The sequence below is a fragment of the Planctomycetota bacterium genome, from assembly GCA_033763975.1.
GTDB lineage: Bacteria > Planctomycetota > Phycisphaerae > Phycisphaerales > UBA1924 > RI-211.
In genome coordinates, this window is record JANRJM010000016.1 from 55,483 (window position 1) to 107,810 (window position 52,328).

Sequence of the window (52,328 nt, forward strand, 5' to 3'; positions counted from 1 at the left end):
GTCGAAGCTGCGCATGTTGCCCGGGTTGACTTCTGTGCGGCCCCGTCTACGCTTCCCTCCCACCTCTCCGGAAAGAGGGGCGGTCGCGTGTCTTCGGTGGCGGTCGCCACGCGGAGCAGCGAGCGCCGACGGCGGGTGGACTGGACGGACACTGCATGACGGGCGGGCGAATCAGAATCCGGATGGAAGCGTACGACCACATCGCTTTGGACGCGTCGGCCAAGGAGATCGTGGAGCACGCGAAGCGCACGAACGCGAAGGTCGCGGGCCCGGTGCCCCTGCCGACGCGCGTGGAGCGCTACACCGTTCTGCGCTCTCCGTTCATCGACAAGAAGAGCCGCGAGCAGTTCGAGATCCGCACGCACAAGCGGATCATCGACATCATCGACCCCAACGCGCGGACGGTCGAGGCGTTGAACCGACTGGTCGTGCCGGCGGGCGTGTTCGTGAAGATCAAGGCGTAAGAAGAAGGCACTCGGCATTCGGCATTGGGCATTAGAAATCGGGGATCAGGAACGAGGCAGAAGGCAATCGGGAACGCAGATTGACGGACGATCAGGGGACGCGTGAACGCGGCCGCCGGATTCCGCGAGGATGAATGCGATGGGCGTGTCGTTGCTGGGCAAGAAGATCGGGATGACCCGTGTCTACACGGACAAGGGAGTCTCCCTGCCGGTGACGGTGATCGAGTGCGGGCCGTGCGTGGTGACGCAGGTTCGCACGCCGGACGTGGACGGCTACGCGGCGGTGCAGATCGGGTACGAGGCCATCGACCCGCGCAACTCGACGATGGCGATGATCGCGCACGACGTGAAGGCCGGGGCCGCCCCCATGCGTCACCACCGCGAGTTCCGCGTGGACGCGAAGGACCTGGGGTCATTCCAGGCCGGGCAGGAGCTGAAGGTCGATTCGTTCGACGGCACGATGTTCGTTGACGTGATCGGCACGTCGAAGGGCAAGGGCTTCCAGGGCGTGATGAAACGCCACCACTTCAAGGGCATGTTCGCGTCGCACGGCACGGAGCGCAAGCACCGCTCGCCCGGCTCGATCGGCTCGCTGTGCTCGAACCGCGGGTACGGCGGCGGCCTGAAGAAGGGCAAGCGCATGGCCGGGCACATGGGCGCGGTGCGCGTCACCTGCCGCTCGCTCGAGGTCGTGCAGCGCATCCCCGAGAAGAACCTGCTGCTCGTCAAGGGCACGGTCCCGGGCGGCAAGAACGGCGTCGTCGAGGTCCGCCCGGCGGTCCGGCTGTACAAGAGCAAGGCGGCGAAAGCCAAGGCGGCGTCGAAGTAGAAGTGTGCACCCGGGCGATGGTCGTCCGGGTGTTTTCGTTCGTGGTCGGATGGTGCACAGGAGCAGCAGGCGTCTGATTCGCCGTCGCCCTCGCGGAACAAGGGCGGCGGGTCCGGAAGGTCAGAACCCCCGACGGGGGCGACGAAACCACCGGGCGGCGACAAGCGACCGGAGCCGGGCCTGCCCCGTGCTCCGCTTGGACGGCCGAGTCGAATCCGATCCAACCCCCGCGTCCGGTGACGCGTGCCGCGAGTGGCGGCGAGTGGAGGGTGGACGGATAGGCAACCAACGGCGTCACGTTCGGGCCGCATGCCCGGGCGGGGCGTCAGGCGTCAGGACGAGGTAAAGACCCATGGATGTCCCCGTCTACAACATGCAGGGCACGCAGGTGGCGTCCCTTACGATCGATGAGCACACGCTGGGCGGCGAGGTGAACGCGGCGCTGATCAAGCAGGCGTACGTGATGTACCACGCCAACCTCCGCCAGGGCTCGTCTCGCACGAAGAACCGGCACGAGGTCGAGGGCTCGACCCGCAAGCTCTACAAGCAGAAGGGCACCGGCAACGCCCGTCACGGCGACAAGAAGGCCAACCTGTTCAAGGGCGGCGGGCACGGGCACAGCAAGAAGCGCACGCGCGAGGACTTCCGCGTCGACATGCCCAAGAAGATGCGGCGCAAGGCCAACCGCAACGCGCTGCTCGCCAAGCTCGTGGACCAGGAAGTCCGCGTGATCGACTCGCTGCAGTTCGGCGAGCCCCGCACGCGGGCCTTCAAGGACTTCCTGGGCGCGATCAAGGTGGACAACACCGCGGTGGTCGCGCTCTCGTCCGACGAGGCGCGCGTCAAGAACACCCGCCTCAGCGGGCGCAACATCGACGGGGTCCGGATGATCCGCAGCGACCAGCTGACGGCGTACGAGATGCTCGGGCACCGGTACGTGGTGATCGAGCGGGCCGAACTGGAGGCGTGGCTGCACGGGCCGACCTCGCAGACCGGCAAGGACGCGAAGGTTTCGCCCCTGGGGCGCGAGGCGGGGGCCGAGGGCGGGCGCGCGAAGAGTGAGGTGAAGTCATGAGCGTGAAGCTGGACGCGACGCACGTCATCAAGCGCCCGCTGCTCACCGAGCGGACGACGTTCGCGATGAACGAGCGCAAGCAGTACACGTTCGTCGTCGACACCCGGGCGACCAAGCCCGACATCAAGGCGGCGATCGAGACGCTGTACCGCGTGCGGGTGGTGGGGGTGAACACGCTGGTGCAGAAGCACAAGGCGCGTCGCACCCGGTTCGGGGTGAGCCAGCCGGCCCCGACCAAGAAGGCGATCGTGCGCGTGCACGACGAGGACACGATCGAACTGTTCTGAGCATCTTTCCAGGGACCGGAGCACGCACATGCCCATCCGCATCTACAAGCGAACGAGCGCCGGCCGACGCAACGCGTCGGTGAACATGCACGCCGAGGTGACCAAGAAGCGCCCCGAGCAGGCGCTGCTGCGTCCGATCCCCAAGACCGGCGGACGCAACCACCACGGCAAGATCACGATGCGCGGGATCGGCGGCGGGGTGAAGCGTCGCTACCGCGTGATCGACTTCAAGCGCAAGGACCGCGACGGGGTCATCGGCAAGGTCATCGGCATCGAGTACGACCCGAACCGCTCGTGCCACATCGCGCTGATCGAGTACACCGACGGGGTCCGCCGGTACATCCCCAGCCCGCAGGGCCTGAAGGACGGGCAGGAGATCGAGTGCTCGAGCACCGGCCCGGTGGAGCCCAACCCGGGCAACGCGATGCCGCTGCAGTACATCCCCACGGGGCTGGACGTGCACTGCGTGGAGCTGAAGCCCGGGCGTGGGGCGCAGATGTGCCGCTCGGCGGGCGTGTACGCCCGTCTGACGAACAAGGAAGGCGGGTACGCGACGCTGGTGCTGCCCAGCGGCGAGATGCGGATGGTCCCGCTGGCATGCCGCGCGACGATCGGGCAGGTCGGCAACGGCGACCACCGCCTGCGGATGCTGGGCAAGGCGGGCATGTCGCGTCTGCTGGGCATCCGCCCGAAGACGCGCGGCGTGGCGAAGAGCCACCACGCTCACCCGCTGGGCGGCGGGTCGGGGCGCAGCAAGGGCAACCGCCCGCTGTGCGGGCCGACGGGCGTGCACGCCAAGGGCGGGAACACGCGCAACCCGAAGAAGCACAGCGGGAAGCTGATCATCCGGCGTCGCGTGTCGAAGCGGTACGGGCAGAAGAAGTAAGACGCCGCGGAGCGGCACGGGACGGTGGTCGGGGACGGTGGTCACGAAGGCACGAAGGGACTGAGGAACGCGCATGGGACGCAGTCTGAAGAAAGGGCCGTACGTCGACGAGGGTCTCTACATGAAGGTGGAGCGGCTGAACGCCTCTCGCCGGAAGGAGGCGATCAAGACGTGGGCGCGCCGGTGCACGATCGTTCCGGAGTTCGTGGGGCACACGTTCAAGGTGCACAACGGGAAGCAGTTCCTGGACGTGTTCGTGACGGAGGACATGGTGGGGCACAAGCTGGGCGAGTTCAGCAGCAGCCGCACGTTCCGCGGGCACACGAACAAGAAGGAAGGCATCGACGCGGGGGCGGGCGCCGGGCCGGCGAAGAAGTAAGGCGGCGGGTGATCAGGGGCGCGGGACCGCGCACAGCAGAAGGACGGTAAGCCGTGAGGATCCGAGGCAACAAACTCAAGGCGGCGCTCGAGCGGGCGGAGATGACCGTGGACCGGGCGGCGGAGGCGCTGGCCGAGCCGGGGTTCGCGAAGGACGACGCGGCGCGCGCGATCCGGAACTGGATGGCGGGTCGCGACCATCCGCGCTGCCGCGCGTCGCGCCTGAAGAAGCTGGCGGGCGTGCTGAAGGTCGACGTGAAGGACCTGGCGGCGTTCACGAGCGAGGTGCGGTACCACCGCGGGAGCCCGCGCAAGGCGGCGCTGTTGGCGACGCTGATCCGCGGGAAGAACGTGGACCAGGCGCTGAACCTGCTGGCGTTCACGACGAAGCGTGCGGCGGTGAACATGCGCAAGTGCCTGAGCGCGGCGGTGTCGGACGCGGAGCAGGCGGAGTGCGACGTGACGCGCCTGTACGTGTCGGAAAGCCGCGTCGATTACGCCGCGGTGATGAAGCGATTCCAGCCGAAGGACCGCGGTCGAGCGCACCCGATCCTGAAGCCCTTGAGCCACATCACGATCTCGGTGGAGGAGCGCCCGTCGAGGGGCTAAGAGCGAACCATGGGACAGAAGACGCATCCATTCGGGCTTCGCCTGGGCATCACCGAGGCGCACAAGAGCAGGTGGTACGCGCCCAAGGCGCTGTACGGGGAGCTGCTCGTCGAGGACGAGAAGATCCGGCGCTGGCTGGACAAGCGTCTGAACCGCAGGCCGCCAAACGCGGCGGTGTCGGACGTGCACATCGAGCGCACGCGCGAGGAACTGAAGATCATCATCAAGACGGCGCGCCCGGGCCTGGTGATCGGCCCCAAGGGGGCCGAGGTCGAGCGGATGACCGAAGAGCTGCAGTACATGACGGGGCGCAAGGTCGCGATCTCGATCATCGAGATCAAGAACGCCGACATGGACGCGAAGCTGGTGGCGGAGAGCGTGGCGGAGCAGCTGTCGAAGCGGTCGAGCTTCCGTCGCGCGGTGAAGATGAAGGCCGAGGCGTGCATGAACGCCGGGGCGCGCGGGTGCAAGATCCGCATCGCCGGGCGTCTGGGCGGGGCGGAGCTGGCGCGGGTGATGGAAGAGAAGCGCGGCTCGCTCCCGCTGTCGACGCTGCAGGCGAACGTGGAGTACGGGGTGGCGGAGGCGCACACGACGTACGGGGTGATCGGGGTGAAGTGCTGGATCTTCAAGGGCATGTTCACGACCGAGCGGACGGAGGAAGAGTCCAACGCGGCGGGCGGTCGGGCACGGGCGCGTGGCCGCAAGTAGCGCGGGCCGGTGCGGAGGTCGGTGCGGTGATCGGTGCGGAGATCGGTGCGGTCGGGTGAATCGTGATCGTGTGAATCGGAGTCAGCCATGGCGTTGATGCCCAAAAGAGTGAAGTACCGCAAGGAGATGCGCCGGATCCGCCCGCGCAAGGCGACGAAGGGCAACTACGTCGCGTACGGGGATTTCGGGCTGCAGTCGCTCGAGGGGTGCTGGCTGCCCGGCAACGTGATCGAGGCGGGTCGCATCTCGTGCCAGCACTTCCTGAAGCGCGAGGGGAAGCTGTTCATCCGGGTCTTCCCGGACAAGCCGATCTCGAAGAAGCCGCTCGAGACGCGAATGGGAACGGGCAAGGCGGACGTCGACTACTGGGCGGCGCGGATCAAGCCCGGGACGATGCTGTTCGAGATCGCGGGCGTTCCGGAGAGCACGGCGAAGCTGGCGCTGCTCCGGGCGGCGATGAAGATGCCGGTGCGCTGCCGGTTCGTGGGTCGGCGGGTGCGGGTCTAACCGGGAGGGCGGGTTCATGAAGGGCAAGGACGTGCACGGGATGAAGGACGAGGAGCTGTCGCTGGAGGCCCGGAACCTGCGGGTGAAGCTCTTCGACCTGCGCTCGCAGTCGGTGACGGAGAAGGTGGAGGACACGTCGCAGTTCGGGAAGATCCGCAAGGACGTCGCCCGGCTGCTGACGGAACAGCGGGCGCGTCGGGGAGCGAAGCAGAACGGGTAAAGGTGCGCGGGCACCGGTGACGCAGGGGAACACAGGCGATGGCGGACGCGAGCAACAGGGCGGGCGAGGGCGTGGAGTCGCTCACGGGCACCAAGATCGGGGTGGTGGACTCCGACGCGCGGGCGAAGACGCGGCGCGTGGTGCTGAGCTACATGGCGCAGCACCCCAAGTACGGGAAGTACGTCCGCCGGCGCACGATCCTGCACGTCCACGACGAGGCGAACGAGTCGCACGTGGGCGACGTGGTGGAGGTGGCGCCGTGCCGCCCCATCAGCAAGACCAAGTCGTGGCGCCTCGTGCGGGTGGTCGAGCGTCGCTCGGCGGAGGCGGCGGCGATGAAGAGCGTGAAGGAACTCCAGGGGCCGGTCGTACAGGGATGACCGCGCGGGATCGCGCGTCGGACGGTGAACCATGCTGCAGCAAGAAACACGGTGCGAGGTGGCGGACAACAGCGGCGCGAAGATCGCGTACGTCATCCGCGTGTACGGCAGCTCGACGGCGAGCGGGAAGTTCACGCGTCGGACGGCGGCGGTGGGCGACCGGGTGTTCGTCTCGATCAAGCGGGCGCTTCCCGGGGCGGACGTGAAGCCCGGGGACAAGTCCAAGGCGGTGGTGGTGCGGACGACGAAGGCGACCCGCCGGGCGGACGGGAGCTACGTGAAGTTCGACAGCAACGCCGTGGTGCTGATCCAGGACGACGGGAACCCCAAGGGCACGCGCATCTTCGGGCCCGTGGCGCGCGAGCTGCGGGACAAGAACTACATGAAGATCGTTTCGCTCGCGTCGGAAGTGATCTGAAAGGACCGAGAGTCATGCCAGCGCACGTGAAGAAGGGCGACACCGTGATGATCACCTCCGGCGACCTCAAGGGTCAGATCGGGGAGATCCTGCGCGTGATGCCCGACAAGCAGCAGGTGGTGGTGAAGGGGCTGAACCTGGTGACCAAGAACCTGCGCCCGACGCAGGCGAACCCCAAGGGCGGGGTGATCACCAAGGAGGCGCCGCTGCACATGAGCAAGGTCTCGCCGGTGGTGGACGGGCGGGCGGTGCGGGTGGGCTTCCGCACCGAGAAGGACGGGAGCAAGGTGCGCGTGGCGCGTCACGCCGGCAAGGACATCAAGGTGTTGTCCACGCTGCGGGGGCCCCGGGGCTGAGTGAGCACGGACAGGACGGGCGCCCGCGGCGCCACAACGGACAGCGAGCACGATCATGGCGAAAGAGACCGACAAGCAGGCACAGGGCGGCGAGGGCAAGAAGGGGCCCCCTCCGGGGAAGGGCCCGCAGGGCAAGGGGGCGCCCGGGCGCGCCGCGGGCGGGAAGAAGCCCGGCCCCGCGAAGCACGAGGCGCACGACGCGCCCGAGGACACCGGCCCGCGCGTGCCCGCACGCCTGAAGGTGGCCTTCGAGGAGAAGGTCCGCCCGGCGTTCGCCGAGAAGTTCGCCGAGACGAACCGGATGGCCCAGCCCCGCCTCGAGAAGATCGTGCTGAACGTGAACATGGGGCGCCACCTGGAAGGGACGAAGATCCCCCCGCACATCCGGGCGCAGGTGATCGACACGCTGACGCGGGTGACGGGGCAGAAGCCGGTGGTGGTGAAGGCGCGCAAGAGCGTGTCGAACTTCAAGCTCCGCGCGGGGTTCGAGGCGTCGGCGATGGTGACGATCCGGCGCGACCGGATGTGGCACTTCCTGGACCGGCTGATCAACCTGGCGACGCCCCGCATCAAGGACTTCCGGGGGCTGAACGACAAGGCGTTCGACCGGCAGGGCAACTACTCGATGGGTCTGACGGAGCAGGGGGTGTTCCCCGAGATCAACATGGCCGAGGCGCAGTTCACGCACGGGATGCACATCAACATGTGCTTCCGGAACAGCACCCCGGAGCGGTCGCGCTTCGTGCTGGAGCAGTTGGGCATGCCGTTCCGCAAGCCGGAGCAGCGGTAAGGGAAACGCGGCGTCGCGTGGGCGACGGCCGGGGAGACACGGGCAATGGCGACCAAGGCGCAAGTAGCCAAGTCGAATCGCAAGCCGAAGTTCAGCACACGCGTGGTGCGTCGGTGCGAGCTGACGGGGCGGGCGCGGGGCGTGTACCGCAAGTTCCGCATCAGCCGCATCATGCTGCGGAAGTTGGCGCTCGAGGGCAAGATTCCGGGGATGCGCAAGGCGAGCTGGTGAAGACGGGGCGCCGCCCCGCTCGAGGGAAGGACGACGATGGCTATCGGTGATCCAATCGCGGACATGCTGACGCGGATCCGCAACGCCGTGCGGAACCGGGCGAAGACGGTGAACTGCGTGAACTCGAAGGTGTGCCGCGGCATCGCCGGGGTGCTTCGCGACGAGGGGTTCGTCGAGTCGTTCGACGTGGTGGAGGACGGGCGGCAGGGCCTGATCCGCATCCGCCTGCGCTACGGGCCCGGGGGCGAGGCGGTGCTGCACCGCCTGACGCGGGTGAGCAAGACGGGGCGTCGGGTGTACCGGGGCGTGGAGGAGATCCCGCGTCCGCTGCAGGGGCTGGGCATCGCGGTGGTGTCCACGAGCAAGGGCGTGATCAGCGATCGCCAGGCGCGCGAGCAGCGTGTCGGGGGCGAACTGCTGTGCGAGGTCGAGTAAGAGGACGGGTGGAGCGGGCCCGGCAGGGGCAGGAGTGTCAGCGATGTCGAGGATCGGGAAGAAGCCGGTGCCGGTGCCCGCGGGCGTGAAGGTCGCGGTGAAGCCCGGGCTTGTCACGGTCGAGGGCCCCAAGGGCAAGCTCGATCTGAAGACGCGTCCCGAGGTGGTCGTGACGTGGACCGAGAGCGAGAAGGCCGTCAAGGTCGAGCTCGCGAAGGGGTACACGAGCGCGAACAAGCTGGCGAACGCGCTGTGGGGCAGCACGCGGGCGCACATCCGCAACATGATCGAGGGCGTCACGAAGGGCTACGAGAAGACGATGGAAGTCGTCGGCGTGGGCTGGACGGCGACGCTGTCGGGCAAGACGCTGAAGATGACGCTGGGCTACGCGAACCCGGTCGTGATGGAGGTGCCCGCGGGCCTCACCGTGACGGTCGAGAAGCAGTTCGTGAAGGTCGCCGGCCCGGACCGGGGTCTGGTCGGGCGCTTCGCGGCCGACATGCGGGCGCAGCGCAAGCCCGAGCCCTACAACGGCAAGGGCGTCAAGTACACCACCGAGACGATCACGCGCAAGCAGGGCAAGCAGTTCGGCGCCTAAGCGGCGTACAGACGGGGACACGGGTCATGAACAAGAATGCGGCGAAGAACCTGCGGCGGGCACGCCGACGCGTGCGGATCCGGCGGAGCATCTCGGGCACGCACGAGCGTCCCCGGCTGAGCATCTACAAGTCGGTCCACCACGTCTACGCCCAGATCATCAACGATCTGGACGGGCGGACGCTGGCGGCGGCGTCGACCACCGAGAAGGTGCTGGGCGTGGAGAAGCCCGGGAACGTCCAGGCCGCGACGAAGGTCGGGCTCGCCCTGGCCGAGCGGGCCAAGCAGGCGGGCGTGGAGAAGGTCGTGTTCGACCGGGGCGGATTCAAGTACCACGGGCGTGTCAAGGCGCTGGCGGAAGCGGCGCGCAAGGGCGGATTGCAGTTCTAAGGCGGGCGCCGCATCGGCGAGTTCCGCGAACCGGGCCACACTATGCCAGAGATCATCGACCAAACGAGTCAGATCGAGTCCACGACGGTGAGCGTTGACCGCACGTCGGCGACGGTGAAGGGCGGGCGGCGCTTCAGCTTCGGCGCGCTCGTCGTCGTCGGCGACCGGCACGGGAAGGTGGGGTTCGGCTACGGGAAGTCGAACGAGGTGCCCCAGGCCGTCGAGAAGGCCCAGAAGTACGCGCGCAAGGAGATGCGCAGCGTGCCGATGATGGGCACGACGATCCCGCACGAGGTCGAGGGCACGTTCTCGTCGTCGAAGGTGCGGCTGATCCCCGCGGCGCCGGGCACGGGCGTCGTGGCGGGCGGCACGGTCCGCGCGATCCTCGAGATCGCCGGCGTGACGGACTGCCTGACGAAGTGCTACGGCTCGACCAACAAGCGGAACATCGTGAAGGCCGTCTTCGACGGGCTCGAGCGGCTTCGTCGCCCGGGCGCGGTGGCGAGCCTGCGGGGCGTGACGCTGGGGCTCACCGAGATCGAGAGCAAGATCGAGCGCGGGAAGCGGTTCATGCCGGTCGCGCCCAAGCGCGAGAAGGCGCGCGGGCCGGTCAACACCGTGGGCGACGAGCGCAAGAGCCGCGGCCGCGGACGCCCGCGCCGTGACGGTGGGGGCGGTGGCGGGCACGGCGGCGGCGGTGGTGGGGGCGGCGGTGGTGCGCCGGCCGGTGCGGCCGACGCGGCGCCGAAGAGCTAACGGCGGGCAGTTGATGTCGGGTGCGCGACGCGACGAACGCGGCGCGACGTCGGGCGAGTGGTCTTTGGCCTCCTGGGCAACGGGCGGCAGGTTTCCGGAGTGACGGTCCATGATGATCCATGACATCACCGCCCTGGCGGGCAAGTGGAAGAACCGCAAGCGCGTGGGTCGCGGCGAGGGCTCGGGGCACGGCAAGCAGTCGGGGCGCGGGCACAAGGGCGCGGGAAGCCGCTCGGGCTACGCGGCGAAGCTCGGTCACGAGGGTGGCCAGATGCCCTACTTCCGGCGCCTGCCGAAGTTCGGCTTCACCAACGCGCCGTTCAAGACGCACTTCTGGGCGGTGAACCTGGGGGACATCGTCGGGCACCCGAACTTCGCGAAGGGCGGGGACGTGACGATCGAGGCGCTGATCGGCGCCGGGCTGGTGCGTGATACGTCGCGCGACCTCAAGATCCTGGGCAACATCGCCGGGGACAAGCCGCTGGGCGTCAAGCTCGCGGTGACGGCGGCCCGCGTGACGGCCCCGGCCAAGAAGCGCGTGCTGGAGGCCGGCGGAACGGTGACCGAGACCGGCACGCGCCGGGATCGCGTCCGCGGCATCGACCTCACGAGCGAGGACCGCACGCCCAAGAACCTGACGAAGAAGCTGAAGCGCGGGTCGAAGGCCAAGGCCGGCGCCCCCGCGGCGGCGGGCAAGGGCGAGGAAGGCGCGGCCGACGCGAAGGCGGCGAAGGGTGAGAAGCCGGCCAAGCCCGCGAAGGGCGCGGCGGGCGGGGAAAAGAACGACTGATCGTGCGTCCGCCGCACCCTATCATCGCGTGATCGAGCGTGATCCGCCCTCGGCGAACGAGCCGGGGGCGGCTGCGTTGATGACGGATCGGGTGCAGACCGCCGGAACGGAAACCGAAAGCGACGAGCCATGCTGACGACGCTGCTGAATGTCTTCAAGGTGCAGGAACTGCGGAACAAGGTGCTGTTCACCTTGTCCATGCTGCTGGTGTTCCGCATCGGGCACTGGATCCCGTTGCCGGGGATCAACGACGAGGCGCTGGCCGAGCTGTTCAAGGGCGGGGAGTCGGACAACCCGCTGACGAAGATCGCGTCGTTCGTGTCGATCTTCTCGGGCGGGCAGCTGCAGCAGTCGACGATCTTCGGGCTGGGCATCATGCCCTACATCACGGCGAGCATCATCTTCCAGCTGCTCTCGACGGCGCTCCCGCAGCTCAAAAAGCTGCAGGAAGAGGGCCCGACGGGGCGCCAGAAGATCATGGAGTACACGCGCTACGTGACGGTGCTGCTGTGCATCGTGCAGGGCACGGGGTGGCTGACGTACATCGGGCGGTCGTCCGAGGGGCTGATCCACCCGATGTTCTTCAACAACCCGCTGTGGTGGGTGATGGCGGTCGCGACGCTGACGGCGGGCACGCTGTTCCTCATGTGGCTGGGCGAGCAGATCGACAAGCACGGCATCGGGAACGGCGCGTCGATGATCATCATGGCGGGCATCCTGAGCGGGATGCCCCAGGCGGTGCGGACGGTGGCGGCGAGCTTTGACCCCAAGGACCCGCAGGCGATCGGGTTCATGGGCCTGATCCTGCTGGCGGCGGGGTTCGTGGGGGTGGTGGCGGGCGCGGTGCTGATGACCGTGGCGCAGCGCCGGATCCCCGTGCAGCAGGCGAAGCACACGCGCGGGCGCAAGGTCTTCGGCGGGCAGAAGAGCTACCTGCCGCTGCGGATCAACCACGGCGGGGTGATGCCGATCGTGTTCGCGAGCTCGCTGATGATCTTCCCGACGGTGATCTTCGGGCAGATCAACGCGATGGCGAGCACGTCGTCGTCGGGGCTCTTCCAGGACGTCGCGCTGTTCTTCGACCGGAACTTCCACCCCGGGGGCTACCTGTACGTGCTGGTGTACATCGCGATGGTGTACTTCTTCAGCTACTTCTGGATCACGGTGCAGTTCAACCCCGAGGAGATGAGCAAGCAGCTCAAGGACCACGGCTCGTTCATCCCGGGGCTGCGCCCGGGCCCGCGCACGGCGGAGTATCTCGAGACGGTGATGGGGCGGGTGACGTTCGTGGGTGCGGCGTTCCTGTCGGTGGTGGCGGTGCTGCCGACGGTGGTGAACCAGGCGGTGGGGATCGACTACGTGGTGACGCAGTTCCTGGGGGGCACGGGGCTGCTGATCGTGGTGTCGGTGAGCATGGATTTTCTGCAGCGTGTGGAGGCGAACCTTCTCATGCGGAACTATCAGGGATTCCTGGGCGGGGAGGACGGGTCGTCGGGGCCTCGTCTTCGCGGGCCGCGGGGGTAGTCGCGCGGGGCCGGGAGAGCGATGAGCAAGCAGGACGACAAGTTCACGTTTGAGGCGGTGGTGATCGAGGCGTTGCCGAACGCGATGTTCAAGGTGCGCCTGCCGAACGAGCAGAAGACCGAGGTGCTGGCGTACGTCTCGGGGAAGATGCGGATGAACTACATCCGGATCCTCCCCGGGGACCGGGTCACGGTGGAGATCAGCCCGTACGACCTGTCGAAGGCGCGGATCACGTTCCGGCACTAGGCGGCGCGCTGGGCCGGGCATGACTTTTTCCGGGAGCCCTCCTAGAGTGGAGGCCCGGCGGAGCAGGGTGGCGTCGTCGACGCCGGGTGGGCCGAAGGTGGCAGAGGTGGCGGCCGACGAGGCCGGGAAGGTGCACCGTGAAGGTTCGATCGAGCGTGAAGCGGATGTGCAACGGGTGCCAGGTGGTGCGGCGCAAGGGCAAGCTGCGCGTGATCTGCAAGGCGGACCCGAAGCACAAGCAGGTTCAGGGCTAATACACGGATCGGCGGGCCGAGCCGGCGTCCTGTCGTGGGCGCGGGGCGGTGCCGGTGTCGAGGAGGCTGACAGTGCCGCGCGTCGCAGGTATTGACATTCCGGACAAGAAGAAGGTGTTTTTCGCGCTGCAGTACATCCACGGCATCGGGCCGAAGGTGGCGGGCGAGATCCTGTCGCAGGCGAACGTGGACCCGGACCAGCGGGCGAGCGACGTGGACGAGCAGAAGCTCGCGCAGATCAACGCGATCATCGACCAGGGGTATCTGGTCGAGGGTGCGCTGCGTCGCCAGGTGCAGCAGAACATCCAGCGCCTGAAGGACATCAAGAGCTACCGCGGGGAGCGCCACCGCAAGGGGCTGCCGGTGCGCGGGCAGCGGACGCAGAGCAACGCCCGCACGCGCAAGGGCAAGAAGAAGACGGTGGCCGGCAAGAAGGGCGTCAAGGCGAAGTAATGAGCGAACGCGTTCCTTCGCCCGGTGCGGGCGGGGCGCGCGGAGTTCGGGGACGACCCATCGCGGGTCGGATGATCCGAGGAGACGTGCATGTCGAAGAAGGGCAAGGTCCGCAAGAACGTGGTGCGTGGCATCGTCCACATCCGGGCGACGCAGAACAACACGCTCGTCACGATCACGGACATGAACGGCGAGACCCTCTGCTGGGACTCCGCCGGGACGATCGGCTTCAAGGGTGCCCGCAAGAGCACCCCGTTCGCGGCGACGCGTGCGGCGGAGACGGCGGCGGGGAAGGCCCGCAAGATGGGGCTCTCCGAGGTCGAGATCCGCATCAAGGGCGCTGGCGCGGGGCGCGAGTCGGCGGTGAACGGGCTGGTGGCGGCCGGGCTGCGCGTGACGGCGGTCGAGGACCACACCCCCGTGCCCCACAACGGCTGTCGCCCCAAGAAGCGCCGGCGCGTGTAGCGTCCGGGGTGCGTCCGGGGTGCGGACGAAAACGAACTCTGCCCGCGCGGGGTCGGCCCGGCGGGTTCTGTCGGATGCGTGCGTGACGGCGTGCGAGACTGAAGAAGGGGCCCGCCAGCTCGGCATGGCGGTGTTCTCCGTGCACGACGCCGTCGGGTTCTGGAAGGACCTGGCCGAGTGTTGGAACTGAACTTATGACAACTCGTGTGCGCTGGCGCGGGATGGAACTTCCTACCCGGGTCGTGAGCGACCCTCGCTTCAAGAGCGAGACGTTCGGTCGGTTCGTGATCGAGCCGTTCGAGCGGGGCTTCGGCACCACCGTGGGCAACAGCCTGCGCCGCGTGCTGCTCAGCTCGCTCGAAGGGGCGGCGGTGACGTTCATCCGCATCAAGGGCGTCCAGCACGAGTTCTCGCCCCTCAAGGGCGTGATGGAAGACGTCACGGACATCGTCCTCAACGTCAAGAACCTCATCGTGAAGCTCGAGGGCGACGAGCCCAAGACCATGCGTCTGGCGGCCCGCGGGCCCGGCGAGGTGACGGCGGACATGATCCAGGCCGACACCGCCATCACGATCCTCAACAAGGACATGGTGATCGCCACGCTCACCGAGCCCATCGAGTTCGAGATGGACCTGACCGTGGCGAAGGGGCGCGGATACGTCCCGGCCAGCGAGCAGTACGCCGGCGCGGACGAGCAGGAGATCGGGGTCATCCACCTCGACTCGATCTACTCGCCCGTGCAGCGCGTCCGCTACAAGGTCGAGGAGACCCGCGTCGGCCAGCGCACGAACTACGACAAGTTGACCCTTGAAATCTGGACCAACGGGACGGTGGCGCCCGAGATGGCGCTGGTCGAGGCGGCCAAGATCTTCCGCAAGCACCTCAACCCCTTCGTTCAGTACTTCGACATCGGCGAGGAGCGCGTGAGCGAGGAGGCGGCCGCCGCGGCGTCGGTGGACGAGGAACTCATCCGCAAGCTCACGATGTCGATCAGCGAGCTCGACCTGTCGGTCCGGGCCAGCAACTGCCTGGAATCGGCGCGGATCGAGACCGTGGGGCAGCTCGTGACCCAGACGGACGCCGACCTGCTGAAGCTGCGTTCGTTCGGGCGGACGAGCCTGCGTGAGGTGAAGCGCAAGCTGCAGGACATCGGGCTCGACCTGGGGGTGCAGTTGCCCGAGGGGTTCACGGTGACCCCGCCGCAGGTGCCGACCGCGTAAGGAAATCCGACGGCGGGCGACGGCTCGCCTAGAATACAAGCTCCGCGCACGGGTGCACAGCCCTCGCGGAGCATTTCAGGCAAGCACATCGGCGCCGGGCCCGTCGGGGCGGCGTCGTGGGAGTGTGGATCATGCGTCACGGCAGGGCTGGGTACCGACTCGGGCGGAAGACGGCGCATCGCACGGCGATGCTGCGGAACATCGCGGCCGGGCTGTTCGAGCACGGGCAGATCGTCACGACGATCCCCAAGGCCAAGGCCGTGCAGCCCTTCGTCGAGAAGATCATCACCGACGCCAAGGCGCGCCTCCGGGCGACCAACCCCGAGGACGCGAAGCGTCTGGACGTGGCGGCGCGTCGCCGGGTGGCGGCGAAGCTCGGCGGCAACCGCCTGGGCTTCGACTGGCTGTACCTGCCCAAGAACGCGTCGGAAGGCGAGAAGGAGCACGTCCAGAAGCTCCGCGACCAGGCGTCGCAGTTCTTCGACCTGCCCGAGAGCAGCCAGGTCGAGCGCAACCGCTACGGCGAACTGCGCCGCGCCCCCAAGCTCGTGAAGCACGTGTTCGAGCGGATCGCCACTCGGTACGAGACCCGCAACGGCGGGTACACCCGCATCGTGAAGCTGGGGCGCCACCGCATCGGCGACGGTACCGAGCTGTGCGTCCTGCAGTTCGTCGGCTCCGAGGACGGGGCCGAGATCAGCGGCAATCCCTCGACCCGTCGGCGGCAGGCCGACCGGCGGACGGCCTACTACAAGAAGCTGCGGGACGCCAAGAAGGCGGCCGCGGGCACGGGTTCCCCGGGGGCGAACGCCTGATCTGTGCGGCTCGCGGAAGGTCCGAGAAAGCTGGCGTCGATCACGGGACCGTGATACCCTGATGCGGGAAGAGTTGGCCGCCGATCCGGGTTGTCCGGTAGGAACGGGCGGCGGGCTTGAGAGCACACGGGGAAAGCACCCCTCCAAGGAGCAGTGACCATGAAGCGTTTCGCGATGATCGTCGGTGTGGCGGCCCTGGCTGCCGTTGTCGGCTGCGCCTCGAACAAGTCCTCGACCGGCAGCGCCGGCGCGGTGGGCGAGAAGAAGTGCTGCAGCGAGAAAGCCTCCTGCACCACGACCGAGGGCAGCATGGGCACGGTCGGCACCGAGAAGAAGGGCTGCTGCGGCAGCAAGACCGAGGGCAGCATGGGCGCCGTCGGCACCGAGAAGAAGTCCTGCGGCGAGAAGACCTCCTGCGGCTCCAAGACCGAGGGCAGCATGGGCGTCGTCGGCGCCGAGAAGAAGTCGTGCAGCACCCCCTGCACCAAGCAGAACTGAGTTCCCCGTCCACGGGTGAACGATCGAACGGCCCGGCGGCCTCCCGCCGGGTTTTTTCGTTTTGGAGACCGCGGCTCGCCGCGGATACGCTCCGGGCGTGATCGCCGAAATCGATGCTCTCGAACGTGAGGCCCTGGAGCAGCTCGCGCACGCGGACGACAGCGGGGCGCTCGACACCTGGCGCCACCGGTACCTCGGGGCGAGCGGCCTGGTGAAGGCCGCGCTCGGGCGCCTCAAGGACGTACCCAAGGACCAGAAGCCGGCGGTGGGGCAGCGTCTCAATGCGCTGCGTGCCGCGCTCGAGGGCGCGTACGCCCAGCGGCGTGCGCTGATCCCCGAGCGCGACGACTCGGAGAAGCCGGACATCACCGAGCCGGGGATCGTCGAGACGCACGAGCTGGGGCGGCGTCACGTGATCTCGCGCGTGCGCGAGGAGCTGGTCGAGGTGTTCGGGCGAATGGGGTTCGAGGTCGCCGAAGGGCCCGAGCTCGAGGACGACGAGCACAACTTCGTCAAGCTGAACATCCCGCCCGGGCACCCGGCGCGCGACCCGGCCGACAACTTCTACGTCGACGATCCGCGGACCAACCCGTGCCCGCGGATGCTGCGCTCGCAGACCAGCACGGTGCAGGTGCGCGTGATGGAAGCGGCGGTGGCGGCGGGTGGCGGCACGCTGCGGGCGCCCATCCGGATCATCTCGCCGGGGCGCGTGTACCGCCCGGACACGGTCGACGCGACGCACTCGTTCATGTTCCACCAGATCGAGGGGCTCGCGGTCGATCGCGGGCTGAGCATGGCGGACCTGACGACGACACTGTTCCAGTTCTGCCGCGCGTATTTCGGCGAGGGGGCGCAGATCCGCTTCACGCCGACGTTCTACCCGTTCACCGAGCCTTCGGCGCAGTTCGAGATCTTCGTGAGTCTGACGCCCGGCGCGCCGCCCCGGTGGATCGAGCTGGGCGGGTGCGGGATGGTCGATCCGAATGTGTTTGAATCGTGCGGCGTGGATTCCGAAGAATGGACCGGGTTCGCGTTCGGCTTCGGGGTCGAGCGTCTGGCGATGAGCAAGTACAAGATCCCCGACATCCGGCTGCTGTTCGAGAACGACCTGCGATTCCTGCGGCAGGTGTGAGGCGGGCGCGGGTCGGGGCGTAGGCCAAGGCAACGTCGGGCCTACGGGCCCGAGTAGTGGGGGTGCCATGAGCGAACAAATGTCGACGCCACCGTTCGAACCTGGGCTGATCGATGAGATGCGTCCGATCCCGTCGTGGCCGAAGGTGATCGGGATCATCTCGATCTGCTGGGGCGCACTCGGGCTGGTGTGCACCGGGTGCGGCGGGCTGTGGTACGCGCTGGGGCCGCAGTGGCTGGCGCAGCAGCCGGGGATGGGCGAACTGCCGCCCTCGATGAAGCCGACGGGCGCGATGTGGCTCGTACTGGCGGCGGGGCTGGGGCTGGCCGGGCTGCTAATCGGTGCGGGTGTCACGTGCACGATGCGTCGGCCGGTCGCGAGGCCGCTGCACCTGGTCTACGCGGTGCTGGCGCTGCTGGTGGGCGTCGTGAGCACATACGTGCAGTGGCAGACGATGGTGGCGATGAACCAATGGGTGGCGGAGAACCCAGACAGCCAGTTCGCGAAGCAGCACAACGCGGCGGGCCAGATGGCCGGGCTGGTGGCGGGGCTGGTGATCGGGAACGCGTGGCCACTATTCGCGCTGGTGTGGTTCGGCGCGGTCAAGCGGACGCGCGAGTCGTTCGGCCCGCCGCCGGAGCCGACGCTCGTCTAAGGGCGAGGGGCGGCGGCACGCACGCCGAGCGGGCGGGGGGCCGGCACGCGACCCGCGCGGCAACACGCCGAGCGGCCGGGGGGGCCGGCACGCGACCCGCGCGGCACGACGCCGGTGGGCGCGAACGTGGCGGGGCGCAGGTGCGTATACTCGGGCCGCCGCGGGCGTAGTTCAGCGGTAGAACGTCAGCTTCCCAAGCTGAATGTCAGGGGTTCGATCCCCCTCGCCCGCTTTTCGGTTCGGACGGCCGCCGCCGGTGTCACATGGTGACGTCGGCGGCTTTTCGTTGATCCGCGTTCAGCTTGGCCACCGCAGAATCCGCGAGTTCTTCCGACGCTGGCGGGAGCGGCCTGCTCGGGGCCAACCGTTGGACGATGACAGGAAATGAACTGGTGGACGCTCGCGTGTGCAAGCGTGTGCAAGTGGTTGTGCAAGGTGAGGCGGCGGCCGTGCATCCCCATCCCATACCATGGATCATGATCCCATCAAAAAGTGCGATCGATCGTGCTGGTCGGGCCTTGGCAAAGGGATCGTTCGCGAGCGATGAGGATCGCGCACAGCACGAGGCGGTGCTCGACGCGTACAGACAAGCCCACCTCGAGCCGCTCACGAGCACCACTCTTCAACTCCAATCATGGATGAACGGATTTGGCGGACAGTACTACATTGCGCAGCGTCTGAAACGCAAGCCCCAGATCATTCGCAAGCTGCAGCGATTACCCGGTCGCCTTGTTCAGTTGCAGGATGTCGCTGGTGCCCGCATCGTGGTAAAGACCAACAAAGACGTTGATCGGCTTGCGAGTCATCTGAGGCAGAGTGTTGCACAGCAAACTCGTCTGACCATCGACGCCATCAACGACTATCGCACCAGTGGTCGGGAAGACAGTGGCTATCGTGCGCTTCACATTGTGTTTCTGGCTGACCAGAGAAGTGTCGAGCTTCAGCTTCGCAGCGAGGCACAGCACTACTGGGCAGAGCAGATTGAGCGAACGTCGGTGATCTACGGACACCACCTCAAGGAGCTTGAAGGTGACCGGTCTGTGCTCGACTATTTTCAAGTGTTGTCAGACGTGTTTCATGATCTCGAATCCGGTAGAGAGCCGTCCATAACACGGAAGATCGAGCTCGATGACGCCCGCTCCGCTGCGGAAGCGGTCATTCGCAGATCTGATCGGAGGCAAGTCTTTGACAGCGCTGTGAGTGAGGGCGTCGTGAAGGCCATGATCGGTCGCCTGGAGCATCGCCCGGGAGCGATCAACAACTGGATCATGGTGTTCGACTGGAACACTGGCTCCTTCATCTACTTCGAGCCGGTCGACCGCGATCCAGTTGCTGCGATGGCCGCTTACGTCGCAAAGGAATCGCAGTTCTTGGCTTCTGACGGCTACGAGGTGGTCATGGTTGGATCGTCTGACCCGAGCATGATTCGACACACGCACAGTCACTACTTTGGCATCGAGAACTACGAGAATGTGCTGGAGTCTCTCAAGGACTCTATCGAGGGGATCTCCAAACGACTGCCGATCGGGATTGATGCACTGAAGGTACTTCAAGTGCTGGTTCGGCGAAAGCACTGGAGCAGGGCCAAGATGGTTTCCCGCAGCACACTGAAGAACCACTTCTGCAAGTCGGTGCAGGACTTTGACAGTGCGGTCGCCTGGCTCTCGCAGGCGAAGCTCGTCGAAACCAACGGAAAGAACGGCCTATTCCTGAACATCCAACAGAAGTCCGTAATTGAGGCATATCTGTAGACGCGCGGGCATCGAGCGGCCAGCTTGATCAGAAAGGGCCATGCCGGGAGGCGCATTGTGCGCGCCGCCACCGCCACCGCCGGCCCTCCGACCGTCTCGAGCGGCAGGTCCGGCAGGCTCGCGACCGCCCCGGCCACGTCGCGGAGTTTCGGGTCGGTGTACACGTTGGCCGTCAGGCTGGGGTCGTTCGGGCTGCGTCCGCGCGCTTCCTGAAATGACGGGTGCGCGCCGCGCTCGGCGTGGTTGCCGAGGCGGCGCGCACCCTCCCCCGCGAGACCCGGTACTACGGTCGTGCCCACTCGACGCGCGGCGCTGCGCGGCTCATGGGCGTTCGTGCGGCGTGCTCAGCGGCGGCGGCGGAACAGCGCGGCGGAGAGCAGCAGGAGCGACGCCGTCGCGGGGCTCGGCACGACTTCCTGCCCGAAGCGCTCGATGAACTTGAACGGGCGGCCGCTGATGCCCCGGGGATCGTAAATCTCGATGCGGCTGAGGGCTTGCGTGCTGGACACCCACCCAGAGGTGTTGATCCGAGCCAGTGTCCCGGGCGCGATCTCTCTCCCATCGGCGTGGAACAGCGTGAACGACGCCGCCAGCGAAGTGTCGGCGGCGTAGAAGCGCACCTCGAGATTCGCCTCGTTGTCCTGGACGGTGTCGAACACGAAGGCTTCCACGGGGGTGGTGAAGGTGATCACCGCGCCGAACCGATCCTCCGGCGCCCTCTGCCCTTGTCCCGAGCCGTAGTTCATGTCGATCTGACCGGGGGTCAGGTCCGTGCGGAGGTAGATGACGCCCCCAGATTGAGTGGACGGGCGCGGGTCGATGGCATCGATGCGCATGTTGGGTCCGGTGACCCACACATCGAAGCCGTTGTTCTGCTGGGTGAAGTTGGCGTCCGTGATCGGGTAGATCGTGCCGGATGCGGGGAACTGGGCGATGCTGGAGATCACGTTCGCGTGTGCGGCGGTTGCGAACGCGAGCGCGGTGATAGCGGCCGGGGCGTATCTGCTGAACATGGCGTCTGTCTCCCTATCTCGCTTCGGTGACCGAGTCGCCGAAGTGGTGTCCGTGGGCGTGCCCGCCGCAGGAGCACGCACGTGCTCTGGTCGATGCGGCCGCGACGCATCCACGGATGTCTCTCTGCGGTACATTGGCGCGTGGGGCGGCGGATCTGTCGCGCCGTGCCGAGGACTTTTTCGCAAGCACAGAGGATTGCTCGAATCGACAGGAGAATGTTCGGTGCCTGCGGCCGCCGGCGTCGCGCAATGTGCGGACGCTGCTAACGCCTCGGCATCCACGAGGCGCTGACGGCGGCGCTCGGGCAGAAGTTTGAGGAAAGCGACCTCGTGCGGCTCGGGTGCCCGCCGTCGCTGGCGGGGGTGATCGCGCGGGCGATCGCTCCGCAGGTTTCAGATCGGACGCGCTCGGCGGGGCAGTTCGCACGCCAACTTCGGGCGTGGCGCCCGAACGGATCGGTCGGCGAACACACGACCAGCGGACGCACGACCAGCGCCCGCACGCGGCGGAAGTTCGCGGTGTTGGCCGCCTGTCTGCTCGGTCCGCTGGCAGCGGCGGCGGCGTGGTGGACGGTCGAGCGAGATCGCGGTGCGCCCGCGCGAGCCGCGGCGAGCGGGCCCGACGCGTCCGACGGCACGGGCGTGGTCGCTCCGGACGCAACGAAGCCCCGCGTGCTGTTCTTGTCGCCGCACCCGGATCATTGGGTGCGCGGAGATCCCGCGGAGGCGCTCCGCCGGATCAACGAGCGATTCTCGCGCTCGGAGGTCGCGCGGAGCATTCCATGGCAGAACATGATGCGAGGGCTCGTGGCCGAGCACGTCGGGCAGCCCGAGACGGCGATCGAGAGTTATCAGGTGGTGGTGGACCGGGGCAAAGGACGCATGCGGCGCGAGGGCGAGATCCGCCTGGGCCGGGTGCTGGCATCAACGGGCAGACTCGACGAGGCCGAGGTGATCCTGCGGGGCGTGCAGCGTCCGGGCGTGGACACGGTGTACGACGCGGCGGAGAACTATGAATGGCTGCTGGCGATGGCCGTACTGGAAGCACAGCACGGCGATGCGAACGCGTGCGAGGATTACATCCACCAGGCGGAGCGTGTGCAGCCGCTCGAACATCATGACCAGCACAGGGGCTGGGCGGAGCAGTTGATGGTGCGCGTCCGGCTCTCGGTGCGAGACACGCTTCAAGGGCGCGGGCCGCAGGTCAACGACGGGACCGGCACGATCGAGCGGCCGACGCGGCAATGAGGTGGGGAGCGCCTGCGGGGGAGGCGGGGTCGGGAAAAACGCGGGCGGAGGGACTCGAACCCCCAACCTTCTGATCCGTAGTCAGATGCTCTATCCAATTGAGCTACGCCCGCTCACGCCGCCTGCGCGGCAGGAGGAACCATAACCCTCCGAAGCGCGAGCGGCAAGTCGCGGGGCGGGATTCGCGTTTGCACGGCCGAGGCGGCGTGCGCCGAACCGAGAGCTTTGCCTGGAAAGACGTTGCGATTCCGAGGCTCCGTGCTACCCTTTCTGGGGGTATCCGGAGGGAGATCATGCATCGAGCGCTTTTGGCCGGGGTCGTGGCAGGTCTGTGCACGCACGCGCACGCGCAGCTTTGCACCAGCAATGCGCTGGGCTACGCGGACTTCTCCCTCTCAGCGGGGGATCTGTCGTACTCGCAGAACTCGACGGTCGATGGCACGCGGCTCGTGCTCGCCCCGTCGCAGCCGGGCACGGGCGGCTCGTCGTTCTACCGCCTGGCGAAGCACACCATCACCGGGCCGTGGATGACGCGCTTTACCTTCCGCATCATCGGTGGCGGCGACGGCATGGCCTTCGTGATCCAGGACGAGAGCCCGACCTCGCTGGGATCGCTGGGCAGCGGGCTGGGCTACTCGGGGATCGAGCGGTCGCTCGCGGTCGAGATCGACACGTTCTCGTTCACGGGCGAGTTCGCCGAGGATCACCTGAGCGTGCAGACCGGCTTCGGCGGCCCGACGTTCTCGGACGATGCCTCGTCGATCGCGCACGCGGTGCTGCCGTTCGACGTCAATGACGGCGTCGAGCGCGAGGCGATCGTCGCGTACGACGGGACGACCCTGCGCATCTGGATTGATGGGCAGGCGACCCTGTCGGTGCCCGTGTCGTTCGATCTCATCGCGCCCGACGGGTGCGCGTACGTCGGCTTCACGTCCGGCAACGGCGGCTCGTTCGGCGAGCACTCGGTCTCGTCCTGGTCGTTCACGGTCGACGGCCCGCTGTACCCGACGTTCGACGGCGCGACGGGCATCACGACCGTCGGGAACGCGGCGCTCGCCGGGGATGTTCTCGAACTGACGCAGGCGGTGTCCGGGCAGCGCGGCGCGGGGTGGTACGACGTGGTGCCCGTCACGATCACGTCGCCCTGGGTGAGCGACTTCGTCTTCACGCTCGACGGGGAGGCGGACGGCTTCGCGTTCGTGGTGCAGAACGAGTCCACCATCGCCCTCGGCGGGGGCGGGAGCGGGCTGGGATACGCCGACAACGGCCCGCAGGGCATCACCGCGTCGCTGGCGGTGGAGTTCGACACGTTCGCGTTCACCGGGGAGTTCCCGGCGGACCACGTCAGCATCCAGACCAACTTCGCGGGGCCCAACAACGCCGGGGACAACTTCTCGCTCGCGCACGGCGTGCTGGCCGCGGACATCAACGACTCGCAGCCCCATCACGCGATGGTGGTGTACGACGGGGCGGTGCTGCGGGTGTACGTCGACGGTGCGCTCCTCGCCGAGGCGCCGGTGGATTTCTCGCAGGGCATCGCGGGCCCGGGCGGGATCGCGTTCGTGGGCTTCACGGGCGGCACGGGCGCCGTCGCGGCGACCCAGGCGATCCGTTCGTGGAACTTCGGCTCGGCGCCCGACTGCCTGTCGCCGGACATCGGGGAGTTCGTCTTCGATCAGACGGTGAACGCGGGCGACGCCGTCACGTTCACGTTCGTGCCGGTGGGCAGCGCGCCGTTCACCTACTCGTGGTTCCTGGAGGGGCAGCTCGTGCAGGACGGCGGGCCGATCTCGGGCGCGACGACGAACTCGCTGACGATCGACCCGGTGGGCCCGGAGCACGCCGGGCAGTGGGACTACGTCGTGGACAACGACTGCGGGAACGTGGGGTCCGGGTTTGTGCTCACGGTGGAGGGGGGCGTCGGCTGCGACCCCGACTTCAACCAGGACGGCAACGTCGACCAGGACGACATCGCGTGCCTGGCGCAGGTGGTCGCGGGCGATCCGTTCTGCTCGGCGAGCGATCCGGACTTCAACCGCGACGGCAACGTCGACCAGGACGACATCAACTCGCTGGAGCAGGTGGTCGCGGGCCAGCCGTGCCCGTGAGGACCGTCGAACGAGTTCGAGTGACAGTGTCGGTTTCTCAGATCTGTGAAAGGAGCATCTCATGAAGCGTCTTCTCGGAGTTCTCGCGCTGGCCGCCTCGGCGGGTCTCGCCCAGGGCCAGCTCGTGGTGGGCAACGACCAGAGCGGCACGGCGACGATCTACTACATCGATGTCGCCTCCGGCGCCGCCACCCCCCTCTACTCGGCGACCACGACGGACGCCAAGCCCTGGGGCATGGCGTACGACCCCGCGACCAACACCCTCTACTGGAACAACGGTGCGAACCTGTACTCCTCGCCCTTCTCGACCGAGAGCCTCACGCCCACGCTGCTGGGCGGGATGACGTACAACGGCGCCACCGTGAACTTCGTGGGGCTCGCGTTCCGCGACGGGGCGCTCCTGGGCACGCGCAACATCACGACCGAGGCGGTCTACCGCATCGACGTCGAGACGCGCGAGGCGACGCTGCTCTACGCCTACCCGACGACCTTCGACTTCGGCGGGCTCGACGTCGACTCCACCACCGGCGTGCTCTACGGGCTCTCCGATTCCGGCTCGCCGCGCGGCATCTATTCGATCGATGTCGCCGCACAGACCACGGCCTTCACCGGGGCGTCGCCCGCGTCGGACTCCGATGTCGACGGGCTCGCCGTGTACGACGGGACGGCCTACGGCGTGACCGACGGCAACAACACCTCGCAGCCCAACTTCTACATCTTCGACCTCGAGAGCGGGCAGCAGGTGGGCACGCTCCCCTCGCCCTTCACGGGCACCGGCACCTTCGCCGCCGCCGCGTTCATCCCGCCCTCGGGCCCGACCTGCGATCCCGACTTCAACGCCGACGGCAACGTCGATCAGGACGACATCGCCTGCATCGCCCAGGTCGTCGGCGGTGACCCGACCTGCGCCAGCGCCGACCCGGACTTCAACCGCGACGGCAACGTCGATCAGGACGACGTCGCGGCCCTCGAGCAGGTCGTCGCCGGCGCGCCCTGCCCCTGACAGGTCCTTGTCCTGACCAGCGCGTCACCCCGCGTGGTCGCGACGCAGATCCGCGGCACCCGTGTCACCGGGCGGGCTAGACCCGCTCGGTGACGCGGGCGCGCACCGACCCGTCGGGGTCAATCTCGACACCCACCACGTCGACCCGGCGCGGGCGGTCGGTCCACCCGTTCGACCGGGCCAGGTGCGTCGCGATCGCGTGCAGCCTCCGACGCTTCGCCCGCGTCACGTTCGCCTCCGGCGGCGTCGCGTCGCTGCGCGCATTCGCGCCCCGCACCCGCGTCTTCACCTCGACCACCACCAGCGTGCGCCCGTCCGGGGCCCACGCGACGAGGTCCGCCTCGCCCCGCGGGGTGACGGCGTTGCGCGCGATGATCCGGTACCCCCGGGCGCGCAGCAGGTCGGCCGCCGCTGCCTCGCCCCGGTTGCCGACCGCCCGGTCGCGCGCCGCCGGCGCCAGCGCGCGACGCACGCGGCGGAGCAGCCGGGACCAGAAGGAGGCGGGCACGGCGTCACCGCGTTCGAGGCGCCGCCTCGGGCTTGTAGCGCTCGACGGCGATGCCGAGCAGGCGGGCGCGCATCTCGACGATCGAGGTCATGCTCGAGCGGCCGATGAGCTTCTCGAGGTATCGGGCGGTCAGTTCGTTGAACCGTTGCACCTGCAGGCGACTCTCGACGTCGAGCTGGGCCTCGTACAGCCCCGGGGGCAACTCCACGGCGTCGAGATGGATCCAGGCCAGCACGCCCCCCAGATCGAGCGGGCCGCGCGTGTCGCCGGGCGACATCGTCTTTGCGGCGTCGTTGAGCACGGGGCTGGGGAAGAACGAGGCGTTGGCGAGTTCGCCGGTGAGTTCGCGCACCTCGAGCCCGCCCCGCCCGTTGCGGAACCGGTTGACGGGCAGGGCCGCGAGTTCCTCGAACTCCTGCCCAGAGGCGAGCGCCGTCTCGACGGACGCCCGGTCTTCGGCGGCCGAGGCCGGCACGTTGATGAGGAAGAAGCGGTAGCGGGGCGGGTGCTGGTAGATGTCGGCGAAGCGCCCGTTGTAGGCCTGGTCGATGTCGCGCCAGGAGATGTTGATCCGGCGCTGGATCTTCTCGTAGACGTGCATGCGGATGAGCTGTTCCTGCTCCTGGCGCCGCGCCCACTGGTCGAGGGAAAGCCCCTCGCGCTCCTGGATCTCGCGGCTGAGGGCCTCGGTGCTGCCGCCGGCGACGCGGCGTTCCTGCTCCTGCAGCGAGCGGACGAAGGCGAAGAGGTTCTGGCGGCGTTGCGGGTCGATGGACGCGAGCGCCTCGCCCCGCAGCAGCTCGTCGCGCACCAGAAGGTCGAGGCGGAGGTTGATCTCGTCGCGCGCGAACACGAGCCAGTCCTGCGGCCCGCGCCGACGCGCCTCGGACGCGAGACGCGGGCCCAGCGGCTCGAGCGTCGCCGACCCCACATCAAAGAACGTCGAGGCGTAGATCGGGTTCCCGTTCACGTCGCCGATCTTCGCGTCGACCAGCACCGCAGCGCCCGCGGGCGGCACGTCGGCGCCGGACAGGTCCGGTGCGCCCGCGACACCCACGAAGGGTGCGCCCGCGTCCGGCGCCGCCGCGGCGCCGGAGGCACCAGCGACGGGTCGATCGCCCGTGAGGTCGCCCGTCCCGTTGATGTCGAGCGGGGCGGCGGCGATGGGGCGTGCGTCGGCGATGCGGGCGGGCTGCTCGGTGGTGGAGGGGGCGGCCGGGGCGGGCGCCGCGCCCGGCGCCGCGGCGAAATCCGCGGCGCTCAGCGAGACGGTGGGGGCGGGGCGAGCGGCGGACCCGCCCGAGCAGCCCGCGAGCAGCGACCCGACGGAGCACGCGGCCAGGCCGATCGCAGCACGGTGAATCATCGGTCCTCCTGACGGCGCGTTCGGGGAACTTCGCGAGCGCGCTACACTCCCGGCAAGGCGCGGCGCGTTCGCGTGCCGCGATGGAGTGCCCTATGTCCGAGCAGCCGAAGATTATCATCGACTCGGATTGGAAATCGCAAGCGCAGGCGGAAAAGCAGCGGCTGGAGGCGCAGGAGGCGGCCAAGAAGGCCCAGCCCCAGCGCGAGGACGTCCGGTTCGAGGACGTGGTCGGGCTGCTGGCGACGCAGGCGCTGTCGTACCTGGGCTATTTCCCGGACCCGCAGTCCGGGCAGTCCATCGTCTCGATCGAGTACGCCCGCGTGCACATCGACATGCTGGGCGTGCTGGAAGCCAAGACCAAGGGCAATCTCAGCGAAGCCGAACAGACGATGCTGACGAAGACCCTCACGGAGCTGCGTGCGGAGTTCGTGGAAGTCTCCAAGGCGGTCGAGAAGGCGGTGCAGGAAGGTCGGGTCCGACGCGTGCCCATGGGCGGACCCGGGCGCCCCGGGCCCGGCGGCCCGATCGGTCCTGCGGATCTTCCCGGCCCGGGCGGCCTGTCGACCTGACGATCGCCGCCCCGCCCGCGGCGTGTGTGCAAGGACCTTTGCGCGTGACGACCATTCCCTCCGGTCCAGGCGTGTCGGCCCGTCCAGCGCCGCTCGGCCTGCTGAACCCCAACCACATCGTGCTCCGCCGGCTTCACTCCCTCACGGGAATCGTGCCGATCGGCGTCTTCCTCGTCGCCCATCTCGTCACCAACTCGTCCATCGCCTGGGGCAAGTGGGGCCTGCGGGCCGGCGGCGATCCGTACTCCGTCCGCGACGGGGGCGTGGCGTACTTCTGGAAGGAAGTCGCCTGGATCAACGAGAGCATCCCGCACCTGCTGCTCATCGAGCTCGCGCTGTGGGGCTCCATCGCGCTGCACAGCGTGCTGGGCTTCTACTACGCCCGCACCGGGCACGCGAACACGGACCGCTATCCGTTCCAGTCCAACTGGCGCTACGCCCTGCAGCGCCTCACCGGCTACTTCGGCGTGATCTACATCTTCTATCACGTCGCGACGCTCCGCTGGGGCTGGACATTCCTGATCCCGCCGTTCGACGGCTCGATCAAGTGGTCGCACGAGGAATCCGCCAGCACGCTCGCCGCGGCGCTGCGGGGCGGGTTCGATCAGTTCACCTTCTGGGGGCTGCTCGTCTCGGTGTTCTACTTCCTCGGGGTGACGACGCTGGTCTTCCACTTCGCGAACGGGCTGTGGACCGCCGCCATCCGCTGGGGCCTCACGGTCTCGCAGCGCGCCCAGCGGCGCTGGGGCGTGGTGTGCGCTGGGCTGGGCGTCACGCTCATGGCGCTGGGTTGGATGTCGGTGATCGGGTTCGTGCTGCTCGATCCGCGCGAGGCCGCCGAGGTCGAGTCGCGCCTCCGCCACGTGCAGGGCGAGGCCCCCGTGGGAGTTCCCGAAGAGGCGGCCACGCCGGGCCCCGGCGCCCCGCCTCACTAGTCCGATCATCGTCTGCGCGATCATCCAGAGTCGGGTGATCGGTCGAATCAATCAACGGGCGGGTCCACCGCCCTCCGGGCGGATTCCTGATGCACACTCAGCGCGTGATCGTGGTGGGGGGCGGGCTGGCCGGGCTGGCGGCGTGCGTGCGCCTCGCCGAGGCCGGCCTCGATGTCGATCTCTTCTCGCTCGTCCCCGTCAAGCGCTCGCACAGCGTCTGCGCCCAGGGCGGGATCAACGCCTGCAACGACGTCGCCCGCCAGCAGGGCTACAGCGAGTACGAGCACTTCGACGAGACCATCTACGGCGGGGACTACCTCGCCGATCAGCACCCCGTGCTCGAGATGGCCAACTGGGCCCCGCGCATCATCGACCTGCTCGACCGCATGGGCGTGCCCTTCAACCGCACCAGCGAGGGCTTCCGCGACCTGCGCCTCTTCGGCGGGTCGCTCTTCAAGCGCACGCACTTCGCCGGCGCCACCACCGGCCAGCAGTTGCTGTACGCCCTCGACGAGCAGACCCGGCGCTACGCCAGCGAGGGCAAGATCACCAAGTACGAGTTTTGGGACTTCCTGGCCCCCGTCGTCGACGACGGGCGGGCCGTGGGCATCGTCGCCCAGGACCTCCGCACGATGCAGGTGCGTTCGTTCCCCGCCGCCGCGGTCGTCATGGCGACCGGCGGGTGCGGGCTGGTCTTCGGCAAGTCGACGAACTCGGTCATCTGCACCGGCGCCGCCGCGGCCCGGTGCTTCAAGCACGGCGTGTGGTACGGCAACCCGGAGATGATCCAGGTGCACCCGACGGCCATCCCCGGGGCCGACAAGCTCCGCCTGATGTCCGAATCGGCGCGCGGCGAGGGCGGGCGCGTGTGGGTGCCCCGCAAGGCCCGCGACGCGCGGCGCGCCCGCGACATCCCCGACGCCGAGCGGTACTACTTCCTCGAGGAGAAGTACCCCAAGTACGGCAACATCGTGCCGCGCGACATCGCGACGCGCGAGATCTTCGACATCTGCGTCAACCAGGGCCTGGGCGTGGGCGGCGAGAACTCGGTCTACCTCGACCTCACGCACAAGGACCCCGAGTACCTCACCCGCAAGCTGGGGGGCATCCTCGAGATCTACGAGAAGTTCGTCGGCGTCGACCCGCGCGTCGAGCCCATGAAGATCTTCCCGGGCGTGCACTACTCCATGGGCGGGCTGTACACCGTCTTCGAGCCCGGGCGGTACACCCCCCGCGAGGCGCTCGACAAGCATCGCTCCGGCGCGGGGGCGCCCATCGGCGCCGAGGTCGGGCTGGGCATGAGCCCCGGCGACCCGCGCAACATGTCGACGAACATCCCCGGGCTGTACGCCTTCGGCGAGGTGAACTTCGCCTACCACGGCGCGAACCGCCTGGGCGCCAACGCCCTGCTCTCGTGCCTCTTCGACGGGCTCTTCTGCGGGCAATCGGTCGTGTCGTACGTGCGCGACGCCCTGCCCAAGGCCCCCGAGCCCCGGCAGGCCGCGCTCGACGCCGCGGCCCGCGCCGAAGAGAACCACGCCGCGGCGCTGCTGGCCTCGGCCTCCGGCTCGGCCGAGCCCGACGCGTCCACGAACCCGTACGTCATCCACAAGGAACTGGGCGTCGAGATGACCTCGGCGTGCACGGTGGTGAAGAGCGGCCCGCGCCTCGAGCAGTGCCGCGCCAAGCTCGCCGAACTGCGCGAACGCTTCTCGAAGGTGCGGCTGGGCGACGCCGCGACCTGGACAAACCAGACCCTGAGCTTCACGCGGGGCGTGGGCGACATGCTGCTCATCGCCGAGGCAATCTGCCTGGGCAGCATCGAGCGGCGCGAGAGCCGCGGCGCGCACTACCGCACCGACTTCCAGGAGCGCGACGACGCCAACTTCATGAAGACCTCGCTGGCGAAGTACGACCCGCAGCGGGGCGTGACGCTCGAGTTCGTGCCGATCGACGCGACGCTGGTGCGTCCGACGGCCCGCACGTACGGCAAGGTCGAGAAGAAGGAACCCGCCGCGCCCTCGATGGCGACGGTCTGACGAGCACACCCATGACCACCCAGGCCCCCAACGGCACCTCCCGCCCGACCACCGCCCGGGGCGTGACCCCGCGCGACCCCGCCGCCGCCGCGCCCGCGGGGCGCACGATCCTGCTGCGCATCAAGCGGTGCGACGGGCCGGGGAAGGCGAGCCGCTGGGAGACGTTCCCGGTGCGCGTCGAGCCCGGGGCGAACGTGATCTCGTGCCTCCAGCTCATCGCGGCGAACCCGGTGACGGTCGACGGGCGGCGCACGACCCCGGTCGCGTGGGATTCCAACTGCCTGGAAGAAGTCTGCGGCGCGTGCACGATGGTCATCAACGGGCGCGTCCGCCAGTCGTGCTCGTGCCTCATCGACGCCGTCGCCCCCGCCGAGGGCGACACCGTGACCCTCGAGCCCATGAGCAAGTTCCCGGTCGTCCGCGACCTGTGGGTCGATCGGTCGCGGCTCTTCCAGGCGATGACGCGCGTCAAGGCCTGGGTGCCCATCGACGGGACGTACTTCCAGGGCCCCGGCCCGCGCGAGAAGCCCGCCACCCAGGAGACCCGGTACAAGCTCTCCGAGTGCATGTCGTGCGGCTGCTGCCTCGAGGCCTGCCCGCAGTACAACCTCGAACCCGATCCGGACCGCTGGGACACCGCCTTCGTCGGCGCCCACGCGATCAGCCTCGCACGACTCTTCAACCTCCACGAGACCGGCAAGGCCCTCGCCCCGGACCGGCTCGACACGCTCATGGCCCCCGGCGGGCACTCGGACTGCGGCAACGCCCAGAACTGCGTCAAGGTGTGCCCCAAGCACATCCCGCTCACCGAGTCCATCGGCGCCATCGGGCGGGCGATCACCGTGCACTCGATCGCGTCGTTCTTCCGGAGTTAGCCGGCCCGTAAGGCCCCGCGCCGCCCGCACCTACACTCCGCCTCATGCCCGGGCGCACCGTGTACATCGAGACCTTCGGCTGCCAGATGAACGAGCTCGACAGCGAGCTCGTCTGCGGGCAGCTCCGCGCGCTGGGCTACGCCTTCACCCCTTCGCCCGAGGGCGCCCACGTCGTGCTCTACAACACGTGCTCGGTCCGCGAGCACGCCGAGCAGAAGGTCTGGTCGCGCCTCGGCGAGATGCGCCTGCGCAAGGCCGACAACCCCGCGCTGGTCGTCGGCGTCCTGGGCTGCATGGCTGAGCGCGACGGCGAGGCGCTCATCCGGCGCATGCCGGTGGTCGACGTGCTCTGCGGCCCGGGCGAGCTCGACAAGCTCCCCGCCCTTCTCGACAACGCCCTGCGCACCCGCGAGGCCATGCTCGACGATCCCCCCGCGCCGCGCTACGACGAGGAGCCCAGGCTCGTCTCCGCGCGCCAGATGGCGCTGCAGGGCAACGCATCGCGCCGGTCCTCGACGCTCGCCGCGGCCCAGGACTCCCTTGAACTGCTCGACCTCTCGCGCAGCGTCAGCCCCGTCGACACCGAGGGCGCGGTCCGCCGCTCGGCGTACGTGCGGATCACGCGCGGGTGCAACAAGTTCTGCACGTACTGCGTCGTGCCCTTCACGCGCGGGGCCGAGGTCCACCGCCCGCCCGACCACATCGTGGACGAGTGCCGGCGCCTGGCCGACGCGGGGGTGGTCGAGATCACGCTGCTCGGGCAGACCGTGAACCACTACCGGTTCGAGCACGGTGCGGCGGTGACGGTGGGGGGCGTGACGCAGCCCCAGAAGGGCCGCTCGTACGCCGGCGGGCACCGGCGCGACCCGTTCGCCGGGGCGCACGTGACGACGTTCGCGGGCCTGCTTGCGCGCATCCACGAGGAGGTGCCCGCGATCGCGCGGCTGCGCTTCGTGACGAGCTACCCGCGTGATTTCGGCGACGACGTGCTCGAGGTGATCCGCGATCACCCGCGCATCAGCCGCTACCTTCACGTGCCCGCGCAGTCGGGCTCCGACCGCCTGCTCGCGATGATGAACCGCGGGTACACGGTGGGCGAGTACGTCGAGTTCATCGACCGGGCCCGGGCATTCCTCGACCAGCCCGAGATCGGGCGTCCGCTGGGGCTCGCGGGCGACTTCATCGTCGGGTTCCCCACCGAGACCGAGGCCGACTACGAGGCGTCGGCGGCGCTGGTGCGGCGCGTGCGATACAAGAACGCGTTCATCTTCAAGTACTCGCCCCGCCCGGGCACCGTCGCGATCGACAAGTTCGCGGACGACGTGCCCGAGGCGGTGAAGCGCCGGCGCAACACCGAGCTGCTCGGGCTCCAGACCGCCATCTGCGACGAGATCGGGCGCGAGCACGTCGGGCGCACGCTGGATGTCCTCGTCGAGGGCGAATCGGTGCGGACGCGCAAGCGCCGTGCCGCCAGCGCGTGCGAGCCCCAGGGCGGGGTCACGCTCACCATCGGGGGGCGGGCGCTGCCCGGGGCCCCGCGGCCTTCGGACCCCCCGCCCGAGGAGGGCGTTCTTGCCGACGAGCCTGTCCAGCTCACCGGACGCACCGACACAGACCTCATCGTGCACTTCGACGCGCCGGCGGGCGCGAACGGCTGGACAGGCCGCCAGGTGCGGGTGCACATCGAGCGGGCGGCCGGGTTGTCGGTTTTCGGACGCGTGGCGCACGACGAGGCCCCGTTATCGGCGGGAGCGCGGTCCGGATAAGGCCGATCTGCCGCCATAAGTGCCTTCGGACGAAGACTTTGCCATCATGCCCGCGCATACTCCTCTCGCGGCGGGAATCGCCGTCGGCGCTCAGCGTGTGAAGGCGCCGCAGGAAGAGAGAGGACGTCATGAAGACCAGTTGGATTCTTGCGGGCGCGATCGCCCTTGCCGGTGTCGCCGCCGCTCAGGCGAGCGTGGCGATGAGCTTCGCCGACCCCATCCCCGGGCGTCAGTTGTCGAACCTCGCCAACGGCGCCGGCGCCGGGGTGGGGCTTCTCCGCTACGACCAGACCGTGCCGCTCACGTTCCTGTTCGACGGCGCGGGCGGCGGGTTCGTGGACCACGTGTTCACCGACGCCCGCATGGAACTCACGATGTCGCTCGGCGCGGCGACGACGATCGCCGGCGTGACGACCGCGCCCGTCTCCGGCTCGTTCACGATCTTCGACATGAGCAGCGGGATGCGCCGTGACATCGTCACCGGCACCGCCGCCGCGGGCACCTTCGTCCGCATCAGCAACACGAACTCGCTCCTCTTCAGCGATCCGACGTTCTCCTACGCCGCCGGCCCAGCGCTGGTGGATATCGTCGGCCCGATCACCTTCCTCGATCCCAGCGAGGGCGTGCTCACGCTCACGAGCGTCGTGACCGACGGCGGGGGCTCGTTCATCAACCCCGACGGCACGTTCAAGTCGTTCGAGGCGAACGCCTCGTTCACCGGCAACGCCGAGGCCGTGCCCGCCCCGGGCGCCATCGCCCTCGCGGGCCTGGGCGCGCTCTGCGTCGCCCGTCGCCGGCGCGCCTGATCGCCGTCCCGACTCGAGGGAGCATTTGCTGCCTGTCCTCTGCACCGGGGGCCGTCCCAACATGGGGCGGCCCCTCGTGCTTTCGGGGCGTCTTTACGGCAGGGGCGTCGCCCAGAACGCCGGCACCTCGCGGTAGCTCCGCGCCGAGCCGTCGGCGTGCGACGCCTGGAACACCCGTCCCGACGCGTGCACGAACGCCAGGCGGCCCTGCACGTGCGCCGCGTTGCGGAAGTCGATGACGCTGGCGGCCCGGGTCGGGGGCGGGGCGGGAGGCGGGATCACCGTCGGCGCGGCGTCCACGAACAGCGCGACGTCGGACGCCCGCTCCACGCGGTCGAGCCGGATGTGCGCGCCCGCGCCGTCGAAGTTGTCCGGGTCGCCCGGGCTTCCGGCGTGCCCGGTGACGTTGATGGCGTAGGTGCGCTGCATCTGCGGGCCGTAGCGTGCACGGGCCGACGGGCAGACCAGCACCGACCGCTCGCTGTAGAGCTCGCCGGCCGTCGTGCCGCCGATGCCCGCGGCGCTCTGCACGACCAGGGCCCAGTTGGGCAGCGTGGCGTAGGGCACGCCCAGCGCGGGCGAGTACCCCTTGTGCTCGTCGGCGTAGGCGAGGCAGATGGTCGCGAGGGTGCGCTCGTTCGAGAGGCAGATCGCCCCGCGTCCGGCCTCGCGCGCCCCCGCGACCGCCGGCAGCAGGATCGCCAGCAGGATCGCGACGACCAGCAGCACCACCAGCACCTCGACCAGCGTGAACGCGCGTCGCACGCGGGAAGCGTACGGGCTAGGCCTTGCGCTGCGGCGGGGACGCCCAGTTCAGCTTCGAGATGAGCCGCGCCCAGTACCCCGTCCGCGTGTTCTGCACCAGACGCACCTCGTGCGCGTCGCGCGAGACCCGCACGAGGTCGTTCGCGAGAAGCCGCGCGGTGTTCTGCCCGTCGAGCACGAGCGTGGTGCCGTGCCCGTCGAGGGCGTTGGCGCGCTCGAGCGTCACCTCGATGAACGAGTCCGACGGCACGACGACGGGGCGGAACGCCAGCGAGTGGGCGGCGATCGGCGTCACGGCCAGGGCGTCGATGCGGGGCGACAAGATCGGCCCGCCCGCCGAGAGGTTGTACGCGGTCGAGCCCAGCGAGGTGGAGATGATGAGCCCGTCGCCCAGCAGCGATGGGCCCGGCCCGCCGTCGATCGAGAGCGTGAGCGAGATCATCCGGAACGGGGGCCCCGCGGTGATGACGGCGTCGTTGATGGCCAGCCCGCTGAACTCCGTCCGCCCGCCCCGCAGCACCTCCACCCGGAACACCGGCAGGCGCGCGATGGAGAGCTCGTCGTCGCCGAGCAGTTGCGGCGCCTGCTCGACGAGCGAGGAGAGGTCGAACTCCGCGAGGAACCCGAGGCGTCCGAGGTTGACGCCCAGCAGCGGGGCCGAGAGGCCCAGGCACCGGCGCGCCTGCGACAGGAGCGTGCCGTCGCCGCCGAGCACGATGACGAGGTCCGCGTCCCGGGCCGCGTCGGGAAGTGGCGCCCCGTCCGCGCGGACTTCGCCGACGAGCGCGCCGTGCCGGGCGATGAGCTCGCGCACCGCCGCGCCGGCGCTGCCGGCGGAGGGTTTCTCGGGGTTGACCAGCAGCAGAACCCGTCGTGCCATGGGCGGAGGATAGTTCGAGTGGGCGGGCGGGCGTCAGGCGCCCGACACCGGGCGTCGGAGCGCCGCCGGCGCCTCGCGCGGCGCCAGCACCGCGGCGATGGCCTCGGCGATGGCGTCGGCGTCGATCCCCGCCTCGGCGAGCTGTCGCGTCCGCGAGTCCTGGTGGATCCATCGATCGGGCATGCCCAGGCGCACGACGCGCGACGCGTCCAGCCCCAGCGCGTTCGCCGCGTCGAGCACCGCGCTGCCGAACCCGCCCGTTACCCCGTGGTCCTCGACGGTGATGACCGGCACGTGCCGGACGAGCAAGCGCTCGACGAGCTCGGCGTCCACCGGCTTGGCGAACCGGGCGTCGTACACCTCGATGCGTCGCCCGGGGAAGCGCGCCGCTGCTTCAAGGGCCGCGAGCGCGGGCGTGCCGAAGGCCAACACCGCCGCGTCGGGAGCAGAGCCGTCGGCCTCGGCCGGCGTGAGCAGTCGGGCACGTCCGAGCTCGAAGGGCGGGCAGGCGGCGTCCGCCAGGCGGGGCGAGACGACGTCGCGCGGGTACCGCACGCACGAGAGGCCGGCGTCGTAGCCCCGCATGAACTCGAGGGCGGCCCGCAGGCTGGGCTCGTCGATCGCCGCGGTGATCGCCGCCCCGGGCAGCGTGCGGAGCAGGGCGATATCGCAGAACCCGTGGTGCACGGCGCCGTCGCCCCCCACCAGGCCCGCGCGGTCGAGGCACAGGCGCACCGGCAGGCCCTGCAGCGCCGCCTCCTGGAACGCCTGGTCGAACGCACGCTGGAAGAACGTCGAGTAGACCGCGAGGAACGGCTTGAACCCCGTCTTCGCCAGCCCGGCCATCATGTCGAGCGCGTGGCTCTCGCAGATGCCCACGTCCCACGAACGCTCTGGGAAGCGGGGCATCACCTTGTTGAGGCCCGTGCCGTCGGGCATCGCGGCGGTGCACGTCACGACCTTCGCGTCGCGCTCCATGAGGTCGATCATCGCGTCGGCGAACGCCGCCGTGAACGACCGCCCCTCCGCCTTGAGCTCCACCCGGCAGCCTTCGCCCTCCAGGTGCTCGCCCACGTTGAAGGCGGGGGGCGAGTGGAAGCGCGTGCTGTCCTGCTCGGCCGCCTCGAAGCCCTTGCCCTTCACCGTGTGCACGTGCAGCAGCATCGGGCGGTCGAAGTCGCGCGCTTCGCGCAGGTACTGGATCAGGCGCGGGAGGTCGTGCCCGTCGATCGGGCCGACGGTCACCAGATTGAAGTGCTCGAACCACGCCCCCTCGTTCACGACGGCCTTGCACGCCTCGCCCAGCTTGTGGTACGTGCCGCGGAGCGTCTCGCCCCCGGGCAGCGCCTTGAGCGCCTCGCGCGCCGACTTCTTGAAGTCCGCGTACGCGTGGCTCAGGCGCAGGCGGTCGAAGTAGTGCGACACCGCGCCCTGCGGACGCGAGATCGACATCCCGTTGTCGTTCAGCACCACCAGGAACTGGCGCTTGAGCGTGCCGGCGTTGTTCAGCCCTTCCATCGCCACGCCGTTCACGATCGAGGCGTCGCCCACGAGCGTCACCACACGCCGCCCGGCGGGGTTGGCCTTGGGGTCGAACGCCTCCTTGGTGAGCGTGTCGCCGCACGCCATGCCCACGGCGGTCGAGATGCCCGTGCCCGCGTGCCCGACGGCGAAGAGGTCGTAGGGCGACTCGCGCGGGTCGGGGAAGCCGGCCATGCCCGTGCGCGTCCGCAACCCCGCCAGCAGCCCCAGCCGCCCGGTCAGCAGCTTGTGCGGGTAGCACTGATGCCCGACGTCGAAGAGCAGGCGGTCGTGCGAGAAGTCAAAGACGTAGTGCAGCGCGATCGTGAGCTCGACCACGCCGAGATTCGGCGCCAGGTGCCCGCCGGTCTGCGACACCTGCGTGGTGATCGCGCGGCGGATCTCCGCCGCGAGTTCCTGCAACTGCGGAACAGACAGCGACCGGATGTCGTGCGGCGTGCGGATGCTGGCGAGCAGGTTGGACATGGGCGCTCTCTGGGACGGCCGGGGTGCCGCCCGGGGATCGGAGTTTTCAGTTCTTCCTGAAAATACTAGACGCTTCCCGCCGGCCCCGCTACCGGTGGTGTCGAAGATCCTTCTCGCGTACGTGCATCCTGCTACTTCGTTCGGTGCGCGAGCGCGTTCGCCATGAGCCGCAGGTTCTCGGCCGGTGCGCCGAGGGGTTCGAGCGCGTCCCATGCCTCCTGGCGGAGCGCCTCGACCCGGCGGCGAGACTCCTCGGCGCCGAACACGCCGGGAAACGTCCGCTTGCCCGCGGCCGCGTCCTTGCCGGTCGCCTTGCCCGCGTGCGCGGACGCCTGCTCGACATCCAGCAGGTCGTCGACGATCTGGAACATGAGGCCGACGGCCCGCGCGTACCGCGTGACGGCGTGCTCCGCGACCGCCGCCTCGGGCGAGTCGGACGCGCCGGCGGCGCACAGGGCGCCCAGGCGGCACGCCGCCAGGATGAGCGCCCCGGTCTTCTGCGCGTGGATGGCGTGCACCGCGTCCTGGGGCGATATCGTGGTGTCGGGGATCGTGTCGAGCACCTGCCCGCGGACCATCCGCCAGGCGGCGTCGGCGAGCGTGCGCATCGCCTCGGCGCGGCGGGGCGTCGACAGATCGCCCAGCACGCAGAACGCGTGCGAGAGCAGCGCGTCGCCCGCGAGGATGGCCAGGCCCTCGCCCGCGTGCTTGTGCAGGGTCGGGCGCCCGCGCCGCATGTCGTCGTTGTCGAGGGCCGGCAGGTCGTCGTGCGCCAGGCTGAACGCGTGGACCATCTCGATTGCGGCGCAGGCGCGCCGCAGGTTCTCGAGTTCGGCGCCGGCGCTGGGCTCGCGCCCCGCGCAGGCGACGAACGCGTGCCAGCACAGCAGGGGGCGCAGGCGCTTACCGCCCGAGAGCACGGCGTAGCGCATGGCGTCGCGCAGGGCGGGGGGGGCGTCGGGTTCGCCCGCGCACAGGCGCGTGAGGGCGTCCTCGATCGAGGCGAGGGGGGCGTACAGGCGGTCGGGCGCGTCGCCGGGTGCGGGCTGCCCGGGGTGAGGCTGGCCGGGCGGGGCGTGCATGCGCTAGGCCCCCGCGGGCTGCTCTTGCCCGCGCAGGAGGGCGTAGATCTCGACCGCCGAGGGGGCGGAGTAGATCCGCTCGCGGAAGGCGTCCATGGTCATGAGGCGGGAGATGCGGGCCAGGGCCTGGATGTGGTCGCTGGTGCGGTCGGGCGGGCTGGCGAGCAGGACGACGAGGCGCACCGGCTGCTTGTCGATGGCGTCAAAGTCCATGGGCACGGCGGGCTTGCCGATCGCCATGGCCAGGCCCGGCATGCCGGCGCACTTGCCGTGCGGGATGGCGAGCCCGGCGCCGATGCCCGTGGTGCGGGCCTGCTCGCGCGCCCAGACGGCGTCCTTCAGGGCCTTCGCGTCGTGCACCTTGCCACGGGCCGCCAGGAGATCCACAAGTTCATCGATCACACCCCGCTTGTCCGACGCCACCAGGGGGGCCCGGACGCAGTCGAGGGTCAGGATGTCCAGCAGGTTCATGTCGATCGGGCTCCGGCCGTGGTCGGTTTCACGCGTGCGGGGAGTGTACCCCGCGCCCTGCCCTTCGAAGCAACGCGGCGTAACTGCCGTCGGCGTAGCCCCGGGGCGGGTCTCCCGGCACGCCGCGCGGGGTGCGTCGGTCGTCCCGGAGCATCTGCCACCCGGCGTTGGTCGCGTGGTGCGCCTGGTCTTCGTTTTCTTCGGTGTCGAGGCTGCACGTGGCGTAGAGCAGCGTGCAGCCTGGAGAAGCCAGTTCGCCCGCGTGCGCGATGATCTCTCGCTGGATCTTCGCCAGCCGGGCGAGCTGGTCGGCCCCCCAGCGGTACTTGGCCTCGGGACGCCGGGGGAAGACGGCGCTGTTCGAGCACGGGACGTCGAGCACGATGAGATCCGCACGCACCCGTCCCAGCGCGGGCGCGTCGGGCTCGACCACCTCGCAGTTCGGCAGTGTCGCCGCCACGCGCCGCAGTTCGGCGCGCCGGGCGTCGTCGACGTCGGTCGCGATGACCCGCGCGTCGGGAAAGCACGCGGCGAGCTGGCGCGTCTTGGTGCCCTGCCCGGCGCACAGGTCGAGCACCGTGCGGACGCCCGCCGGATCGACGTGCAGGCGGGCGAGTTCGACCGGCGACGACGAGGCGGGATCCTGCACCCAGGTTCCCGGCGACTGGGCGAGGGCCGCCCCCAGGTCGCGCCCGTCCGAGCCGGTCCAGACGAGCATGCCCGGTTCATCGTGCGGGAGGAACGCGGCGTGCGCGGGCGGGCGCGGGGCGTGTCGCGCGTTGACGATGACCGGCGGGGACACCAGCGTGTGCAGGGCGAGGTCGGTGGCGCGATCGCGCCCGAACTGCCGGGCCCAGCGGTGCAGCACGGGCAGCGGAAGCGAGCACGACGCCGCGAGGCGGGCCGGGTTCTCCGCGGGCAGCAGGGGCCTTCGAGTTCTGCGGGCGCGCCCGTCGCCGATGGGGATGAGCGCGGGGTCGGGGTCGTGGGGGTCGGCCGGCTCGGGGGCGTCGGTGAGTTCGCGCGCGAGGTTGCGGAGCACGGCGTTCACCACGCCCGACACGCGCGGGGCCGCGGCCTTGGCGTACTCCACGCTCTCGCCGATCGCCGCGTGCGCGGGAACGCGGTCGAGGAAGAGCAACTGGGCCGCGCCCGTGAGCAGGGCGGCCTGGACCGCGGGGGGCGCATCGCGCAGCGGCGTGCGGAGGAAGGCGTGGATGACGGTTTCGAGTGTCAGAAATCGGCGCGTGACGGCGCCGGCGATGGCGTGGGCGAGTGCGGCGTCCCGGGCGTCGAGTTCGCTCGTGTCCGGCGGGGCCAGCGGCAGGTCGGGGAATGTCGCCGCCTGGCGCTCGGCGTGGCGCAGGGCCGCCAGCCGGGCGGGGGCGATGTCGGTCATCGGCACGGCGCAGGGTAGGTCCGGGCGGGCGGGCGCCGGACGGGTAGAGTGACGCGATGTTCACGCGTCGCCAGCGAGAGGAACGGGGAGGGGTCGGGGCGTCGGCGCCGGAGCCCCCGCCCGCGACGTTCGACCGTCGGCGGCTGGTGGTGGTGCCGGCGGCGCCGGCGCGTTCGGGGCTGCTGGCGGGGATGCGGATCCGCAAGAAACTGGTGTTCCTGCACACGCTGTTCTCGCTGGCGCTGGCGACGATCCTGCTGGTGGCGGTTCGCCCTGCCATCCGTGCGGTGGTGGAGAAGGCGGAGTTGGAAGAGGCGCGGGTGGTGCTCGACGCGCTCACGCCGTCGCTCTCGACGGGCGAGGGCGTGCGCCGGACGGACGACGCCGCCTCGCGCCTGGCCGAGACCGCGCTGGTCCGCACAGGGGGGTCGATGGAGTTGGGGCTGACGCCCGAATCGGCCTCGGCGGCGATCGCGGCGGACGGCCGGGCGGTGGTGGGGGAGAGCATCATCGTGGGGCCCTGCGCCGTGTCGCACACGCCCGCGCGGGCCGGGCAGGAAGAGCGGTTCCACGTGCTCACCGTGCGGATCAGCAGCGCCCGGCGCGCGGTGACCGATCTGTACCTGCTGCTCGTGGGCGCGCTCGTCGCGGTCTACGCGCTCATCGCGGTGGCCATGGAGGTCTTCGTGCTCCCGCGCACGGTGTACGAGCCCGTGCGCCGCATGCTCGCGGCCGACGCGGCGGCCCGCGAGGGACGCACCGACGGCGAACTCATCCCCGCCGACACCATCCCCGCCGACGAGATCGGCGCCATCATGTCATCGCGGAACGAGACCGTCATGCGCCTGCGCGCCAAGGAGGCGGCCCTGGCCGACGCGCTGTCCAAGCTCGAATCGGTCGCGACGGACCTGCGACGCAAGAACCACCTGCTCGAGGCGGCCCGGCGGAACCTGGCCGATGCCGACCGCCTCGCGAGCCTGGGCATGATGTCGGCGGGCATCGCGCACGAACTGAACACGCCGCTGGCGGTGCTGAAGGGGCTGGTCGAGCGCCTGAACGCCAACCCCGCGCGCGGGATGGAGCCCACGCAGGCGGCGCTCATGCTGCGGGTGGTGTCGCGTCTGGAGCGGCTGGGCGAGAGCCTGCTGGATTTCGCGCGCGTCCGCCCGCCCCGCACGCGCGAGACCGTGCTGCGGACCGTCGTGCAGGAGGCCATCACGCTGGTGCGGCTGGACCGCGAGACCGGCACGGTGGACCTGCGCAACGCGGTCTCGGAGGGCGTGGTCGCCTCGTGCGACCCCGACCGCATGGTGCAGGTGCTCGTGAACCTCGTGCGCAACGGCGTGGACGCCGTCCGTGCCGGCACCCGCGCGGGCGGGCGCGTCTGGGTCGAGGGGGAGACCGTCGAGCGCGACGGACGGGCGTGGGTCTCGCTCCGCGTGCGGGACGACGGCCCCGGGTTCGACCCCGATATCCTGCCCCGGCTCTTCGAGCCCTTCGCGTCCACCCGCCTCGACGCCCGGGGCACCGGGCTGGGCCTGGCCGTCGCCGAGGGCATCGTCCGCGAGCACGGCGGGGTGCTGCTGGCTCGGAACCGGGTGGACGGCCCCGGGGCGGAGCTGGAGGTCATGATCCCCCGAGAGCAGGCAACCCTCGCGCCGGTGCCGTCCGCCGGGCCCGTGGGCACGCAGGAGTGACCGTGGCATGACCGACACCAGCACGCCCGCGCAGACCCCGCCGCTCTCGATCGTCGCGCTGGACGACGACGACGATTTTCGACAGTACATCGCCTCGGTTCTCGAGGCCGACGGGCACGAGGTCCGGACCGCCTCGACGCCCGAGGGGTTCTACGACACGTGCGAGGCGCGACTGCCGGACCTGGTGCTGCTGGACATCAAGATGGGGCGCCACGCCGGCGAAGAGGTGCTCGCGGAGATCCGCAGGCGCTGGGCCAAGCTCGCGGTCATCGTCGTCACCGGGTATCCGACCCTCGATTCCATGCGACAGACGTTCAAGCAGGACGTCTTCGACTACCTCGCCAAGCCGTTCTCGCTCGCGGAACTGCGACGGACGCTGGCGCAGGCGGCCCAGACACTGGGGCTGGGCCAGCGTCCGCAAGACCGTCTGCGCCACGAACTCGGCAGGCAGATCCGCATGGCCCGCACCGAGCGCGGCTGGACGCTCAAGGACCTGTCCGAGGCGTCCGGCGTGTCCGTCAGCCAGTTGTCGTCGATCGAGCGGGGGGCGCACCTGCCCAGCCTCGAGTCCCTCGTCGCCGCGGCGACCGCCCTCGACAAGAAGCCCTCGGTCTGGCTCGGCGGGGTGGGATTGTGAAGCCTGGCGCAAGTCGGTCGGGTCGAGGTTAGTAAACGGTTGACTTGTCCCCTCCGGGACGCTTCACTGCGCCGGTGCACGCACGCGACTCCCAGCCCCGGGGCATCCTGTTCACGGCGTTCGAGCCGAGCGGGGACGACCACGCCTCCGCGGTCATTGAGGTGCTGCGCCGGCGTCATCCGGACCTGCCGATCTACGCCTGGGGCGGGCCCAAGATGGAACGCGCCGGCGCCACGATCATCGAGCGCACCGGCGACGACGCGGTCATGGGCGTGCCGGGCTTTCGCAAGATCATCGAGCACAAGAAGATCAACCAGCGGATCGACGCCTGGCTGCGCACGCACGACGTCGCGCTGCACGTGCCGGTGGATTCGCCCGCGGCGAACACGCCGATCTGCGCGATCGCGCGGGCGCACGGGCTGCGTGTGGTGCATCTTGTCGCGCCGCAGATCTGGGCCTGGGGGCGCTGGCGCATCCACCGCCTGCGGCGCGTGACCGACCTCGTGCTGTGCATGCTCCCCTTCGAGAAGGACTTCTTCGAGAAGCGCAACGTGCCCGCACGGTTCATCGGGCACTTTCTCTTCGACGACCCGCTGGATCTCGACGCGGTGGATCGCCGCACCGGCGCGCTGCCCGAGGGCGAGCCCCGAGTGGCGATGATGCCCGGCTCGCGCCCCAACGAGATCGAGCGGCACTTCCCCGTGCTGCTGGAGGTCTTCCGCCGGCTCAAGGCCCGGCACCCGCGGGCCGTGGGGGTCGTCGCCGCCACGTCGACGCGCGTGGAATCGCAGGTGCGTGCGCACGCCGAGCAGGCCGGCGGGTGGCCCGAGGGGCTGCGCGTCCTCGTGCAGGACACCGACGCCGCCGTGCGCTGGTGCCAGGTGGCGCTTGTGAAGAGCGGCACGGTCACGCTGCAGGTGGCGCGCCAACGGCGCCCGATGGTGGTCTTCTACAAGAAATCCAACCCGGTGCTGTTCCTGCTGGCGCGGGCGGTGCTCTCGACCAGGGTCTTCTCGCTGCCGAACGTGCTGGCCCGCCGGAGGATCGTGCCCGAGTTCATCCCGTACTGGGGCGGGGCCGGCCCGCTGGTAGACGCGCTCGAACTGCTCATCCGCGATCCCGCCCGGGCGCAGGGGCAGATCAGCGACATCGACGGCGTGCTCGCGCCGTTCCGGGGCCGGCGCGCCGCCGACCTCGCGGCCGACGCCCTCGAGGAGTTCCTCGACCTGCCGGCGTCGACGCGGGCCGTGGTCGGGGCGGCGTAGCACCACGCCGACGGGCGTGCGGCGGGGGCTTTTGCAACGCGTGGGATCTGGTACGCTCGCCCCCGTGGGGGGCACGACCGGACAACTTCCGAGTACGTCGGCGACGCTGCTGGGGCGTCTGCGCGATCCCGCCGACGCGGCGGCGTGGGTCGAGTTCGACCGGCGGTACCGAGACCTCATCGTCCGGTTCCTGCAGGCGCGCGGGCTGCAGAAGGCCGACGCCGAGGATCTTGCGCAGGACGTGCTGGCGAAGCTCGTGACGGGCCTGCGCCGGTTCGAGTACGACGCCGCGCGAGGGAAGTTCCGGGGGTATCTCTTCCGCTGCGTGCGTGGCGCGCTGGCGGACCACACCGCCTCACGTGCCCGGCACCCCGTCGGCCCGCGCGACGATCGAACCGCGTTCGACGCGGTCGCTGGCCGGCGCCCGCAGGACGACCCGCTCTACGCCGAGTTCGAGCGCGACTGGGTCGATCACCACTACCGCCTGGCCGTGCAGCGATACCGCGAGGCGTCGGACGAGCGTGGCGCGGCGTTGCTCGACGCGACGCTCGCGGGCGTCCCGGCTCGCGAGATCGGCCAGACGCACGGGATGAGCGAGAACGCGGTGCACAAGGCGCAGCAGCGCCTGCGCGAGCGGCTCCGCGAACTCATCGAGGAGCAGGTCCGCGACGAGGAGTGCGGCGATGGGCGAGCGTCCTGACGACGGCTCGGGAGCAATCGGCGGCGGCGCCGGGGCAGCACTGCACACGGACGTCGAACGCCTCTTCGAGTTCGACGCCCCGGCGTGGCTCGACCGTGTGCGCGACGCCGTGCGGGTGAGGGCGCTCGGACGCCTGGGGCCGGTTGTCCCCGTGGGCCCTGCCGCGCCGACGAAGGTCTGACCCTGACCCGCCCGGATGAGCGATCCACCCACGAAGGCCGGATCGTGGTGATTGACAGCCGTCCACCCGGCGTGGGCCACGCCGACCGCCGCGAGCATGGTTGCCGCCGCCACGCCGACAATCGTTCTACGAGCCATCGGTCCTCTCCCTTCGATACCGCCCTGCCGCGAGCTCGCGCTGATCCTCAGCACGCACCGACACCCCCCGGACGGCCACACGTAAGTACCCCGCGCGGCACCGCACCCTGACACGAAGCGGAAAAAACCGACGGCCTCGGTGTCCCCGCGCCCCCGCTGCCTCGCCGCCCCCGCGACCCCCACCCGGCAGCGCGGCTCCGCGGGCCCGCGCCCCAGCGGCGCCGCCGAGTGGTGCCACGGGCACGCCCACAAAAGAAAACCGGGCGCCCGCGAGGGCGCCCGGAGGGGGGGCTCAGAATCTCGGCCTCGGCCCGCGGGACAAGCCCGCACGCCATCAGGCGCGGCGGCGGCGAACGCCCAGCACGCCCAGCCCAGCGAACGCGAGACCCGCGCCGGTGGGGAGGGGGATGATCTGGAAGTTCGACTCCTTGAGGCCGATCACGTAGCGAGTAAGTTCGTCTCCTCCCGCGCCGGTGCGGTAGCCGCGGATCTGGCCGGTGAGCGTCCAGTTGAACGTGGACAGGTCCATGTCGGAGACGATGCGCTGGGTGTGCTGGGTGCCCGGGGGAGGCGAGCCGGGGTTCTCCGGATTCTCCACCTGCCCGCCGGTGAGCAGCGAGTTGTCGGCGACGGTGAGCCCGGCCGAAGTGAAGGCGAGGTTCGACCACTGCATCTGCGAGGGGTTGAAGCGGGCGTCGGCGAAGAGCTGAATCGTGTTGAACGAGCGGTTCGGGGCGAAGCCATTCAGCGTCGCGACCGAGTTGGTCGTGCCGGCCGGAAGCGGGCTGCTGAAAGTGCCCCAAGCCAGGTTGAACGCGGCATTGGTGTTTGTGTTGACCATCCGGAAGATCATGCCTTCGCCAGCGATGAAGTTCACGCTGAAGTTGAACACGACGTTGTTCAACTGGGTGTTGTTGCCGAGACCATGAGAAATGAACTGGCCGGGATTGGTGCCCAGGCCATGGTCGAGCGACATGTCGAAGTTGGTGTTCGACATGCGGTACTTGGCCTGACCGACGCTGCCGGTCTCGGTGTAGTTCGAAACCTTGGCCGAGTTCAGCCACACGTTGCCCGCGAGGGCCTGTCCGGAGGCCACGGCGAGCGCCGCGGCGATGATCGTCGTCTTCATTGATCCAATCTCCCCTGGGTACACACGAAACCCGAGCACGCTCGCGTTCGAGCGAGTGGCTCGGAGAATACGGGGTTCAAACAGCGGGTCAAGCGACCGGCGCATGAATTACGCGATGATCGGCAAGGGAATTGCACTGCCCTTATGCACGTCCATCCGTTATCGGACGGTCGTCCCGTTCCGGACTGCGCCCTTCCGGGTGTGCGGCCGCGAGTGGGTATCGTTGCCCGCCGCAGGACGCACCCACTGGAACACCCCTCGATGGCGACGAGCGCAGATATCGGCGGGTCGAGCGCGATCGAGGAACGCGGGGACGAGCGGCGAGACGGCGACGCGGCACGCTGGTGGGTGCTGCGGGTGAAAGCCCGCCAGGAGAAGACGGTCGCCCGGACGCTCGACGCCGCGGGCGTGGAGTTTTTGCTGCCCGTCCAGCGACGGCGGCAGGCCTGGGCGCGCGGCCGGGTGTACGAGATCCCGCTGTTCCCGGGGTACGTATTCGCGCGGAGCGCCGGACGCCTGTCGGACCGCGAGCTGGGCGTCGGGCGGGTCGTGCAGGTGATCCGCGTCGAGGACCAGGCACGCCTGGACCACGAACTGCGACAGATCCGCCTCGCGATGGAGGCGGGGGTGGTGCTGGCGCCGGCGAAGTACCTGGAACGCGGCACGCGGGTGGTGGTGACGGGCGGCGCGCTGCGCGGCGTGGAGGGCGTGGTCGAAGGGCTCGACGCGCCCGACCGGGTGTACCTGCAGGTGCACACGCTGGGACGAGCCCTGACGGTGGAGGTTTCGCCGACGCTGGTGGCGCGCGCCGGTTAGCGGGGCGCTTCTCGGGCGGTGTACTGGCGGTGGTAGTACTCGCGGTACGCGCCGGACTTCACGCGGCGCCACCACGCCTCGTTCGCGCGGTACCACTCGACGGTCGAGGCGAGGGCGTCGGGCCAGGCGGAGCGCGTGGGTTCCCAGCCGAGTTCACGCCGGATCTTGGTGGCGTCGATCGCGTAGCGCCGGTCGTGCCCCGGGCGATCGGCGACGTAGCGGATCATCTCGTCGCCCTTGCCCATGAGGCGGAGGATCGTGCGGGTGAGGTCGAGGTTGCTGCGTTCGTTGTTCCCGCCGACGTTGTAAACCTCGCCCGACGTGCCGCGCTCGAGCACGGCGAGGACGGCCTCGCAGTGGTCCTCGACGTGGAGCCAGTCGCGCACGTTCAGGCCGTCGCCGTAGAGCGGGACCTGCTCGCCGTCGATCAGGTTCGTGATGAACAGCGGGATGACCTTCTCGGGGAAGTGGTAGGGCCCGAAGTTGTTCGAGCAGCGCGTCGTCACCAGGTCAAGCCCGAAGGTGTGGTGGTAGGCGCGGACGAGCCCGTCGCCGGCGGCCTTGCTGGCGGCGTAGGGGCTGTTGGGCAGGATCGGCGAGTCTTCGGTGAAGAGCAGGTCGGGGCGGTCGAGCGGGAGCGAGCCGTAGACCTCGTCGGTGCTGACGTAGAGCAGGCGGGGCGATGTACCCCGGGCGGCGCGTCGGGCGCGGAGCACGTCGAGCAGCACCTGCGTGCCCCCGACGTTGGTGCGGATGAAGGGGCCGGCGTCCATGATGGAGCGATCAACGTGGCTCTCGGCGGCGAAGTGGACGATGGCGTCGCATTCGCCCGCGAGTTTCTCGACAAGCGGGCGGTCGCAGATGTCGCCGTGCACGAACCGGTAGCGCGTGTCCTGGGCAAGGTCGGCGAGGTTCTCGGCGTTGCCCGAGTACGTGAGCGAGTCGAGGTTGATGACGGCGGTGTCGGGGCGGTGGCGTCGCACGAAGCGGACGAAGTTCGACCCGATGAAGCCGCACCCGCCCGTGACCAGGATCGACGAGAACGCGCCCATGGGCCCCCCTTCCGGCAACGGGCCAAGGGTAGCGTCGACACGCGTGCGCGACGGGCGCGAGCGGGGTTATCGTGCGCACACGCGGCGCTTGCGTGATGTAAGCGCGGCGCGAACGCGGACGCGGCGTTCGCGGACCAGGCGGCAGAATCCGCCCAAAGCCGCGTCGAAAAGGCCCGATTTGTTGACCACCCCGTCAACCAGGGTTAATCTCTCGGGTATCGCGAGTAGAAGGGGGGAAGCGTGAAGGGTGTGATTCTCGCCGGAGGCCTGGGGTCTCGGCTGCGTCCCATGACGCTCGTCACGAACAAACACCTTCTCCCGGTCTACGACCGTCCGATGATCTATTTCCCCATCCAGTGCCTGCTGAACGCGGGCATCGATGAGGTGCTGATCGTGACGGGCGGCGAGCACGCGGGCGACTTCCTGAAGCTCCTGAAGAACGGCAAGCACCTCGGGCTCAAGCACCTCGCGTACGCGTACCAGGAGGGCGAGGGCGGCATCGCCGATGCGCTCAAGCTCGCCGAGGACTTCGCGGACAACGGCAAGGTGTGCGTCGTGCTGGGCGACAACATCATCGAGGGCAGCATCCGCGACGCGGCCGGGCGGTTCTTCACGCAGCGCTCGGGCGCGAAGATCATCCTGAAGCAGGTGCCGGACCCCGAACGCTTCGGCGTGGTGGAGTTCGACGGCGAGGGGGCGGGCGCGAAGATCAAGGCGATCGTCGAGAAGCCGAAGAAGCCGCCGAGCTCCATGGCGGTCACCGGGTTCTACTTCTACGACCGCGACGTCTTCAAGGTGTGCGGCGAGCTGAAGCCCAGCGCGCGGGGCGAACTCGAGATCACCGACGTGAATAACTACTACCTGCAGCGCGGCGACCTCACGCACGAGGTGCTCGACGGGTGGTGGACGGACGCCGGCACCATCGAGAGCCTGTTCCGGGCCTCGCGGATGGTGTCCGAGAGCGGCGCGAACCATCTCGAGCTCCCCGTCGCGGCGGGCTCGACGGGCTGACGCCGGTGGGGGAGGACGTTCGTGAAGCCCGAGAACATCAGAAAGTTCGGCACGGATTCCCTCGCGGCGGCGTGGGAGCACGCGAAGGCCGCGGTCGAGCCGGCGGTCGTCCCGGTGTCGTACTACGCCGATGATCGCGGCTACTCGATCATGAACCAGATGCAGGGCGTGATGCGCCCCGAAGGCCAGATCAACTTCAGCGTGCAGTACCCGGGCGTGATCAAGGCCTGGCACCACCACACGCTGCAGACGGATTTCTGGCTCTGCCTGCACGGGCACCTAAAGGTCGGCGTCTACCGTGCGTCGGATCGGCGCGCGTGGATGGCCATCATCGGCGAGAAGAACCCGTGCGTCGTCATCATCCCGCCGCCCCTGTGGCACGGGGCGGCGACCGTCGGGCACGAGCCGGCCGGGCTGCTGTACTACGTCAGCGCGGCGTACAACCCGGCCCAGCCGGACGAGCACCGGATGGCGCACGACGCGGTCGACGGCTTCCCGTGGGGCGTGAGGCACGGATGACCACCCAGCAGCCAGTCGAGGCGGAGCGCACGGGCCTTCCCGCGGCGCGGGGCGGGGTCGGCGCGGGGCTGCGCGGGCCGGTCGCCATCGTCGGCGCGTCGGGCATGCTCGGGCGGGCGTTCGCCGGGGCGCTCGCGCGGGGCGGCGTGGCGGCGCGCGGGTTCGCACGCGCCGAGGTCGACATCGTTCGCGCCGAGTCTCTGCACGCGCTCGGTGAGTATCCCACGGTCATCAACTGCGCCGCGTGGACGGACGTGGACGGCGCCGAGGCGAACGAGTCGGCGGCGACGGCGGTGAACGCCGAGGGCGTCCGCCTGCTCGCGGAGGCGTGCCGCGCGCACGGGTCCACGCTCGTGCACTTCGGGACGGACTACGTGTTCGCCGGCCGGGCTGATCGTCCGTACCCGCTCGACGCGCCGCGCGCGCCGATCAACGCGTACGGGCGGTCGAAGGCCGCGGGCGAGGCGGTGCTGCGCGAGCAAGTCGAGCGCGGCCTGCGGGTGCTGTACGTGCGGACGAGCTGGCTGTACGCGCCGTGGGGCAAGAACTTCGTGCGCACGATCGCGGCGGCGTCGCGCGTGCGGCCCACGCTGCGCGTCGTGAACGATCAGCGCGGCAGGCCGACGAGCGCCGAGCACCTGGCGACGGCGACGCTCGCGCTGCTGGCGGCACGGGCCGAGGGGCTGACGCACGTGACCGACGCGGGCGAGTGCACGTGGTATGACCTCGCGACCGAGATCGTGTCGATACTCGGTGCGCCGTGCCGGGTGGAGGCGTGCACGTCGGCGGAGTTTCCCAGGCCCGCGCGACGCCCCGAGTACAGCGTGCTGGACCTGTGGAACGCGGAGCGCATCATCGGCGAGCGGGCGCACTGGCGCGCGACGCTGCGGGACGTGGTGGGGAGGTTGGAGACGGAGCGAACGCACGGCGCGTGAGCAAGCCGCGTGCCGACGGCGTCGGGACGCGGCGGGCGGCGTGGTCGGGTGGCTTGAGCGAACGCGACAGATCCGCGAAGGACGGACGTCGCAAGTGGGAGGGGCCGCTACGGGCGGCACTACCCGCAATGGCGGAGATGCACGGGCGGGCGTCGGGCAGGCCGGCGTCGTTTCGTGCGGATCGTGACGATATGGGCGGACGCCGCGAGTGTACCTCGTGCGCGACATGGACGAAGTCTGCCCGGAGCACGGTGGGTAGGGTGTGCGAAGCCTGTTTCCCGAAGCCCACGCGAATTGACCGACTGACCCGTTGCCCCGCCGCAGCCGAAACGGATCTTCTGCATAGCGCACCCGAGCGCGGGAGGGTCCCGAGTATGAGCCGTTCACTCGCCGTCAATCATCCGCAGCGTCCGCACCGGGCGTGGCTCTGTGCCGCGATCGTCTCGCTCGCTTCGGGGCACGCGGTGTCGATGGCCCAGGTCGCGGACGAGCCGTCGCAGGCGCTGTCGACGTTGCAGTCGCTGCGCCGGTCCCCGACGGTGGCGAGCGGCTCGGGCGGGGTCCGCCGCGTGGTGACGCCCATGGCGCCGCGGTCGAACAGCAGCACGCGCATCGTGACGCCGAGCGTCTCTCGCCTGCGGATGACGACGACGGTGACGTCGTCGAGCACGAACGCGCGTTCGACCAGCTCGTCGCTCCGACGTCTCTCCGTCCTGCAGAACCCCGCCTCGCCGTCGCCCGCGCCGAGCGCGACGCCGTCGTCGAACTCCGTGAACCTTCGCAGCGGCTCGACGGCGCGCACGATGCCCTCGTCGTCCTCGGCGCCGGTTGGCCGCCTGCAGTCCATGTTGATGCGGACGCAGGGCGGGTCGTCGTCCGGGAACTCCGTCGACCCCGTCTCGCCCGCGCCCAGCGGCCCCACCGGCGACCAGGGGGGCGAGGTTCCGCAGCCCTCGGGCCCGTCAGGCTCCGGTGGCGGCGTGCCCAGCGGCTCCGACGGCTCCGGCGGTTCGACGGTGCCCGGCGGCTCCGGCGGTTCTGGCTCGGGCTCTGGCGGCTCGGGCTCGGGCGGCTCGGGCTCTGGCTCGGGCGGTTCGAGCGGGTCCGGCGGCGACGTCGTGACCCATACCAACACGCCCGTCCCTCCCCCCCCCCCGCCACCCCCCCCCCCACCACCCCCACCCCCCCCCCCACCACCCCCCCCCACCCCGCCCGCCCCCCCCCCCCCCCCCCCAACAACAAAACCACAAAAAAAAGAACACACACAAGCGTAAAATTGTTGAGCAC

60 protein-coding genes, 2 tRNA genes and 1 pseudogene are annotated in these 52,328 nt (G+C 69.7%); 50 read left to right on the top strand and 13 right to left on the bottom strand.

What is annotated here, in order from left to right; genetic code table 11:
* The first annotated feature begins 155 nt into the window (after positions 1 to 155).
* The 32 genes and pseudogenes from rpsJ (at position 156) to SFY69_10400 (ending at position 20,122) form a co-directional block, all read left to right on the top strand.
* The gene (gene rpsJ, locus SFY69_10245; GenBank protein ID MDX2132420.1) at positions 156 to 464 is read left to right on the top strand and encodes a 30S ribosomal protein S10; all 309 of its coding nucleotides are present in this window, start codon (positions 156 to 158) and stop codon (positions 462 to 464) included.
* Positions 465 to 603: 139 nt separating this feature from the next.
* Positions 604 to 1,293, top strand: coding sequence for a 50S ribosomal protein L3 (rplC, locus tag SFY69_10250; protein MDX2132421.1), 690 nt, complete (start codon positions 604 to 606; stop codon positions 1,291 to 1,293).
* Between the two features lie 352 nt (positions 1,294 to 1,645).
* On the top strand, positions 1,646 to 2,368 hold the full coding sequence (gene rplD / locus SFY69_10255) for a 50S ribosomal protein L4 (protein ID MDX2132422.1): 723 nt from the start codon (positions 1,646 to 1,648) through the stop codon (positions 2,366 to 2,368).
* On the top strand, positions 2,365 to 2,655 hold the full coding sequence (rplW, locus tag SFY69_10260; protein MDX2132423.1) for a 50S ribosomal protein L23: 291 nt from the start codon (positions 2,365 to 2,367) through the stop codon (positions 2,653 to 2,655). Before rplD ends, rplW begins: the two co-directional genes overlap by 4 nt.
* Before the next feature lie 28 nt (positions 2,656 to 2,683).
* Positions 2,684 to 3,541: a 50S ribosomal protein L2 gene (gene rplB / locus SFY69_10265; protein MDX2132424.1), complete on the top strand. Its 858-nt coding sequence runs from the start codon at positions 2,684 to 2,686 to the stop codon at positions 3,539 to 3,541.
* A 73-nt stretch (positions 3,542 to 3,614) separates the two neighbouring features.
* Positions 3,615 to 3,920 carry a 30S ribosomal protein S19 gene (gene rpsS, locus SFY69_10270; protein MDX2132425.1) on the top strand — a complete coding sequence of 102 codons (306 nt, stop codon included), beginning with the start codon at positions 3,615 to 3,617 and terminating at the stop codon, positions 3,918 to 3,920.
* Between the two features lie 53 nt (positions 3,921 to 3,973).
* Complete coding sequence (gene rplV / locus SFY69_10275) at positions 3,974 to 4,528, top strand: 50S ribosomal protein L22 (GenBank protein MDX2132426.1); 555 nt, start codon at positions 3,974 to 3,976, stop codon at positions 4,526 to 4,528.
* Positions 4,529 to 4,537: 9 nt separating this feature from the next.
* The gene (gene rpsC / locus SFY69_10280; protein MDX2132427.1) at positions 4,538 to 5,239 is read left to right on the top strand and encodes a 30S ribosomal protein S3; all 702 of its coding nucleotides are present in this window, start codon (positions 4,538 to 4,540) and stop codon (positions 5,237 to 5,239) included.
* Positions 5,240 to 5,326: 87 nt separating this feature from the next.
* Positions 5,327 to 5,746 (top strand): 50S ribosomal protein L16, encoded by a 420-nt coding sequence (rplP, locus tag SFY69_10285; GenBank protein MDX2132428.1) that lies wholly within the window; start codon positions 5,327 to 5,329, stop codon positions 5,744 to 5,746.
* A 16-nt stretch (positions 5,747 to 5,762) separates the two neighbouring features.
* A complete protein-coding gene (rpmC, locus tag SFY69_10290; GenBank protein ID MDX2132429.1) occupies positions 5,763 to 5,966 on the top strand; it encodes a 50S ribosomal protein L29 in 204 nt (67 codons plus the stop codon).
* 38 nt (positions 5,967 to 6,004) lie between these two features.
* Positions 6,005 to 6,346, top strand: a complete 342-nt coding sequence (gene rpsQ / locus SFY69_10295) for a 30S ribosomal protein S17 (protein ID MDX2132430.1) — start codon at positions 6,005 to 6,007, stop codon at positions 6,344 to 6,346.
* 31 nt (positions 6,347 to 6,377) lie between these two features.
* Positions 6,378 to 6,764, top strand: a complete 387-nt coding sequence (gene rplN, locus SFY69_10300) for a 50S ribosomal protein L14 (protein ID MDX2132431.1) — start codon at positions 6,378 to 6,380, stop codon at positions 6,762 to 6,764.
* A gap of 14 nt (positions 6,765 to 6,778) precedes the next feature.
* Positions 6,779 to 7,120, top strand: coding sequence for a 50S ribosomal protein L24 (gene rplX / locus SFY69_10305; protein ID MDX2132432.1), 342 nt, complete (start codon positions 6,779 to 6,781; stop codon positions 7,118 to 7,120).
* 55 nt (positions 7,121 to 7,175) lie between these two features.
* Positions 7,176 to 7,910: a 50S ribosomal protein L5 gene (rplE, locus tag SFY69_10310; GenBank protein MDX2132433.1), complete on the top strand. Its 735-nt coding sequence runs from the start codon at positions 7,176 to 7,178 to the stop codon at positions 7,908 to 7,910.
* A gap of 45 nt (positions 7,911 to 7,955) precedes the next feature.
* Positions 7,956 to 8,141, top strand: coding sequence for a type Z 30S ribosomal protein S14 (locus tag SFY69_10315; GenBank protein MDX2132434.1), 186 nt, complete (start codon positions 7,956 to 7,958; stop codon positions 8,139 to 8,141).
* 36 nt (positions 8,142 to 8,177) lie between these two features.
* Positions 8,178 to 8,576: a 30S ribosomal protein S8 gene (gene rpsH, locus SFY69_10320; protein MDX2132435.1), complete on the top strand. Its 399-nt coding sequence runs from the start codon at positions 8,178 to 8,180 to the stop codon at positions 8,574 to 8,576.
* 43 nt (positions 8,577 to 8,619) lie between these two features.
* The gene (rplF, locus tag SFY69_10325) at positions 8,620 to 9,174 is read left to right on the top strand and encodes a 50S ribosomal protein L6 (protein MDX2132436.1); all 555 of its coding nucleotides are present in this window, start codon (positions 8,620 to 8,622) and stop codon (positions 9,172 to 9,174) included.
* Positions 9,175 to 9,200: 26 nt separating this feature from the next.
* On the top strand, positions 9,201 to 9,563 hold the full coding sequence (gene rplR / locus SFY69_10330) for a 50S ribosomal protein L18 (GenBank protein ID MDX2132437.1): 363 nt from the start codon (positions 9,201 to 9,203) through the stop codon (positions 9,561 to 9,563).
* 42 nt (positions 9,564 to 9,605) lie between these two features.
* Positions 9,606 to 10,088: pseudogene (gene rpsE, locus SFY69_10335) on the top strand (30S ribosomal protein S5).
* Between the two features lie 340 nt (positions 10,089 to 10,428).
* On the top strand, positions 10,429 to 11,109 hold the full coding sequence (rplO, locus tag SFY69_10340; GenBank protein ID MDX2132438.1) for a 50S ribosomal protein L15: 681 nt from the start codon (positions 10,429 to 10,431) through the stop codon (positions 11,107 to 11,109).
* A gap of 129 nt (positions 11,110 to 11,238) precedes the next feature.
* Positions 11,239 to 12,633 carry a preprotein translocase subunit SecY gene (gene secY, locus SFY69_10345; GenBank protein ID MDX2132439.1) on the top strand — a complete coding sequence of 465 codons (1,395 nt, stop codon included), beginning with the start codon at positions 11,239 to 11,241 and terminating at the stop codon, positions 12,631 to 12,633.
* Positions 12,634 to 12,654: 21 nt separating this feature from the next.
* Positions 12,655 to 12,879 (top strand): translation initiation factor IF-1, encoded by a 225-nt coding sequence (infA, locus tag SFY69_10350; GenBank protein ID MDX2132440.1) that lies wholly within the window; start codon positions 12,655 to 12,657, stop codon positions 12,877 to 12,879.
* A 137-nt stretch (positions 12,880 to 13,016) separates the two neighbouring features.
* Positions 13,017 to 13,133, top strand: a complete 117-nt coding sequence (rpmJ, locus tag SFY69_10355) for a 50S ribosomal protein L36 (protein MDX2132441.1) — start codon at positions 13,017 to 13,019, stop codon at positions 13,131 to 13,133.
* A 72-nt stretch (positions 13,134 to 13,205) separates the two neighbouring features.
* The gene (gene rpsM, locus SFY69_10360; protein MDX2132442.1) at positions 13,206 to 13,586 is read left to right on the top strand and encodes a 30S ribosomal protein S13; all 381 of its coding nucleotides are present in this window, start codon (positions 13,206 to 13,208) and stop codon (positions 13,584 to 13,586) included.
* Positions 13,587 to 13,676: 90 nt separating this feature from the next.
* The gene (gene rpsK, locus SFY69_10365) at positions 13,677 to 14,051 is read left to right on the top strand and encodes a 30S ribosomal protein S11 (GenBank protein ID MDX2132443.1); all 375 of its coding nucleotides are present in this window, start codon (positions 13,677 to 13,679) and stop codon (positions 14,049 to 14,051) included.
* Positions 14,052 to 14,272: 221 nt separating this feature from the next.
* The gene (locus SFY69_10370; GenBank protein MDX2132444.1) at positions 14,273 to 15,271 is read left to right on the top strand and encodes a DNA-directed RNA polymerase subunit alpha; all 999 of its coding nucleotides are present in this window, start codon (positions 14,273 to 14,275) and stop codon (positions 15,269 to 15,271) included.
* Between the two features lie 131 nt (positions 15,272 to 15,402).
* Complete coding sequence (gene rplQ / locus SFY69_10375) at positions 15,403 to 16,086, top strand: 50S ribosomal protein L17 (GenBank protein MDX2132445.1); 684 nt, start codon at positions 15,403 to 15,405, stop codon at positions 16,084 to 16,086.
* Positions 16,087 to 16,245: 159 nt separating this feature from the next.
* Positions 16,246 to 16,584 (top strand): hypothetical protein, encoded by a 339-nt coding sequence (locus tag SFY69_10380; protein ID MDX2132446.1) that lies wholly within the window; start codon positions 16,246 to 16,248, stop codon positions 16,582 to 16,584.
* Positions 16,585 to 16,681: 97 nt separating this feature from the next.
* Positions 16,682 to 17,716, top strand: coding sequence for a phenylalanine--tRNA ligase subunit alpha (gene pheS / locus SFY69_10385; protein MDX2132447.1), 1,035 nt, complete (start codon positions 16,682 to 16,684; stop codon positions 17,714 to 17,716).
* Positions 17,717 to 17,795: 79 nt separating this feature from the next.
* Positions 17,796 to 18,371, top strand: a complete 576-nt coding sequence (locus SFY69_10390; protein MDX2132448.1) for a hypothetical protein — start codon at positions 17,796 to 17,798, stop codon at positions 18,369 to 18,371.
* 160 nt (positions 18,372 to 18,531) lie between these two features.
* Positions 18,532 to 18,603 (top strand) — tRNA-Gly (locus tag SFY69_10395).
* 70 nt (positions 18,604 to 18,673) lie between these two features.
* Positions 18,674 to 20,122: a (p)ppGpp synthetase gene (locus SFY69_10400; GenBank protein ID MDX2132449.1), complete on the top strand. Its 1,449-nt coding sequence runs from the start codon at positions 18,674 to 18,676 to the stop codon at positions 20,120 to 20,122.
* Between the two features lie 344 nt (positions 20,123 to 20,466).
* Here SFY69_10400 and SFY69_10405 read toward each other — a convergent pair whose 3' ends face one another.
* The gene (locus SFY69_10405) at positions 20,467 to 21,135 is read right to left on the bottom strand and encodes a hypothetical protein (GenBank protein ID MDX2132450.1); all 669 of its coding nucleotides are present in this window, start codon (positions 21,133 to 21,135) and stop codon (positions 20,467 to 20,469) included.
* 519 nt (positions 21,136 to 21,654) lie between these two features.
* Between SFY69_10405 and SFY69_10410 the strand changes: the two genes are divergently transcribed.
* Complete coding sequence (locus SFY69_10410; GenBank protein MDX2132451.1) at positions 21,655 to 22,383, top strand: tetratricopeptide repeat protein; 729 nt, start codon at positions 21,655 to 21,657, stop codon at positions 22,381 to 22,383.
* A gap of 39 nt (positions 22,384 to 22,422) precedes the next feature.
* On the opposite strand, the gene SFY69_10415 is transcribed toward SFY69_10410, so the two are convergent.
* Positions 22,423 to 22,496, bottom strand: a tRNA-Arg gene (locus SFY69_10415).
* 180 nt (positions 22,497 to 22,676) lie between these two features.
* Between SFY69_10415 and SFY69_10420 the strand changes: the two genes are divergently transcribed.
* Together SFY69_10420 and SFY69_10425 are read left to right on the top strand one after the other, a co-directional pair.
* Positions 22,677 to 24,491 (top strand): hypothetical protein, encoded by a 1,815-nt coding sequence (locus SFY69_10420; protein MDX2132452.1) that lies wholly within the window; start codon positions 22,677 to 22,679, stop codon positions 24,489 to 24,491.
* Positions 24,492 to 24,552: 61 nt separating this feature from the next.
* The gene (locus SFY69_10425; GenBank protein MDX2132453.1) at positions 24,553 to 25,494 is read left to right on the top strand and encodes a hypothetical protein; all 942 of its coding nucleotides are present in this window, start codon (positions 24,553 to 24,555) and stop codon (positions 25,492 to 25,494) included.
* Between the two features lie 76 nt (positions 25,495 to 25,570).
* Here SFY69_10425 and SFY69_10430 read toward each other — a convergent pair whose 3' ends face one another.
* Both SFY69_10430 and SFY69_10435 read right to left on the bottom strand, forming a co-directional pair.
* Positions 25,571 to 26,002, bottom strand: coding sequence for a YraN family protein (locus SFY69_10430; protein MDX2132454.1), 432 nt, complete (start codon positions 26,000 to 26,002; stop codon positions 25,571 to 25,573).
* A gap of 4 nt (positions 26,003 to 26,006) precedes the next feature.
* Positions 26,007 to 27,368: a peptidylprolyl isomerase gene (locus tag SFY69_10435; GenBank protein MDX2132455.1), complete on the bottom strand. Its 1,362-nt coding sequence runs from the start codon at positions 27,366 to 27,368 to the stop codon at positions 26,007 to 26,009.
* 92 nt (positions 27,369 to 27,460) lie between these two features.
* Here SFY69_10435 and SFY69_10440 point away from each other — a divergent pair, with 92 nt between their 5' ends.
* The 6 genes from SFY69_10440 (at position 27,461) to SFY69_10465 (ending at position 34,358) form a co-directional block, all read left to right on the top strand.
* Positions 27,461 to 27,937, top strand: coding sequence for a DUF1844 domain-containing protein (locus tag SFY69_10440; protein ID MDX2132456.1), 477 nt, complete (start codon positions 27,461 to 27,463; stop codon positions 27,935 to 27,937).
* Positions 27,938 to 27,981: 44 nt separating this feature from the next.
* Positions 27,982 to 28,872 carry a hypothetical protein gene (locus SFY69_10445; protein MDX2132457.1) on the top strand — a complete coding sequence of 297 codons (891 nt, stop codon included), beginning with the start codon at positions 27,982 to 27,984 and terminating at the stop codon, positions 28,870 to 28,872.
* 89 nt (positions 28,873 to 28,961) lie between these two features.
* Positions 28,962 to 30,911, top strand: a complete 1,950-nt coding sequence (sdhA, locus tag SFY69_10450) for a succinate dehydrogenase flavoprotein subunit (protein MDX2132458.1) — start codon at positions 28,962 to 28,964, stop codon at positions 30,909 to 30,911.
* Positions 30,912 to 30,922: 11 nt separating this feature from the next.
* The gene (sdhB, locus tag SFY69_10455; protein ID MDX2132459.1) at positions 30,923 to 31,786 is read left to right on the top strand and encodes a succinate dehydrogenase iron-sulfur subunit; all 864 of its coding nucleotides are present in this window, start codon (positions 30,923 to 30,925) and stop codon (positions 31,784 to 31,786) included.
* A gap of 44 nt (positions 31,787 to 31,830) precedes the next feature.
* On the top strand, positions 31,831 to 33,552 hold the full coding sequence (locus SFY69_10460) for a MiaB/RimO family radical SAM methylthiotransferase (protein ID MDX2132460.1): 1,722 nt from the start codon (positions 31,831 to 31,833) through the stop codon (positions 33,550 to 33,552).
* Positions 33,553 to 33,680: 128 nt separating this feature from the next.
* On the top strand, positions 33,681 to 34,358 hold the full coding sequence (locus tag SFY69_10465) for a PEP-CTERM sorting domain-containing protein (protein ID MDX2132461.1): 678 nt from the start codon (positions 33,681 to 33,683) through the stop codon (positions 34,356 to 34,358).
* Between the two features lie 93 nt (positions 34,359 to 34,451).
* Here SFY69_10465 and SFY69_10470 read toward each other — a convergent pair whose 3' ends face one another.
* The 6 genes from SFY69_10470 to SFY69_10495 form a co-directional block, all read right to left on the bottom strand.
* Positions 34,452 to 35,123: a prepilin-type N-terminal cleavage/methylation domain-containing protein gene (locus tag SFY69_10470; protein MDX2132462.1), complete on the bottom strand. Its 672-nt coding sequence runs from the start codon at positions 35,121 to 35,123 to the stop codon at positions 34,452 to 34,454.
* A gap of 16 nt (positions 35,124 to 35,139) precedes the next feature.
* Positions 35,140 to 36,003, bottom strand: a complete 864-nt coding sequence (locus tag SFY69_10475; protein MDX2132463.1) for an NAD(+)/NADH kinase — start codon at positions 36,001 to 36,003, stop codon at positions 35,140 to 35,142.
* 33 nt (positions 36,004 to 36,036) lie between these two features.
* Entirely contained in the window at positions 36,037 to 38,010 is a 1,974-nt protein-coding gene (gene dxs / locus SFY69_10480) for a 1-deoxy-D-xylulose-5-phosphate synthase (GenBank protein ID MDX2132464.1), read from the bottom strand.
* A 131-nt stretch (positions 38,011 to 38,141) separates the two neighbouring features.
* Complete coding sequence (locus SFY69_10485) at positions 38,142 to 39,092, bottom strand: polyprenyl synthetase family protein (protein MDX2132465.1); 951 nt, start codon at positions 39,090 to 39,092, stop codon at positions 38,142 to 38,144.
* A 3-nt stretch (positions 39,093 to 39,095) separates the two neighbouring features.
* Positions 39,096 to 39,563, bottom strand: coding sequence for a PTS sugar transporter subunit IIA (locus SFY69_10490; GenBank protein MDX2132466.1), 468 nt, complete (start codon positions 39,561 to 39,563; stop codon positions 39,096 to 39,098).
* 28 nt (positions 39,564 to 39,591) lie between these two features.
* A complete protein-coding gene (locus SFY69_10495) occupies positions 39,592 to 40,962 on the bottom strand; it encodes a transcription antitermination factor NusB (protein MDX2132467.1) in 1,371 nt (456 codons plus the stop codon).
* A 56-nt stretch (positions 40,963 to 41,018) separates the two neighbouring features.
* On the opposite strand from SFY69_10495, the gene SFY69_10500 reads away from it, so the two are divergent.
* From SFY69_10500 to SFY69_10520, 5 genes are all read left to right on the top strand, one after another.
* Positions 41,019 to 42,659, top strand: coding sequence for an ATP-binding protein (locus tag SFY69_10500; protein MDX2132468.1), 1,641 nt, complete (start codon positions 41,019 to 41,021; stop codon positions 42,657 to 42,659).
* Between the two features lie 7 nt (positions 42,660 to 42,666).
* Positions 42,667 to 43,296, top strand: coding sequence for a response regulator (locus SFY69_10505; GenBank protein ID MDX2132469.1), 630 nt, complete (start codon positions 42,667 to 42,669; stop codon positions 43,294 to 43,296).
* A gap of 74 nt (positions 43,297 to 43,370) precedes the next feature.
* Positions 43,371 to 44,561, top strand: a complete 1,191-nt coding sequence (locus tag SFY69_10510) for a hypothetical protein (GenBank protein ID MDX2132470.1) — start codon at positions 43,371 to 43,373, stop codon at positions 44,559 to 44,561.
* Between the two features lie 64 nt (positions 44,562 to 44,625).
* Positions 44,626 to 45,261 carry a sigma-70 family RNA polymerase sigma factor gene (locus SFY69_10515; protein MDX2132471.1) on the top strand — a complete coding sequence of 212 codons (636 nt, stop codon included), beginning with the start codon at positions 44,626 to 44,628 and terminating at the stop codon, positions 45,259 to 45,261.
* Positions 45,245 to 45,442 (top strand): hypothetical protein, encoded by a 198-nt coding sequence (locus tag SFY69_10520; protein ID MDX2132472.1) that lies wholly within the window; start codon positions 45,245 to 45,247, stop codon positions 45,440 to 45,442. The genes SFY69_10515 and SFY69_10520 overlap by 17 nt, the downstream gene beginning before the upstream one ends.
* A gap of 471 nt (positions 45,443 to 45,913) precedes the next feature.
* Here the strand turns inward: SFY69_10520 and SFY69_10525 are convergent, their stop codons facing one another.
* Complete coding sequence (locus SFY69_10525; protein MDX2132473.1) at positions 45,914 to 46,708, bottom strand: VPLPA-CTERM sorting domain-containing protein; 795 nt, start codon at positions 46,706 to 46,708, stop codon at positions 45,914 to 45,916.
* A gap of 261 nt (positions 46,709 to 46,969) precedes the next feature.
* On the opposite strand from SFY69_10525, the gene SFY69_10530 reads away from it, so the two are divergent.
* Complete coding sequence (locus SFY69_10530) at positions 46,970 to 47,524, top strand: transcription termination/antitermination NusG family protein (GenBank protein MDX2132474.1); 555 nt, start codon at positions 46,970 to 46,972, stop codon at positions 47,522 to 47,524.
* Here SFY69_10530 and rfbB read toward each other — a convergent pair.
* Complete coding sequence (rfbB, locus tag SFY69_10535; protein MDX2132475.1) at positions 47,521 to 48,576, bottom strand: dTDP-glucose 4,6-dehydratase; 1,056 nt, start codon at positions 48,574 to 48,576, stop codon at positions 47,521 to 47,523. The two genes, SFY69_10530 and rfbB, sit on opposite strands and share 4 nt — an antisense overlap.
* Positions 48,577 to 48,816: 240 nt before the next feature.
* On the opposite strand from rfbB, the gene SFY69_10540 reads away from it, so the two are divergent.
* From SFY69_10540 to rfbD, 3 genes are read left to right on the top strand one after another with little or no spacing between them, the layout of a single operon-like run.
* Complete coding sequence (locus SFY69_10540; protein ID MDX2132476.1) at positions 48,817 to 49,587, top strand: sugar phosphate nucleotidyltransferase; 771 nt, start codon at positions 48,817 to 48,819, stop codon at positions 49,585 to 49,587.
* Between the two features lie 21 nt (positions 49,588 to 49,608).
* Positions 49,609 to 50,106, top strand: coding sequence for a hypothetical protein (locus SFY69_10545; protein MDX2132477.1), 498 nt, complete (start codon positions 49,609 to 49,611; stop codon positions 50,104 to 50,106).
* Complete coding sequence (gene rfbD, locus SFY69_10550; GenBank protein MDX2132478.1) at positions 50,103 to 51,041, top strand: dTDP-4-dehydrorhamnose reductase; 939 nt, start codon at positions 50,103 to 50,105, stop codon at positions 51,039 to 51,041. The genes SFY69_10545 and rfbD overlap by 4 nt, the downstream gene beginning before the upstream one ends.
* A 397-nt stretch (positions 51,042 to 51,438) precedes the next feature.
* On the opposite strand, the gene SFY69_10555 is transcribed toward rfbD, so the two are convergent.
* Positions 51,439 to 52,176 carry a hypothetical protein gene (locus tag SFY69_10555; protein MDX2132479.1) on the bottom strand — a complete coding sequence of 246 codons (738 nt, stop codon included), beginning with the start codon at positions 52,174 to 52,176 and terminating at the stop codon, positions 51,439 to 51,441.
* Between the last annotated feature and the right edge of the window lie 152 nt (positions 52,177 to 52,328).

What these genes read in the sequence shown, in the direction of transcription:
- rpsJ (MDX2132420.1), top strand. Translation starts at nt 156, where the DNA reads ATGACGGGCGGGCGAATCAGAATCCGGATGGAAGCGTACGACCACATC.
- rplC (MDX2132421.1), top strand. Translation starts at nt 604, where the DNA reads ATGGGCGTGTCGTTGCTGGGCAAGAAGATCGGGATGACCCGTGTCTAC.
- rplD (MDX2132422.1), top strand. Translation starts at nt 1,646, where the DNA reads ATGGATGTCCCCGTCTACAACATGCAGGGCACGCAGGTGGCGTCCCTT.
- rplW (MDX2132423.1), top strand. Translation starts at nt 2,365, where the DNA reads ATGAGCGTGAAGCTGGACGCGACGCACGTCATCAAGCGCCCGCTGCTC.
- rplB (MDX2132424.1), top strand. Translation starts at nt 2,684, where the DNA reads ATGCCCATCCGCATCTACAAGCGAACGAGCGCCGGCCGACGCAACGCG.
- rpsS (MDX2132425.1), top strand. Translation starts at nt 3,615, where the DNA reads ATGGGACGCAGTCTGAAGAAAGGGCCGTACGTCGACGAGGGTCTCTAC.
- rpsC (MDX2132427.1), top strand. Translation starts at nt 4,538, where the DNA reads ATGGGACAGAAGACGCATCCATTCGGGCTTCGCCTGGGCATCACCGAG.
- rplP (MDX2132428.1), top strand. Translation starts at nt 5,327, where the DNA reads ATGGCGTTGATGCCCAAAAGAGTGAAGTACCGCAAGGAGATGCGCCGG.
- rpmC (MDX2132429.1), top strand. Translation starts at nt 5,763, where the DNA reads ATGAAGGGCAAGGACGTGCACGGGATGAAGGACGAGGAGCTGTCGCTG.
- rpsQ (MDX2132430.1), top strand. Translation starts at nt 6,005, where the DNA reads ATGGCGGACGCGAGCAACAGGGCGGGCGAGGGCGTGGAGTCGCTCACG.
- rplN (MDX2132431.1), top strand. Translation starts at nt 6,378, where the DNA reads ATGCTGCAGCAAGAAACACGGTGCGAGGTGGCGGACAACAGCGGCGCG.
- rplX (MDX2132432.1), top strand. Translation starts at nt 6,779, where the DNA reads ATGCCAGCGCACGTGAAGAAGGGCGACACCGTGATGATCACCTCCGGC.
- rplE (MDX2132433.1), top strand. Translation starts at nt 7,176, where the DNA reads ATGGCGAAAGAGACCGACAAGCAGGCACAGGGCGGCGAGGGCAAGAAG.
- SFY69_10315 (MDX2132434.1), top strand. Translation starts at nt 7,956, where the DNA reads ATGGCGACCAAGGCGCAAGTAGCCAAGTCGAATCGCAAGCCGAAGTTC.
- rpsH (MDX2132435.1), top strand. Translation starts at nt 8,178, where the DNA reads ATGGCTATCGGTGATCCAATCGCGGACATGCTGACGCGGATCCGCAAC.
- rplF (MDX2132436.1), top strand. Translation starts at nt 8,620, where the DNA reads ATGTCGAGGATCGGGAAGAAGCCGGTGCCGGTGCCCGCGGGCGTGAAG.
- rplR (MDX2132437.1), top strand. Translation starts at nt 9,201, where the DNA reads ATGAACAAGAATGCGGCGAAGAACCTGCGGCGGGCACGCCGACGCGTG.
- rplO (MDX2132438.1), top strand. Translation starts at nt 10,429, where the DNA reads ATGATGATCCATGACATCACCGCCCTGGCGGGCAAGTGGAAGAACCGC.
- secY (MDX2132439.1), top strand. Translation starts at nt 11,239, where the DNA reads ATGCTGACGACGCTGCTGAATGTCTTCAAGGTGCAGGAACTGCGGAAC.
- infA (MDX2132440.1), top strand. Translation starts at nt 12,655, where the DNA reads ATGAGCAAGCAGGACGACAAGTTCACGTTTGAGGCGGTGGTGATCGAG.
- rpsK (MDX2132443.1), top strand. Translation starts at nt 13,677, where the DNA reads ATGTCGAAGAAGGGCAAGGTCCGCAAGAACGTGGTGCGTGGCATCGTC.
- SFY69_10370 (MDX2132444.1), top strand. Translation starts at nt 14,273, where the DNA reads ATGGAACTTCCTACCCGGGTCGTGAGCGACCCTCGCTTCAAGAGCGAG.
- rplQ (MDX2132445.1), top strand. Translation starts at nt 15,403, where the DNA reads ATGCGTCACGGCAGGGCTGGGTACCGACTCGGGCGGAAGACGGCGCAT.
- SFY69_10380 (MDX2132446.1), top strand. Translation starts at nt 16,246, where the DNA reads ATGAAGCGTTTCGCGATGATCGTCGGTGTGGCGGCCCTGGCTGCCGTT.
- SFY69_10390 (MDX2132448.1), top strand. Translation starts at nt 17,796, where the DNA reads ATGTCGACGCCACCGTTCGAACCTGGGCTGATCGATGAGATGCGTCCG.
- SFY69_10405 (MDX2132450.1), bottom strand. Translation starts at nt 21,135, where the DNA reads ATGTTCAGCAGATACGCCCCGGCCGCTATCACCGCGCTCGCGTTCGCA.
- SFY69_10420 (MDX2132452.1), top strand. Translation starts at nt 22,677, where the DNA reads ATGCATCGAGCGCTTTTGGCCGGGGTCGTGGCAGGTCTGTGCACGCAC.
- SFY69_10425 (MDX2132453.1), top strand. Translation starts at nt 24,553, where the DNA reads ATGAAGCGTCTTCTCGGAGTTCTCGCGCTGGCCGCCTCGGCGGGTCTC.
- SFY69_10435 (MDX2132455.1), bottom strand. Translation starts at nt 27,368, where the DNA reads ATGATTCACCGTGCTGCGATCGGCCTGGCCGCGTGCTCCGTCGGGTCG.
- SFY69_10440 (MDX2132456.1), top strand. Translation starts at nt 27,461, where the DNA reads ATGTCCGAGCAGCCGAAGATTATCATCGACTCGGATTGGAAATCGCAA.
- sdhA (MDX2132458.1), top strand. Translation starts at nt 28,962, where the DNA reads ATGCACACTCAGCGCGTGATCGTGGTGGGGGGCGGGCTGGCCGGGCTG.
- sdhB (MDX2132459.1), top strand. Translation starts at nt 30,923, where the DNA reads ATGACCACCCAGGCCCCCAACGGCACCTCCCGCCCGACCACCGCCCGG.
- SFY69_10460 (MDX2132460.1), top strand. Translation starts at nt 31,831, where the DNA reads ATGCCCGGGCGCACCGTGTACATCGAGACCTTCGGCTGCCAGATGAAC.
- SFY69_10465 (MDX2132461.1), top strand. Translation starts at nt 33,681, where the DNA reads ATGAAGACCAGTTGGATTCTTGCGGGCGCGATCGCCCTTGCCGGTGTC.
- SFY69_10475 (MDX2132463.1), bottom strand. Translation starts at nt 36,003, where the DNA reads ATGGCACGACGGGTTCTGCTGCTGGTCAACCCCGAGAAACCCTCCGCC.
- dxs (MDX2132464.1), bottom strand. Translation starts at nt 38,010, where the DNA reads ATGTCCAACCTGCTCGCCAGCATCCGCACGCCGCACGACATCCGGTCG.
- SFY69_10485 (MDX2132465.1), bottom strand. Translation starts at nt 39,092, where the DNA reads ATGCACGCCCCGCCCGGCCAGCCTCACCCCGGGCAGCCCGCACCCGGC.
- SFY69_10490 (MDX2132466.1), bottom strand. Translation starts at nt 39,563, where the DNA reads ATGAACCTGCTGGACATCCTGACCCTCGACTGCGTCCGGGCCCCCCTG.
- SFY69_10495 (MDX2132467.1), bottom strand. Translation starts at nt 40,962, where the DNA reads ATGACCGACATCGCCCCCGCCCGGCTGGCGGCCCTGCGCCACGCCGAG.
- SFY69_10500 (MDX2132468.1), top strand. Translation starts at nt 41,019, where the DNA reads ATGTTCACGCGTCGCCAGCGAGAGGAACGGGGAGGGGTCGGGGCGTCG.
- SFY69_10505 (MDX2132469.1), top strand. Translation starts at nt 42,667, where the DNA reads ATGACCGACACCAGCACGCCCGCGCAGACCCCGCCGCTCTCGATCGTC.
- SFY69_10520 (MDX2132472.1), top strand. Translation starts at nt 45,245, where the DNA reads ATGGGCGAGCGTCCTGACGACGGCTCGGGAGCAATCGGCGGCGGCGCC.
- SFY69_10525 (MDX2132473.1), bottom strand. Translation starts at nt 46,708, where the DNA reads ATGAAGACGACGATCATCGCCGCGGCGCTCGCCGTGGCCTCCGGACAG.
- SFY69_10530 (MDX2132474.1), top strand. Translation starts at nt 46,970, where the DNA reads ATGGCGACGAGCGCAGATATCGGCGGGTCGAGCGCGATCGAGGAACGC.
- rfbB (MDX2132475.1), bottom strand. Translation starts at nt 48,576, where the DNA reads ATGGGCGCGTTCTCGTCGATCCTGGTCACGGGCGGGTGCGGCTTCATC.
- rfbD (MDX2132478.1), top strand. Translation starts at nt 50,103, where the DNA reads ATGACCACCCAGCAGCCAGTCGAGGCGGAGCGCACGGGCCTTCCCGCG.